Genomic DNA, 56,867 nt, shown 5'->3' on the forward strand with positions numbered 1-56,867 from the left:
CGATGTGGTGAACCAGGAGGGCCGTGAGGTCGCCGAGAAGCTGCGCGATCTGACCCTCGAGATCTACTCGCGCGGGGCCGAGCACGCGGCGAAGGCGGGCGTGATCGTCGCCGATACGAAAGTCGAATTCGGCTGGGACGGTGATGTGCTCACCCTCGGGGACGAGGTGCTGACCTCGGACTCCTCGCGCTTCTGGCCTGCCGACGAGTGGGAGCCGGGCCGCGCCCAGAGCTCCTTCGACAAGCAGTTCGTGCGCGACTGGTCGACCTCCACCGGCTGGAACAAGGAATACCCGGGCCCGGAGATCCCCGCCGAGGTCGTCGAAGGCACTCGCCGCAAGTACGAAGAGGCTTTCGAGCGCATCACCGGCCAGAAATGGACCGGGATCCAGGCTTGACCCGAGGCGGCGCCGGTCGATGTTGCGGCGCCGCACTACTTCTGACCGGGGATGTCGCGTCAGTGCACGGGTGCGTCTACGCCCTTGACTGCGCAGATATGCACCATGTTCTCGTTGCCCCAGGCGCCGAGGGTGGACAGTGCGCCGTTGAGTGAGAGTCCGCGTTCGGTGAGCGAGTACTCGACTTTCGGGGGTACCTGCGCGTAGACCTCGCGGTGGACGATGCCGTCGTGCTCGAGTTCGCGCAGCTGCTGGATCAGCATCTTCTCCGTCACGCCTGGGACCAGGCGTTTCAGGTCGCCGAAGCGTTGAGTGCCGGTGGACAGCGCCCACAGGATCAGCGCTTTCCACTTGCCGCCGACGACGTCGAGCGCGGCATCGATACCGCAGGAATACGGGCGCTCTCGCTGCTTCATGCTCGCCTCACTTACTTTTTGGTGAGTATTGCACTTGATAGTCGGTACTTGTGGAGTCCACCGTAACCCACGAATCTAGGAGGGCGCTGCCGATCGGCGGTGAAAGGCTCTAGAACAAGGGGAATCGTGACTGATTCGGCAGCAGCACAACATGTTTCGTTGATCGGCCTCGGCGCGATGGGCACCGCGCTTGCCAAGGCTCTGCTGGCGGGCGGCCATGAGGTGACCGTGTGGAACCGCACCCCGGCGCGTGCCGAAGCGCTGGTGACCGACGGCGCGAAGGTGGCGGCGAGTTCTGCCGAGGCGATGGCCGCGGCCGATCTGGTGATCCTGTGTGTGCTCGACGATGCCGCGGTCCGCGAGCACCTCGAGCCCGCTGCCGCCCGGTTGCGGGGGCGCACGGTGGTGAACCTGACGACCACCACGCCCGAGCAGGCGCGGTCGCTGGGCGCGTGGGCCGAAGCCCGCGGAATCGAGTTGGTCGACGGCGGCATCATGGCGGTGCCCGCGATGATCGGCGGGCCCGGCGCCTTCGTGCTCTACAGCGGCGCGACCGCGGCAGTCGAGCGCTACCGGTCGGTGCTGGAACTGTTCGGCCGGGCCGAATTCGTCGGCGACGATCTCGGTGCCGCGGCGATGTACGACGTGTCGATCCTCGGCGGCATGTACGCCATGTTCGCCGCGTTCGGACAGGGCGGTGCGATGGTCCGCACCACCGGCGGCTCCGCGGCGCGCCTGGCCGAGTTGATGACGCCGTTCCTGCACGCCATGGCCACGATGCTCGCCGCGCAGGCGCCCGGCATCGACACCCCCGCCGACTTCGTCCAGGTCCAGAGCGACGAGTTCACCGCCGCCGCCCTCGATCTGATAGACCGGGCGGCGGTCGAATCCGGCACGCCCACAGAGCTTTACGGCGTGCTGCGCCGCACGCTCACCGGGCTCTGAGCTGAGCTGCTGCCGAGACACCCCGGGCAGGTCGGGCCCCCTCGCCGTGTTCGGCCGACCGGAGCAGGTTCCCGGTCGGCCGAACGGTCGGTTCAGGCGGCGACGCGACTCGCGCTGAGCAGTGCGTCGACGAAGCCCTCAGCCTTGGCGTCGAAGGCGGCGTAGTGGGTGGTCCGCGCGTCTCCGCTGATCGCCTCGCCGATCACGAGATTGCCCTCGGCGTCGAGACTTTGGGGCTGCTCCTCGGCATCGGGAAGCAGGCCGACCCGGGAATCCGCGAAACCGCTGTAGTAGGCCAAGCCCTCGTTGAGCTGGGCTTCCAGCAGCTGCTGCATACCGGGGACGATCGCGTCATCGGCTGTCGCGCCGGCCAATCCGAGCCACAGGATGCGCTTGCCCGCCAGTCGCGGCTTGCTGCGACCGTAGGCGAAACCGTAGTTCCAGACGGCATCGATCCAGCCCTTGAGCAAAGCGGGCACACTCTGCCAGTAGACCGGGAACACGACGACCACGACATCGGCGGCCAGCAGTCGCCGCATGTGCGCCTCGGCGGTGGGGGAGTAGACCTTGTCGCGATTGCCCCACTCGGGCTGGTCGGCCACGGCCATCCTCGGGTCGAAATTCTCGGCATGCAGATCGAGGAAGTCCACCGTGTACCCGGCGGCGGTGAGACGGCCGACGGCGCGGTCGGCGACATGGGCCGACAGCGAGTCGGAGCGGTGGTGACCGAGCACCACGAGCGCTGTCGCGCCCGGGGTGACGGAGTCGGCGACGCTCGATCCGGGGGTGACGAGTTCGGCGGTTTCGGTCGTGGTGGCGACAGACTGCGGCACGGGGAGCTCCTGTTCGATCATGGTGCGGGCTGGTCGGCCCGGTCCATTGAGTCAACCGCGAATCATGTGGACGATCTATGGGTGATCATCTCCACTCGATAGGAATTCGTCTACGCTGGTGGCGTGGATCCCCTGAGTTCATTGCTGAGTGGCATTCGTGCCGAGGGGTCGATCGTGGCCCATACCGTGCTGCGCCCGCCGTGGACGATTCGCTTCGCCGACCGCGCCCCGCTGATCATGGTGACGGTGCTGCGCGGCGGCGGCACGCTGGTTCTCCCCGACGGGTCACGGAGTTGCCTGGTGGCCGGCGACACCGCGCTGGTGCAGGCGGGTGAACCGTTCCACCTGGCCGACCCCGCCGCCGCGCTCGATCGACCCCATACGCGCTACGAGCTGTCCTGTTTCGTGCCCGACGGCTTCGGGCCCGCCGATATCAGTTGCGCGACACCGGAACTGATCGTGACGCCGTCGACAACCGGAGCGCCCGAGGAGACTTCGCTTCTCGTCGGCGCCTACCGGGCAGCCGGTCGCCGCCACGAACGCCTGTTGCGGGCGCTACCGCAGGTGATGGTGGTCCACGAAGACGCCGAAACATGTCTGTGGCTGGAGCGATCCGCCGCTGATGCCGTCCGGCTGAGCGCGGGCTCGCAGGCGCTGATGGACCGGCTGCTGGACTGGGCATTGGTCTGCACACTGCGCAGTTGGCTCGCCGAACAGCAGCACTGCGCCCCGGCCTGGTATCGGGGAATGTCGGATCCGGTGGTCGGCCCGGCGCTGTCGGCCATTCACGACAGACCGTTCGACCGCTGGACCGTGGCGAGCCTGGCCACCGAGGCGGCGGTCTCGCGCGCCCTGTTCGCCCGGCGGTTCACCGAGGTGATGGGCGAACCCCCGCTGGCCTACCTCACGGAATGGCGCATGGCCGAGGCCGAGGAACTACTCGCCGATCCCGCGCGCAGCGTCGCACAGGTGGCCACGACCGTCGGCTATTCCGATGCCTTCGGTTTCAGTGCGGCGTTCAAGCGGTTGCGTGGCACCAGCCCGACCGAGTTCCGGGTGGGGCTCAGCTCCTCGGCGTGAGCAGGACCAGGGGGATCTCGCGGGTGGTTTTGGTCTGGTAGTCGGCGTATCCATGGTAGGACGAGGTGACCCGCGGCCACAATGTCGCGCGTTCGTCGGAGGTGGCTACATGGGCTGTCATCGGGCGCTCGGGGCCGTTGCGCAACGCCACCTCGACGTTCGGGTTGTCCCGCAGGTTCATGAACCAGGCCGGGTGGGTGGGATCGCCGGCGCGCGAGGCGACGATCACGATCGTGTCGCCGTCGATGATCGGCGCGGTCAGCATGACCTTGCGCGGTTCACCGGATTTGCGGCCGATCGTGGTGAGTTGCAGCGACGGCATCCCGAAGAACGAGTTGCCGAGGCGCCCGCAGCTTACCGTGAGCAGCGCGCGGTGGACTCTGTTCGTGATCTTCAGCTGCAGGTCAGTGGGCATAGTCGAAATCTACTCCGATCTCAGTCCAGCTGATCGGTGAGGCGGGTGAGGAAGGGCCGCTGGCCTTTGCCGAGTTTTTCCGCCGCGGTGGCGGGGTCGAACCAGTCCGCTCGGTCGATCTCGGGAAATTCCGTGACCCGGCCCGACCTCGGCGGCCACTCCATCTCGAAGGTGCCCGGCACGACCTCGGCCGGGTCGAGATCACCCTCGACCGCCCACACGGTGAGGAACTTGCGCTTGGTCCCGCTGCGGTAACTCACCTCGCCGAGTTCAGTCCACTCGCCCTCCGGCACCGGCAGCCCGAGCTCCTCGGTGAACTCGCGCCGGGCGGCATCGCGCGCGGACTCCTCCTCGGCCACATACTCGCCCTTGGGAATCGACCACGCCGACGCGTCCTTCTTCGCCCACAGCGGCCCGCCCATGTGCCCGAGCAGTACTTCGATCCCGGCCTCGCCCCGGCGGTACACCAGCACGCCCGCGCTGAAAACGTCCGTCATCCGAGCGAGTCTGCCAGGTGCCTGCCGTGCGCCGTGCCGCGCGATCGCCCGGTGTCACTTCGCGTCGCCGACGCGCAGGCGGGCGGCACGCAGCAGCAGGTAGTCGCGTTCGGGCACGCTCGCCGTTTGCTGTGCGGCGCGGCGATATTCGGCGACAGCCGCAACGTGATCACCGGCCATCTCCTGCAGGTGTCCACGGACGGCTGCGAGGCGATGTGAGCGGGACAGTGGTTCGGCGACGCTGTCGGCTACCGCCAGCCCCGCGCCCGGACCGTGCACCATCGCGGTGGCGACGGCCCGGTTGAGGGTGATCATCGGGTTGGGGGTCGAGCGCTCGATCATGGTGTAGAGCTGCAGGATTCGTGCCCAGTCGGTGTCTTCGGGGTGGCGGGCCTCGGCGTGCAGACCCGCGACGGCGGCCTGCATCTGGTACAGCCCGGTCAGCCCGGCGGGCATGGTCGCGGTGAGCAGCCGCAAGCCCTCGGTGATCTGCGCGCGATCCCAGCGGGAGCGGTCCTGTTCGGTGAGCGGGATCAGTTCGCCGTGCGGTCCGGAGCGGGCGGCCCGGCGGGCGTCGGTGAGCAGCATCAGCGCGAGCAGGCCGGTGACCTCGGTGTTGTCGGGCAGGAGTCGGCGCAGCGCGCGGGTCAGCCGGATCGCCTCGGCCGACAGATCGCCGCGCCGCAATCCCGCACCGGAACTGCTGGTGTGGCCCTCGGTGAAGATCACGTACAGCACCTGCAGCACCGCACCGACCCGAGTGCTGTCGTGCGCGCCGTCGGCGAACGGTCGGTCGGATTCGGCCAGGCGCTTCTTCGCCCGCGAGATCCTCTGCGCCATGGTTGATTCCGGTACCAGGAAGGCGGTGGCGATCTCGGCGGTGCTCAACCCGCCGACCGCGCGCAAGGTGAGCGCGACAGCACCGGCGGGCGGCAGGTCGGGGTGACAGCACAGGAAGTACATGTCGAGGGTGTCGTCCCGCTCGATCGCGTCGACGGGCACATCCCGCACGAAAACCGTTGTCTCCCTGCGTCGCCGCGCTACCTCGGCCCGCACGGCATCGGCCATCCGCCGCTGCGCGACCTGGATCAGCCAGCCACGTGGATTGTCCGGAAGCCCGTCGCGATCCCACTGGGTCGCCGCCGCCAGCAGCGCATCCTGCACCGAGTCCTCGGCGAGGTCGAAATCGCCGAAGCGGCGGACCAAGACGCCGAGGACCTGCGGCGAGAGTTCACGCAGCAGGTCCTCGATGCGCGGCAGGGTCTCGGTCACGCGACGTCGGGCGCGCTCATGATCTGACGCACCTCGATGTATTCACCGATCGGCTTGCCGCCGGGGCCGGGCGCCGCGGAAGCCTGCGCGGCGATCTCGACCGCGCGCTCGACCGAATCGACGTCGACCACCCAGAAACCGGCGAGGAACTCCTTGGTCTCCGGGAAAGGCCCGTCGGTCACGACCGGCGCCGAGCGGCCGTCGGAGCACACGATCATCGCCTGATCCGGTGCGGCCAGGCCCTGCGCGTCGACGAGTTCGCCCGCGGCGGCGAGCTGTTCGCCCAGTGCCCGCTGGAAGTCGATGTGGGCGGCGATGTCCTCGGGTGCCCAATCCGGCAGCGCGATGTCGCAGTAGGCAGCTTCGGAATAGGTCTTGACCAGCATGAATTTCATGGTTCGGCTCCTGTTCGGTGCGCCCATGTGGCGCGTTCGACTGTTGGTCGGAGCTGATCCGCGGTCTTCGACACTCTTGTCTCTATGAACTGGATCACAGGGGAATGTTCGTGTCCGCCAGCTGGTCGGGATCGACGGGTTGCGCCGATCCGATCAACTCCTTGATCCGGTCGGTCACGTCCCAGACGTTGACGTTCATCCCCGCGCGCACCCTGTTCTGCGCGTCGAGCCAGAACGCGACGAACTCGCGCTCGTCCAGATCGCCGCGCACCACCACCCGCACGTCGTCGCCGCGCCCGACATAGCCGGAGTACTCCATCCCGACGTCGTACTGATCGCTGAAGAAGTAGGGCAGCCGGTCGTAGACAGCGGCTTTGCCCAGCATCGTCTGCGCGGCGACGGCGGGCTGGTTCAGCGCGGTCGCCCAGTGCTCGACGCGGACCGGCCGGTGCAACAGCGGATGCTCCTGTTCGGCGATATCGCCCACCGCGACCACATCGGGGTTGCTGGTGCACAGCGCGGCGTTCACGAGCACGCCGCCGTCGCTCGCCAGTCCGGCCGCGGTCGCCGTCTCGATATTGGGCTGCGCCCCCACCGCGACCAGTACCGCCTGCGCGGGCACCACGGTGCCGCCGCCGAGCCGCACGCCCGTCGCCTCACCGTCGTCGGTCAGGATCTCGTCGACGGAGGTGTTCACACGCAGGTCGACGCCGTGCGCGCGATGCAGATCGGCATAGAACCTGCCCATCTCCGGACCGAGCACACCGACCAGCGGCAGATCGGCCGTTTCGATCACCGTCACCTCGACGCCCTTGGCGCGGGCCTGCGCGGCGACCTCGAGTCCGATCCATCCGGCCCCGATGATGACAAGGCGCCGATCCGTGCGCAGGATCTCGAGCAGCGCGTTCGAATCGCCGATGGTGCGCAGCGTGTAGACATTCGGGGCGTCGGCGCCGGGAATGTCGAGGGTGCGGGCTCGCGAGCCGGTGGCGAGGGCCAGCTTGTCGTAGTCGAGGGTGGAACCGTCGGGCAGCGTCACCGTCTTGGCGATCGGATCGAACGCGGTGGCGGTGGTGCCGAGCCGCAGGTCGATGTGGTGATCGCGGTACCAGGCGGCCGTGTCGACGGTGAAATCGGGCAGTTGCTGGGTGCCCGCCAGATGCTGTTTGGACAGTGGCGGGCGCTCGTAGGGCAGCTCTTCTTCGGCGGCCAGCAGCGTGACGCGACCGTCGAAATCGTTGGCGCGTAGGGCTTCGGCGATCTTCGCTCCGCCCAGACCTCCACCGATAACGACGAAATGCTGATTCGAGCTCATGAACGGACCCCTTCTCGCGGACGACCCGGACTCCTCGCAACCCGAGCTTAGTGCGCGTTTTCGCCCACGGGAACGATTCCGGCGGTGATGCGGTTGCACCAGTCGGTGGGGCAGACCCGACCCGCTACAGCTGACCCGAGAGGAACCCATCGTGAGCGAGCAGGCCACCAAGGATGTCGCCGATTTCTGGTTCGACCCGCTGTGCCCGTGGTGCTGGATCACCTCCCGGTGGATCCTGGAAGTCGAGAAGGTGCGCGATATCGAGGCGCACTTCCACGTGATGAGTCTGGCGGTGCTCAACGAGGGCAAAGACGACCTGCCGCAGCGTTATGTCGACATGATGGCCGCCGCGTGGGGCCCGGTTCGAGTCGTCACCGCCGCTGGTCAGAAGTACGGCGACGAGATTCTGTCGCCGCTCTACACCGCGCTGGGGACCCGGATCCACGACCGCAAGGCCGAGTACGAGCGCGAGACGCCGCAGGAGACCTTCGTCGCGGTCGTCGCCGACGCGCTCGCCGAACTGAACCTGCCCGCCGAACTCGCCGAGGCCGCGAACAGCACCGACTACGACGAGGCGCTGCGGGCCAGCCATCACGCGGGCATGGACAAGGTCGGCCCCGATGTCGGCACGCCGACCATCCACATCAACGGGACCGCCTTCTTCGGGCCGGTGCTCTCGCGCATTCCGCGCGGTGAGGACGCGGGCCGGGTATGGGACGGCGTGGTCGCGCTGGCCTCGTACCCGCACTTCTTCGAGCTCAAGCGCACCAGGACTGAGGACCCGGTCTTCGACTGATCGTGCGGGTCGGGGGTGCCGCTCACCGCACCCCCGACCGATCAGACCGGCTTCGGCGACAGCGGGGGCGGGGCCGAGTTCAGCGGATATCCGCGCTGCGGCGGGATCATGCCGGGGTGCGGCGCGCTCGGTCGCCAGAACATCGGTCCTGGCTTGCTGCGATCACGCAGCGCCCACATCCGCCAGGTGAGCACCGGGTGGCTGGCCATGGCATTGACCAGCCAGATGAAACCGCCCCTGTCGAGTGCGGCCCGGTCGGCCATCTCGTCGACGCCGACATCACTGTTGAGGTACTTGCCCGCGGCAAGAGTCGCCATCGCGCTGGGCGCGCCGTGCGGTCGGAAGCAGAAGCCGTGATTATCGGCGGTGTACTCCTGGGCGCGGATCAACGACGACCCGAGCACCGGCAACCACGGTGCGACGAACATGCCGAGCTGACGCCAATAGGACACGTGGCCCGCGGCGATATGACCCACTTCGTGGCCGATGATGAACGCGAGCCCGTCCGGTTCGCGTGCGGCGCCGCCGATCTCGAACAGGTCGCTGTAGACCACGACGAACCGGCGGAACCCGTGTCCGGAAGCGAAGGCGTTGATCTTGCCGTTGCCCAGGATCACGTAGGCGTCCGGCGCTTTGTGCATCCCGAATCGCGCCGCCGCCTCCTGCACGAGGCGGTACCCCTCGGGGAACTGGGTGGGCGACATCTTCACGCCGTTCACGCGCTGGGTCGTGAAGTTCAGACCACGACCGGCCCACAGCAGCACCGGGGCGAACAACAGCAGCAGCACATACGGACTGGTGACGAGGGAACTGGTCTGCTCCACGCCCTTCTCGTCGACGACGGGATCGGTGAACAGTTCGACCGTCATGAGCAGGAGCGCGAACAGGTACGCGACCGCGGTGATCATGATGACCACAATCAGCAGCGGGATCTCCCACGAATGCCGGGCGGGGCGATCCCACGGCATCAGCCCGCGCGGTCGGTGCTGCGGCGGCGCGGGCGGACCGCTCGGCGGGTAGTAGCCGGGGGCGTACTGGCCCGGAGCGTACTGACCAGGGGCGACGGGCGGATACGAGCCGGTCGGCGGCTGCGGTGGGCTGTCGTGCGCGGGGAAACCGCCGGTTCGTGCATCAGATTGTGCCCACGGCGACGGCGGCGCAGTGTCGGAGTTCGGTAACGATGTTCGCTCGGGCTGGCTGCCCGTGTGCTCCGGCGGGGAACCCGCCGGATGCGGGGAATGCGGTTCGTGCGGGTGCATGAAACGACTCTAAGCGGGCCTGCGACAATCGCAGCCATGCGCGTTTACCTGGGTGCCGACCATGCCGGTTTCGAACTGAAGAATCACGTGAAGGCCCATCTGCAGGAGGCCGGAGTGGAGGTCGTCGACTGCGGCGCTCTCGAGTACGACGCTCTCGACGACTACCCCGCCTTCTGCATCGAGGCGGCTCGGCGCACCGTTGCCGACCCGGGCTCGCTCGGCCTGGTGTTCGGTGGCAGCGGCAACGGCGAGCAGATCGCCGCCAACAAGGTCGCGGGCGCCCGCTGCGCCCTGGCCTGGAGCGTCGAAACCGCCGTGCTGGCCCGCGAACACAACAATGCCAACCTGATCGGCATCGGCGGCCGCATGCACTCCACCGCCGAAGCCCTCGCCATCGTCGACGCGTTCCTCGCGGCGGCCTGGTCGGACGAGGCGCGCCACCAGCGTCGCATCGACATCCTCGCCGACTACGAGAAGACCGGCATCGCTCCCGAGATTCCCGCGTACTGAGGTAGTGCCAGAAGGACATACCCTCCACCGGATCGCCGACCTGCATCAGCAGCGGTTTTCCGGTGGGGTGGTACGGGTTTCGAGTCCGCAGGGGCGGTTCACCGAAGGCGCCGCGCTCGTGGACGGGCAGGTGTTCGAGCAGGCCGAGGCCTACGGCAAGCATCTGCTGCATCACTACGCGTCCGGGCTGACGGTGCATGTGCATCTCGGGCTGTACGGCATCTTCAGCGAGGTCGAGTTGCCGATGGCGCCGCCGGTCGGGCAGGTACGGATGCGAATGCTCGGTGCCGCAACAAATTTCGGTACCGATCTGCGCGGACCCACGGCGTGTGAAGTGTTGTCGCCGCCCGAAGTGGACGCGCTCACCGCGCGCCTCGGCGCCGACCCGTTGCGTGCCGACGCCGACCACGAACGCGCGGGCGCGCGAATTCGGCGTTCCCGCAGGGCGATCGGCGCGTTGCTGATGGACCAGGCCCTGATCGCCGGCGTCGGCAACGTCTACCGCGCGGAAGTCCTGTTCCGCCACGGCATCTCACCGTTCCGCCCCGGCACCTCGGTCACCGCTGAGGAATGGGACGCCCTCTGGGCCGACCTGGTCGAGCTCATGCCGATCGGCGTCACCACCGGCCGCATGCACGTGGTCCGCCCCGAACACGACACCGGCGCACCCTCGTACACCAAGGACCGCCCCCGCACCTACGTCTACCGCCGCCAGGGCGAACCGTGCCGAGTGTGCGCGACCCCCGTCGCGCACAAGGTCATGGAAGGCCGAAACCTCTTCTGGTGCCCCACCTGCCAGCCGGCAGAGTAATCGGCTGAGCCGGACCGCGAAGTGCAGGCTTCGCGATCCGACTCAGCCGGCGACCGCCGTTCCCAGTTCGGGGTCGCCCGATTCAGCGAGCGCGAAACGCCGCCCGCCCGCCGACTTCGCCGAGTACATCGCGCGGTCGGCGCGACGCAACAGGTCGGTGAAATCGCACGTCTTTCCCGGTGGGCAGAAAGCGGTGCCCACGCTGGCCGAAACCGGTACGGGGCCCGCGCTCGACCACACCGGGTCGCGCAGTGCCGCGACTACCCGGTGTGCCAGCTCGCCGAGGGTGTCGCGGCGCGGGTTGGCCGCCACCACGAACTCGTCGCCGCCGTATCGGCAGATCACCGTGTCGGGCGGGCACACCTCACGCAGCCGGTTGGCCAGTTCGACCAGTACCTCGTCGCCGATCGCGTGTCCGTAGCCGTCATTGATCTGTTTGAAGCGGTCGAGGTCCACCACCAGCACACCGACACCGCGGCTCGGGTCCGCGGCGAACGCACGTACCCGTTCCTGCAGCAGCGTGCGGTTCGCCAGATCGGTGAGTGCGTCGTGGGTCGCCTCGTGGCGCAAGCGGTGCTGCAGCGCGGCGATCTCCTGTACGCGCAGTGACACTTTCGCCGAGATGTTCTGTTCCTGTTGCGCCAGAGCGCGTTCCTGTAGTGCCTGTGCGTAGCTGTCGATGGCCTGGCTGGCCACCAGCGGCCAGCGGGTCGCCACCAGCGAGCCCGGAACCCCCGAGGGGAAGCCGAGCAGCCAGCGACTGGCATGGGCCAGCATCCTGGTGCGTTCGAAAGGCGCCTCGGCCAACCGCGCGCCGAGCTTGCGCGCCTGTGGTACCGGGAACGGTTCGGTCCGAGCCAGGTGCAGCAGCCGCTCGACGATGTCGACGAGCACCGGCTCCAACTGGTGCGGCGCCGTGGAAGAGCCCGGTTCGGCGCATACCGCGCGGGCCCAGGCGCGGGCCATCGCGGCGACCGGTGGCTCGATGTGGGTCATCGAGATCACCGGCGATAGGTGGCGACGGTCTTGCCACCTCGATCATTCGCACTGCTACGCGGTTGGGTCCACCGAGTTCGGCACACGCTCACCGCCCCCTTTCCAGATACCCCCGTCCGGCAAAAAGGATCCTAGCAAGCCACCCGAGACCGAAAATCCACGTTCTGGAACGTGTTCTCTGGTCTCTCGCGAATGGCGATCGGCTATGACATCGCTGCAGGGCCTTCGGCGTTACACATTTTCCGAAAGAATTTTCGGAAGCCCGAAACGTGCAGCGTGATGCCCTCCGCTGGGCGGTGGACGTTGTGTCGCCATGGGTCCCTCCTGGCACGGGGTGCGAGTTGTGACGATGTGGCAGTAGTCGTCACGCGCACTCTCATGGTGGCCTACTCGCCGCCCACGTGGCGGGTTTTCAAGGATAATTCTCCTATTTAATCCCCCCGGTGGAGCAGGCGCCGGTCCCCATGGGCGCACCAATCATCGTCGCCGGGAGGACGTTTCGGGGCTAGGGTCATTAGGCCCTAATCGGGCATAGCGGCGATTGATCGCAGAGAAGTTGGGTACACCGGCGGCCGAGGCGCATCAATCGGGCAGGCAGGGGCCGGATTGGCATTTTTCGCGCGGGGTTCGGTACAGTCGTGGCGCACACGACATCGTGGCGATCCCATCGATGTCGTATGCCTGCGGGTGTAGTTCAATGGTAGAACCTCAGCCTTCCAAGCTGATGGTGCGGGTTCGATTCCCGTCACCCGCTCAAACATGTATTGCCTCGACGGTGCTCTCGCCGGTGAGGTATCGGGGTGTAGCGCAGCTTGGTAGCGCATCCGCTTTGGGAGCGGAGGGTCGCAGGTTCAAATCCTGTCACCCCGACCATCACCATTCGCCCAGCTCAGGCTTGTAGGAGACGGATGCCCACGCAACGTAAGGTCGCGATCGTCACCGGAGCAGCCCGTGGCATCGGCGCCGCGGTCGCGGTCAAGCTCGCTGCCGACGGATATGCCGTCGCCGTGCTCGATCTCGACGAAGCCGCCTGCGCGGGCACCGTGGCCACCATCGCGTCCGCCGGGGGCGAAGCTCTCGCGGTCGGCGCCGATGTGGCCGACGAAGGGGCTGTCGCCGCCGCGGTGGAGCGGATCGCCACCGAACTCGGCTCGCCGACCGTGCTGGTCAACAACGCGGGCGTGCTGCGCGACAACCTGCTGTTCAAGATGTCGGTAGACGACTGGGACACCGTCATGAACGTGCACTTGCGCGGCGCCTTCCTGATGACCCGCGCCGTGCAGAAGTACATGGTCGAGGCGAAGTTCGGCCGCATCGTCAACCTGTCGAGCACCTCGGCGCTGGGCAATCGCGGCCAGGCCAACTACTCCGCGGCCAAGGCGGGCATGCAAGGCTTCACCAAGACTCTCGCCTTCGAACTCGGCAAATTCGGCGTCACCGCCAACGCGATCGCTCCCGGCTTCATCGAAACCGAGATGACCGCCGCGACGGCCGCCCGCGTCGGCGTCGAGTTCGAGGCGTTCAAAGCGGCTGCCGCCGCGCAGATCCCGGTCAACCGGGTCGGCACGCCCGACGACATCGCCAACACCGCCTCGTTCTTCGCGAGCGAGGGCGCCGGCTTCGTGTCGGGTCAGGTCATCTATGTGGCAGGCGGCCCGAAGGACTGACGCCGCCTCAGGCGCAGCCGAATCGGAAGTCCGCTCGCGCCTCGGTGCCCGCTGCCACGGTGACCCTGACCGGCTCCGTGACGGCCAACCCGCAGCCGCCGGGCACGGTCACCACCTCGGCCTCGTAGCAGCCCACCGGCAGCGCCACCGTGGCCCGCCCGTCGGCCCCGCTGACCAGCGTGGCGACCACCTGCTTCGCATCGCACGGCGTGACCTCGATATCGGCCCGATTCACCGGCATCGGCTCCCGGCCGGTGAATGTCCACACCGTCAGCGACCCCGTCCCCACGGGTGCCGGATCGGCGCTCGCGACACCGCTGACCATGAGCGGAGCGAGTACGGACAGTGCGAGAAATGTACGGCGCATGAACCTCTCCTCATCGATGAGTCGGGTCGTCCGCTGCTGATGGTAGGCCCATCCGGGTCCGAATCCGCACGTCACACCCGGATTCGGCGTTGACGATTCGGCGACGATCCGTGACCGGCGAACCTGTCGCCTGGTGAGAAACCGCTGGTCCGACCTAGTCGGACAGCGACATCGGATGTGTCAGGATCGGTCGATGACCTATGTCGCCGATCCGCGAGTCGACGCCTACATCGACGCGCTGCCCGTCTGGCAGCAGGGAATCTGTCGCCAGGTGCGCGAGATCGTCCACGCCGCCGACCCGGCCGTCACCGAGACGGTCAAACGTCGAATCCAGCCCTACTTCGTGCTCGACGGCAATATCTGCGCGCTGCTCGCCGCCAAGACGCACGTCAACATCTTCCTCTACGACGGCGCGATCGTCCCCGACCCCGACCACATCATCACCGGTGGTCACGACAACAAAACCGCCCGTACGGTCGCCGTGTACGAGGGGCAGGCCCTCAACGAACGAGCGCTGTCGACGATGCTGAAGCAGATCATCGCCGACAACCGGGCGGGTGGCTGGCGCAAGATCAAGAAGGAGCGCGGCGCGGGCTAGGGTTCGTGCCCGTCACACAGTCGGGGTGATGCCCGCGCGTTCGCTCCAGACCTGTTCCGCGGGGACCGAGATCGTGGTCAGCTCGGGGTAGCGCAGGGCGGAGAGGGTGCCGCCGAAGACGGCGCCGGTGTCGAGGCAGAGGGTGTTGTTGACCCAGGCGAGGGTGGGCACCGGGGTGTGGCCGTAGAGGACGGTGGGGGTGCCTCGATAGTCCTGGGCCCAGTCGTAGCGGATGGGATAGCCGTGTTCGTCCAGTTCGCCGGTGGGGGCGCCGTAGAGGGCGAAGGAGCGGGCTCGGCCGGAGGTGCTGCCGTGCAGGCTTTCCGGGAGACCGGCGTGGGCGACGACGAGCTTGCCGCGATCGAGCAGGTAGTGGCTCGGCAGGCCGCGCAGGAAAGTGTGTGCGGCGGTGCGGAACTCGAGGTCTTCGTCCGCCAGCTGGGACAGTGACTGTTCGAGGCCGTGCGCGATGCGGACGTTGCGACCGTCGAGGGCGCGCATCAGCTTGTGGTCGTGGTTGCCGGTGACACACAGGGCGGTCTTCGCGGCGACCATCCCCATCGCCAGGCGCAGCACGCCGGGGGTGTCGGGACCACGGTCGACGAGATCGCCGACGAAGACCACGGTGCGATCGTCGGGGTGGGAGGCGTCGATCGGACGGCCGCGGTCGTCGCGGTCCACGGTGTAGCCGAGTTCGCCGAGCAAGGTCTCCAGTTCGCTGCGGCAGCCGTGGACGTCGCCGATCACGTCGAACGGTCCGGTCAGGTCGCGGCGGTCGCGGGGGAGTAGGTCGGTGCGGCGGGGTTCGGTCATATCCCCTCCATCGTCGTGTAGGGCGGGCCCGCGCCGCAACCGCGTTACCCCGCGGTGGGGATCGCCGAGTCGGGCCAGACCCAATCGGCGACGACCGGGATGTCGGTGCCCTGTTCGCGGGTCCAGCGGCGCGCGATCAACCGGGCATCGACCATCTCCTGGCGCAGACCCGCCGCCCGCTCACGCAGTCCGGGCACGCGGTCGATCACATCGAGCACCAGATGGAAGCGGTCCAGATCGTTGAGCATCACCATGTCGAAGGGGGTGGTCGTGGTGCCCTTCTCCTTGTAACCGCGCACGTGCAGATTGGCGTGATTGGTGCGGCGGTAGGTGAGCCGGTGCACCAGCCACGGGTAGCCGTGGAAGGCGAAGATCACCGGGCGGTCGGTGGTGAACAGGGCGTCGAACTCGGCATCGGGCAGGCCGTGCGGGTGTTCGTCGGCGGGCAGCATGCGCATCAGGTCGACCACATTGACGAACCGAATGCGTAAGTCCGGCAGTCGATCTCGCAGAATCGCCACCGCCGCCAGGGCTTCCAGGGTCGGCACGTCGCCCGCGCACCCCAGCACCACATCGGGCGTGGTCCCGAGGTCGTCGTTGTGACACGCCCACTCCCAGATCCCGAGACCGCGCGTGCAGTGCAGCCCGGCCTCCTCGGCCGAAAGCCAGTCCGGCCCCGGCTGTTTGCCCGCCACGACCACGTTCGCGTAGTGCAGCGACCGCAGACAGTGGTCGTAGGTCGACAGCAGGGTATTGGCATCCGGCGGCAGATACACGCGCACGATATCGGGGCTCTTGTTCGCCACCACGTCGAGGAATCCGGGATCCTGATGGGTGAACCCGTTGTGATCCTGGCGCCACACGTGCGAGGTGAGCAGGTAGTTCAGGCTGGGGATCTTGCGTCGCCACGGCACCTTCAGGCTGGCGTCGAGCCATTTGGCGTGCTGGTTGAACATGGCGTCGACGATGTGGATGAACGCCTCGTAGCAGGTGAAGACGCCGTGGCGGCCCGTCAGCAGGTAACCCTCCAGCAGGCCCTCACACATGTGCTCGGAGAGCACTTCGACCGCGCGACCCACCGTCGAGAGATCGACATCCCAGCGCCCGACTTCTTCCTGCCAGTCGCGCCCGGTCACCTCGAGGATGTCCTGGAGCCGGTTGCTGGCCAGTTCGTCGGGAGCGAAGGTGAGGAAGTTGTGCGGATTGCGGGCGGTGACATCGCGCAGCCAACCGCCGAGCACCCTGGTCGCCTCGTGCTGACCCGCGCCCGGCGTCACGACATCCACGCAGTAGTCGCGCCAATCGGGCAGGTCGAGATCGTGAATCAGCGAGCCGCCGTTCGCGACGGGGTTGAGGCTCATCGGATGCGCCGGAACCTGTTCCAGCAGGGCGGGCACCGGCGAGCCGTCGTGGTCGAACAATTCCTCCGGCCGATACGACCGCAACCACAACTCCAGCACCCGCCGGTGTTCGGCGTCGGTGCGCGCGTTGGGCAACGGCACCTGATGGGCGCGGAAGGTGCCCTCGACCTGTTTGCCGTCGACCACCGGGGGACAGGTCCAGCCCTTCGGGGTGTGCATCACGATCATCGGCCAGCGGGGACGTGTCGTGTCACCGTCCTCGCGGGCGGCCCGCTGGAACTGCGCGATCCTGTCCATGCAGGTATTCATCGCCTCGGCCATCGCCTGGTGGACCGGTGCGGGGTCGTCGCCGGAGACGATCAGCGGCTCGTAACCGTAGCCGCGCAGCAGTTCGATCAGCTCTGCCTCGGGGATGCGGGCGAGAATGGTCGGATTGGCGATCTTGTACTCGTTGAGCGCGAGAATCGGCACCACCGCCCCGTCGCGGCCCGCGTTGAGGAATTTGTTCGCGTGCCAGCTGCCCGCGAGTGGCCCGGTTTCTGCCTCGCCGTCGCCGACCACGCAGAACACGATGAGGTCGGGGTTGTCCAGGGCGGCGCCGAAGGCGTGCAGCAGGCTGTAGCCGAGCTCACCGCCCTCGTGGAACGACCCCGGCGTCTCCGGAGCGCAGTGGCTCGGCACGCCGCCGGGGAAGGAGAACCGGTGGAAGAATCTGCGCATACCGTCGATGTCGCGCGGGATATCCGGCTCCAGTTCGGTGTAGGCGTCTTCGAGCCACGCGCAGGCGTTGGGCCCGGGCCCGCCGTGCCCGGGGCCCGCGACGTATACCGCGTTCAGGCCGCGATCGCGGATCACCCGGTTGGCGTGGGCCCACACCAGATTCAGGCCGGGCACGGTACCGAAGTGGCCGAGCAGGCGTGGCTTGATGTCCTCGGCGACCAGCGGGGTGCGCAGCAGCGGATTGCTCATCAGGTAGATCTGGCCGACCGCGAGATAGTTCGACGCCCGCCACCACGTGTCGACCGCGACGAGCTCCTCGCGCGAGAGCGGACCGGGTGCGTCGGTGAGGACGTAGGGCGTGGGAGCGATGGTCTCGCCCCGGCCGTCTCCCACGTTGTCGGCGGCGGTGTCGCCCTGGGTGTTCCCGGTCATCGCGGACTCTCCTCGAAATCGGTGAGTTCGCGGCGCCGTCCGCGCCGCGGTGCATGCACGGGCGCCGATCGAGGACCGGTGACACCCGGTGGGGAATCGCACCGCCGAGCCTACCGTCGTGCCGGTTTCCGCCCCCACTACGACAGTCGATTACTGTGCGGGCCATGCATTCTCTCGGCAGGATCATCGGAATCGGACTCGTCGCGGCCGCCGCGATCACGACAGCGGCCTGCGGCTCCGACGCGGATTCGACCAGCTCGCCGAGCTCGAGCTCGGTCGGCGGAAATCCCGCGAGCACGGGTCTCGAATGCACCGCCGACGACGTGAAGGTCAGCGGCGGTTTCGGCGAGGCGCCCAAGATCACCATCCCCGAGACCTGCGATCCGCCCAAGAGCCTGATCGTCAAGGATCTGGTGGCAGGCAACGGGCCCGGCGCGGCGGCCGGACAGCCGCTGACCATGAACTACGAGTTGGTCACCTGGTCGGACAAGCAGGTACTCGACAGCTCCTTCCAGCGCGGTAAGCCGTTCGGGCTGACCCTCGGCGCGGGCCAGGTCATCCAGGGCTGGGACGAAGGCCTGATCGGCGTACAGCAGGGCACCCGCAGGCTGCTGATCGTGCCACCGAACCTCGGCTACGGCGAAGGCGGCAACGGTGTGCCGCCGAACGAGACGTTGGTCTTCGTGACCGACGCCGTGCAGGTCGGCCGCTAGCGGCACCCTCAACCAAACACCGATTGCGCGACCGCGCGGGCGGTCAACTACCCTGGTCGGGATGCGCTTTATGCGCCGCACCTGGCTTAGCCGTGCCTGACTATGGCGCGTCGCCCCCTGTGGGGACACCACCATGAACTACGAACCAAGGAGTATGTCCGTGAAGAGCACCGTCGAGCAGCTGAGCCCGACCCGGGTCCGGATCAACGTCGAGGTGCCCTTCGAGGAGCTGAAGCCCGACTTCGACAAGGCGTACAAGGCGCTGGCGCAGCAGGTCAAGATCCCCGGCTTCCGTCCCGGCAAGGCTCCGGCCAAGCTGATCGAGACCCGTGTCGGCCGTGGCGCCGTGCTGGAGCAGGTCGTCAACGACGCGCTGCCCGCCCGCTACGCCGAGGCCGTGCAGGCCACCGAGGTCAAGGTCATCGGCCAGCCCGAGATCGAGATCACCAAGATCGAAGACGGCGAAGAGCTCGCGTTCACCGCTGAGGTCGACGTGCGCCCCGAGATCGCCCTGCCCGATTACTCGGGCATCGAGGTGAGTGTCGATTCCTTCACCATCGGCGACGACGACATCGAGGAGCAGCTCACCTCGCTGCGTCAGCGCTTCGGCACCCTCACCGGTGTCGAGCGCGCCGTGGCCGATGGCGACTTCGTATCGATCGACCTGTCGGCGACCGTCGACGGTGCGGACGTCCCCGAGGCGGCCACCACCGGCCTGTCGCACGAAGTCGGTTCGGGTCAGCTGATCGAGGGTCTCGACGAGGCGGTCATCGGCCTGAAGGCCGGCGAGTCCGCCGAGTTCACCTCCACCCTGGTCGCCGGCGACCACGCGGGCTCCGAAGCCGTGATCACCGTGACCGTGCAGTCGGTCAAGGAGCGCGAGCTGCCCGAGGCCGACGACGAGTTCGCTCAGCTGGCCAGTGAGTTCGACACCATCGACGAGCTCAAGGAAGACCTGAAGGGCCGCGTCGAGCGCGTCAAGAAGGTCGAGCAGGCCGGTTCGATCCGCGACAAGGTGCTCGACACCCTGCTCGAGACCGTCGAGGTCCCGCTGCCGGAGGCCGTGGTCAAGGCCGAGGTCGACGCCGTGGTCCACGACGCCGTGCACGGTTTCGACCACGACGAGGCCAAGCTGGCCGAGGCGCTCGAGGCGCAGGGCTCCTCCCGCGAGGAGTTCGACAAGGACACCCAGGAAGCCGCCGAGAAGTCGGTGAAGACCCAGCTGCTGCTCGACGCCATCGCCGAGGCCGAGAACACCCAGGTCGGCCAGCAGGAGCTGACCGAGCGAATCCTGTTCCAGGCACAGCGTTACGGCATGTCGCCGGAGCAGTTCATCCAGCAGGTGCAGCAGGCCGGCCAGCTCGGCGCGGTCTTCGCCGACGTGCGACGCGGCAAGGCGCTCGCCGGAGTTGTCGGTCAGGTGAAGGTTACCGACTCCGACGGCAACGTGGTCGACACCACCGAAATGTTCGGTGACCCTGCGGATTCCGCTGAAATCGAGCTGGACGAAGCCGCTGCTGAGTAGGTTTCGGCGGCGTGATTTGATTGCGCTGTGAGCGAAGAAGGGCGGTACCGGGAGTTCGGTGCCGCCCTGCTTCGTTAGTGTTTGTGACGACGAACCGTATTCGTATGGCCGTAGCAATCGGTGAGAAGAGAAGGCAGGTATCCGTGACGATCAACCAGGCAGGGGTCATGACAGCCGCTACCGCTGGACTCAACCTCAGTGATTCCGTATACGAACGGCTGCTTCGCGAGCGCATCATCTTCCTGGGCACCCAGGTCGACGATGAGATCGCGAACAAGATCTGCGCGCAGATCCTGCTGCTCTCGGCCGAGGACGCGACGAAGGACATCGCGCTCTACATCAACTCGCCCGGTGGCTCGGTCACTGCCGGCATGGCCATCTACGACACGATGCAGTTCGCCGAGTGCGACATCAAGACCGTCGCGATGGGTCTGGCCGCATCGATGGGACAGTTCCTGCTGACCGCGGGCACCAAGGGCAAGCGTTTCGCGCTGCCGCACACCCGGATCATGATGCACCAGCCCTCGGCGGGCATCGGTGGTTCGGCCGCCGACATCGCGATCATGGCCGAGCAGTTCGCCCACACCAAGCGTGAGCTCAACGAACTGCAGTCGCTGCACACCGGCAAGTCGGTGGAGCAGGTGACCGAGGACGCGGACCGCGACCGCTGGTTCACGGCGAAGGAAGCCCTGGAATACGGCTTCATCGACCACGTGGTCGCCCACGCGAACCAGGCGAAGTAGCGCAGGCCCGCGCCCCATCACACTCGAGACAAGCTTGGAGACCAAGATGGCCAATCTGATCGACCCGCGCGCAGGCTTGGGCGGCGCTGCTGCCGCCAACCCGCAGTCGCGCTACATCCTGCCGCAGTTCACCGAGCAGACTTCGTTCGGCGTCAAGACCTCCGACCCGTACAACAAGCTGTTCGAGGAGCGCATCATCTTCCTGGGCAACCAGGTCGACGACGTCTCGGCGAACGACATCATGGCGCAGCTGCTGGTGCTGGAGTCCCAGGACCCCGACCGCGACATCACCATGTACATCAACTCGCCCGGTGGCTCGTTCACCGCGCTGATGGCGATCTACGACACCATGCAGTACGTGCGCCCCGACGTGGTCACGGTCTGCCTGGGTCAGGCCGCCTCAGCCGCCGCGGTGCTGCTGGCCGCCGGAGCTCCCGGCAAGCGGGCCGCACTGCCCAACGCGCGCATCCTGATCCACCAGCCGTCTTCCGGCGGTGTGCAGGGTCAGGTGTCCGACCTCGAGATCGCCGCGGCCGAGATCGAGCGGATGCGTCGCTTGATGGAAGTCACCATCTCGCGCCACACCGGCAAGCCCGAGGAGCAGGTCCGCAAGGACACCGACCGCGACAAGATCCTGACCGCCGAGGAAGCCAAGGAATACGGCATCATCGATCAGGTCTTCGACTACCGCAAGCTCAGCGGACAGAAGTGACACGCCCGGGCCCGCTGTCCTGATCTGGGCGGCGGGCCCGGCTTTTTCACCCGCGGTGGCTCACAATGGTGAGGACCCGCACAGCACTCACGACAAACATGCGCGAGTTGTCGACCTCATTCGCGCACAACAGGTACGGTCGACTCAGGGACCATTGCTCTGATTGACGGCACCGAGACGTATTTCCGGCCCAATCGGGGGACGACGGTCGCACTCGGACAAGGAAGTAGGGACCTACGAGATGGCGCGCATCGGAGACGGCGGCGATCTGCTGAAGTGCTCGTTCTGCGGAAAGAGCCAGAAGCAGGTCAAGAAGCTCATCGCGGGCCCTGGGGTTTATATCTGCGACGAGTGCATCGATCTGTGCAACGAGATCATCGAAGAAGAGTTGGCCGAGTCGAGCGAAGTGAAGCTCGACGAGTTGCCCAAGCCTTCGGAGATTCGGGATTTCCTCGAGAACTACGTGATCGGCCAGGACACCGCCAAGCGGACCCTCGCCGTCGCGGTCTACAACCACTACAAGCGCATCCAGGCAGGCGACAAGGGCCGCGACAGCCGCGGTGAGGCCGTCGAACTGATGAAGTCGAACATCTTGATGCTCGGCCCCACCGGTTGCGGCAAGACCTACCTCGCGCAGACCCTGGCCAAGATGCTGAACGTCCCGTTCGCCATCGCCGACGCCACCGCCCTCACCGAGGCCGGCTATGTCGGTGAGGACGTCGAGAACATCCTGCTGAAGCTGATCCAGGCCGCCGACTACGACGTCAAGCGCGCCGAGACCGGCATCATCTACATCGACGAGGTCGACAAGATCGCCCGCAAGAGCGAGAACCCGTCGATCACCCGCGATGTCTCGGGCGAGGGTGTGCAGCAGGCGCTGCTGAAGATCCTGGAGGGCACCCAGGCGAGTGTGCCGCCGCAGGGCGGTCGTAAGCACCCGCACCAGGAGTTCATCCAGATCGACACCACCAACGTGCTGTTCATCGTCGCGGGTGCCTTCGCGGGCCTGGAGAAGATCATCTCCGACCGCACCGGCCACCGCGGCATCGGCTTCGGCGCCGAGGTGCGCTCCAAGGCCGAGGTCGACACCGATGACCACTTCGCCGACGTGATGCCGGAGGATCTGATCAAGTTCGGTCTGATCCCCGAGTTCATCGGCCGCCTGCCCATCGTCGCCTCGGTGACGAACCTGGACAAGGAATCGCTGGTCACTATTCTCTCCGAGCCGAAGAACGCACTGGTCAAGCAGTACGTTCGCCTGTTCGAGATGGACGGCGTCGACCTCGAGTTCACCACCGACGCCCTCGAAGCGATCGCCGATCAGGCGATCCTGCGCGGCACCGGTGCTCGCGGCCTTCGCGCCATCATGGAAGAGGTCCTGCTGCCGGTGATGTACGACATCCCCGGCCGCGACGACGTCGCCAAGGTGGTCGTGAACGCCGACACCGTCGTGCACAACGTCCTCCCGACGATCGTGCCGCGTAAGGCGCAGCGTCCCGAGCGTCGCGAGAAGTCGGCGTAACAAACCAACGGCAAAGGGCCCCTTCGGATCTGATCCGGAGGGGCCCTTCGCTGTGTGTCGGTGGAGGCTAGGTGGCGGCCGGGTTACCCATGCTCGGCGCGGACAGGAGATTGTCGGCCTCGTCTGCCGGGATCTCCGCGCTGGCACGGACGATCGCGGTGCTGTAGCGGGCGCTGGCGGCATTGTGGATGAGTAGCGCGACACCGATCATCACCGGGGCCACCGCGTGCACAGCGGCGTCGTACCAGTGCCCTGCGCTCAGGTGTGGGTAGGTGTTGAGGGCGATGGTCAGCGTGAGCAGGAACAGCTCGGCGATCAGCACCTGGTTGCGGTTGCCCATCACGCCCCACTCGGCCACCCGCGTGGTGCCGATCATGATGATGATCAGGCACACGCTGATCATCGCCTCCAGGCCGAAACTGGCCCAGTAGAGCGGATCGGTGGGCCCGCCAGGGGCGATGTTGTGCTGGACGTTCACCGCCGACCACAGCATGCCCGTGATCACCACGCCTGCCAGGGCCCGCAGCGACCAGGTGCGGTGCTGATAGAGCGAGGCGAGGCGAGCGCGCGGGTTGGACTCGCGGCGTTGCGCGGCGATGGCCTTGCGGGCCAGCATCAGGTCCGACATCTCGGCGCGCTCCAGCTCCGCGGTGGTGTCTCGCAGGCGGTCGGCGTGCGAGGAGGCGGCCTTGATCTGTTTCCAGCGCTGGTCGCGCTCGTAGGTGCGGATCTTCTCGGCGAGTTCGCGCTCGGCGCTCAACTCGTCTTCGGACAGCGCGTCGGTCAGGGCCGGATCGGACTGATAGGCGATGCGGCGCCTGGCCCGTTCCACCCGCACAGGCAGTGCGGTGACCTCGTGATCGAGCGGGTGTTCCTCGCGCATCGCAACTCCAGGTAGCAAAAGGGTTCGCCGGGTCGCGTCATTGTTGCGCATCGAGCGGGGGGAGAACACCCGTGGGCCCGAATTACTCGGTCCGAAGGCGCTGAAAATGTCTGGCGCACAACTGTGTAGCTGTTGACGGAGCGGTACGGGAGACGGTGACGACCGTTCGAGAATCGGTCGCGCCCGGGGCCGAGGAGCTTCGTTGATCCTCCGTGGTTCGCCGTTGAACCTTGATCCCGTAAAAGTGCTTCTGATGATGTGTCGTTGCTGGTCATCGGGGTGTTACTCCGGCCTGAACCGGTCGGTCTTTTCGTCCGTTTGGTCCGTCTCGCAGGGCCTTCATCGATTACGACGGGTTCGGCACGCAAAACTCATCGGCGTATCCTCGCGGTGTGTCGGACTGGTGCTGCCGATTTCGTGCTGTTTACTCGGTCCGTCAATCAGATGTTCGAGTGACGAGTGGAAGCGGAGGAGACATGGCACTGCCTACGATGACCGCCGAACAGCGCACCGAGGCGTTGGCCAAAGCGGCTGCCGTGCGCAAGGCGCGCTCGGAACTGATCGGCAAGGTGAAGGAGGGCAAGGTCACCGTCGCCGATCTGCTCAAGAAAGCCGACAGCGATGACCTGGTGAAAAAGACCAAGGTCGCTGCCGTGATCAAGGCACTGCCGGGCGTTGGTCCGGTCAAGGCCGCCAAGCTGATGGATCAGGCCGAGATTCCCGAAGATCGTCGTATCGGTGGCCTCGGTGCTCGTCAGCGCGCGGCCCTGCTCGACGCCCTCGAGGCCTGAGCCGATTAGCGATCCGACGCCCGTGGTGCTGGATGCACGGGCGTCGGGATGGTCTGTGAGTGATCTGGAACAAGTGAATTACACGCAATAGGTCAGCAGGAAGTCGTTGATCCGCAGGCGCCATCCCGGTTGCAATTCGATCGGGAGGGTGCCGACGCGAGACCAGCGTTCGCTGTCGGGGGCGGCGAAGAACGTTCCGGAGGTCGCGGGGGCCTCGCGGACGAACACCTTGCCACGGTCGGGGGCGACGAAGGCATGGACCCGCGAGACGAGCCGATCGCGCTCGATCAAAATCGGCGTCGCCGCGGAAGCGCGTACCGATTCTTCCCCCGAGGGATTGCGGCCGAGGACATAGGGCCGGTCCAAGGGGTAGCTCAGTCCTTCTTCGGTGACCAGTGCGCCACGCGAACTGCTGTGGGGCGCCGTGCCTTTGCTCAGCGCGACCGGTTCGGCGCGCTTGGCGGCTTCGAGAGGTTGGGACCAGGCGCGGGGCGCGTCGGCATTGGGGGAGTTGCGCGGGCCGGTGCTCACGGTGGCACCGTCGCCGGTGCTCGGTCGGCTGCCCGTGCTCACCGTTTCGCTGTCGGGTCGGCCCGCATCGGGCTGGAAACCCGAGGTCGCGGGCTTTTCGGGCGTCGGTGCCGGGAACCCGGCGGTGGCCGGGAGCGCGTCGCCGGCGTCGGTGGGTCGCGAGGTCGGGGCGCGAAGGGCTTGGAAGCCGGTGGCCTCGGTGGGTGCGGGCTCGTCGACGGATTCGACCCGGCGGGGCGGGGGATTGCGACGTCGGCCGAGGTTGAGCACGAAACCGTTACCGGTGACGATGCCGGCGCGCAGGTCGGTGCGTGGATTGGCGCTGGTGGGATCGGCCAGCTCGGCGCCCACCGCGATGCGTCGGACAGGTTCGCGGATGATCTCGTCGACCCAGGTGAAGGCCCGGTCGCCGGCGAGGCGGCGGTTGCCCTCCGCGCCGGAGATCTCGGCGATCACCGCGCCGCGCAACAGGATCAGCATGCCGTCGGCCGTCGGGGCGAGCACGCCGAAAGGTGGTGGGGCAGAAGCTCCGCCGAACACCACGCCCGCCAGCCGCTGTGCCAGGGCCGCACCGGGTGCGCTCGCCGCCGTGTTGTTGGCGACGGTTTCCACCGCGCCGAGTAACCGATCGGTCGACGGCGTTTCCCCGGCCAGATAGACGACGACATCGCCGAATCTGGCGACGATCCCGGTCCCCGGCACGATGGCCACGGTGGACGAATGCGCGTGCATCAACGCCTCCTTGTCGGACTGGCCTTTACCGCCGCCTCGGCCGACCCCCGCTGTGCGTCAGACCGCGACCTAGCTCTCCGCCGCCAGCATAGATGGCCCGACGCCCGGGGATAAGGCCCGAAGGCGAACTTCGAACGGCGTTCGTGCCAAACGATGTTCGTCGGACGCGTAGGATCGGCGCATGAACGCCGCACCCGTCAGCCGCCGGGCCCGACCGGCGAAAGTGCCCCTGAGCCGCGATCTCGTCATCGAGACCGGATTGCGCATCCTCGACACCGAAGGTTCGGCCGCGCTCACCATGCGCAGGGTCGCCAAGGAACTCGACACCGGCGCCGCGTCGCTCTACGTCTACGTCGCCCATCGCGACGACCTGCTGACCGGCATGCTCGATCACGTCCTGTCCCAGGTCCGGGTGCCCACCGAGGGCGACTGGCGTGCGCGGGTGACCCAGTTGGTCGAAAACGCGATCGAGGCTCTCGGCCGCCACGACGGTCTCGCGCTCGTCGCCTTCGGCCGCTTCCCGACCACCGAGCACGCCCTCGGCTTGATCGAACAGTTGCGCGCCCTCCTGCGCGAAGGGGGCCTCGCCCCCGCGACTGCCACCTGGGCCGTCGACCTGATCTACCGGCACATCGCGGCCGAGTCGGTGGAGCGCGCCACCCACCCAGCCGGTGACGTCCGGGCGCGCTGGGCTCTGCGCACGCTGCTCAATGGGATCGTCGCCACCCCGGTGGCCGGTGGACCTGCTCGGCTCGCGCGCGAGGAGGAGATCGCGGACCTGCAGGAGATCGAGCGACGGGCGGGCGCGCCGTTCGGCGAGGTGGGCATGATCGCGATCGCCGAGGACGACCCGCCGTCGTGGGAAGTGTTGCGGGCCTTCGTCGTAGAGGGGCGCGCGTGGGTGTGGCCGGACGACGACGATCACCCGGTCGGTTACCTGGTTCTCGGTCTCGTCGACGGTCAGCCCCACATCGACCAGGTCTCCGTCGACCCGGCCCATGCGGGCGCGCGGATCGGCAAGCGACTGATCGACCATGCGGTGCGGTGGGCGAAAGACCACGACCTCCACGAGATCACGCTCACCACGTTCGCCGAAGTCCCCTGGAACGGGCCGTATTACGAACGCCTCGGCTTCGCCTACATCTCGGTGGCGGACGAGCCGCCGGGCCTGCGCGCGATCCGTGCCACCGAAATAGCCCATGGCCTCGACGAATGGCCTCGCGCGTGCATGCGGGCCGAGCTCGCGACATGGAGATTCGACTGACGACGCTCGCGGCCTGATCCGCAGCGGCTCAGCGGGTGATCGCGGCGTGTCTAGCGAAAGCGGCTTCGGCCGCGGGGGCGGCGGCTTCGCGGTCGGTGGGGATCAGGCCGATGCGGGTGCGGCGGTCGAGGAGGTCGTCGATGGTGAGGGCGGCCTCATGGGTGATCGCGAAGTCGAATTCGGCTGCGGTGACATCGATTCCGGGGGCGACCGGTGCGGCGAGGGCGGGGTCGGCGAGCCAGGCGGAGACGATGTGGCTCGCTTCGCTGCCGTAGCGCTCGATGAGGACCGGCGGGGCGTCGATGCGGTCGCGGGCGGCTCCGGACACCGCGCCGACGAGGGGGAACTGGGTGGTGCGGCAGGGACCGGCCGTGAGCGCTGACTGCGCCACCGCCGCGTCGACCGCGTCCTGGGCCATCTGGCGGTACGTGGTGAGCTTGCCGCCGACGACGGTGATCAGACCGTCCGGGGCGGTGAGGACCGCGTGCTCGCGGGAGATGTCGGCGGTGCTGTCATCGGCGGTTTTGAGCAGTGGGCGCAGGCCGGCGAACTTGCCGCGGATATCGGAGCGCGTCAACGGTTCCCGCAGGGCCGTATTGATGGTGTCGAGCAGGAAGTCGATCTCGGTCTCGGTGGGCTGGGGCTCGTCGGGGATCGGGCCTGGCGCGTCCTCGTCGGTGAGGCCCAGATAGACCCGGCCGTGCGCGGCGGGCAGCGCGAAGACGAACCGGCTGATGCTGCCCGGTACCGGCACCGTCAGCGCGGCACTGAGTCCACCGAAGGCCGCGGCGTCGAAGACGAGGTGGGTGCCACGGCTCGGCCGCAGCTCGATGCTGTGGTCGACCTCGCCCGCCCACACGCCGGTGGCGTTCACGACCGCGCGCGCCCGCACGGCCAGGGTCTCGCCGGAAAGGGTGTCGCGCAGCTGGACCGAATCACCGGTGGCGGTGACGGCTTCCACGCGGGTGAGAACCGTCGCGCCCGCCGAGGCCGCGGTGCGAGCCAAGGCGACGACCAAGCGGGCATCGTCGACGAGCTGACCGTCCCACGCCTGCAAGCCGCCGCGCAGCCCGTCGCGCCGCACGGTCGGCGCCAAGCGCAGTGCCTCGGCGGCGGCCACCCGGCGCGAGCGCGGCAACGTGTCGACGGAGGTGTGCGCCGCGATCCGCAGCGCGTCGCCCGCGGCGAACCCCGCGCGGATGAGCGAACTCTGGGCCAGCTTGATGCCGGGCAGCAACGGAACGAGTTGGGGGAGCGGACGCACCAGATGCGGTGCGGTGGTGCGCAACAGGATGCCGCGTTCGACCGCGCTCTCGTGCGCGATCCCGACCCGTCCGCTCGCCAGATACCGCAGCCCGCCGTGCACCAGCTTCGAACTCCAGCGGCTGGTGCCGAACGCGAAGTCGTTGCGCTCCACCAGGATGGTGCGCAGACCGCGCGCGGCGGCGTCGAGGGCGACGCCGGTTCCGGTCACGCCGCCGCCGATCACCACCACGTCGACCTCGGGATTCTCGCCGAGCGCGGTGAGGTCGGTGGTGCGTCGCGCCGCGTTCAGGGTGGCGCCGGAAGAGGGGGAGTCAGCAGACATCTGGGTCCTTCTCGGGTAGCGGGAGCAGATAACCCTCGATAGCCCTGGACAATTCGGCGTCGAACTCCGCACCGGCCAGCAACGACTCCACCGTGCCCGCCGACTGCACCGCGGACTGGGTGATGAGCAGCAGCATGGTGGCCATGTGCTCGGCATCACCCGCCCGGATCGACCCGTCGCGGTGGCCGAGTTCGATCACGGTCGCGAACAGCCCGATCAACGTGCGCTGATTGCGGCCCAACCGGCCGAACACATAGGTGAGCATCAGGTCGGTGTCGGTGCGGAAGATCTTGGCGAACACCGCGTTCGACCGAATCGCCGCCGCACCGGACACGATGCCGTGGACCAGCCGATCCCGGCCGAGGCCGGTGTCGGGCATGGTCTCGGCGACGATCGTGCGCAGTTCACGGACCAGCAGCTCGGCGATCAGCGACCCGGTGTCGGGCCAGCGCCGATAGACCGTCGGCCTGCTCACACCCGCCCGCCGCGCCACCTCGGTGAGCGTGGTCCGGCGAACGCCGAAATCGACGACGCAGGCCCGCGTGGCATCGAGAATCGCCACGTCTGTAGGCGAAAGCTGGTCAGCGTGGGTCGCGAGATCGATCATCGTGCTTCACCGCCGGTGTGTTCGGTGGCGCCGGGGACTGAAAGCGCCGTGGTCGGGCTGGAATCGCCCAAGGGTATCGAGCGGACCAGCAGGGTTGCCGTCGTGAATGGCCGGTAGTGACATCCGACAGCGGTACGGATGTCGACTCTGGGACATATCGTTGGTTACTGCTTGACACTATATGTCATTATGTAACGCATGGTCGAGACGCAACGCGAACAATCCGGGTCTGCCACCCTGGCGCCGAACATGGTGTGGGACGCCTGGGGCGTCGCCGCCGCTCATCAGCCGCTGTCAGCGCAGATCCGTGGCCTGCTCGCGCAGGTGTTCGGGATCTCGGGTGAGCCGGTCACCCGCCGTGACGAGAACGAGGTGCCGCTGATCCCCACCACGCTCACGGACGCCGATAGGGCGGGCCTGACCGGAATCGTCGGTGACGAATATCTCACTACCGACGACATCGACCGACTCCGGCACGCCGGCGGCAAGAGCACCCCCGACCTGCTGCGCCGCCGCGCGAGCACACCGCAGGACGCCCCCGACGCCGTCGTCTTCCCCGCCGACCACCCACAGGTTCTCGCGCTGCTCGGGTACTGCGCCGAACACGGCATCGCGGTCGTCCCGTTCGGTGGCGGAACCAGCGTGGTCGGCGGCGTGGATCCGGTGCGCGGACAGTTCGACACCGTGATCGCGCTCGATCTGCGCAGGCTCGACACACTCACCGCGGTCGATCCGGCCAGCGGCACCGCCACCCTCGGCGCCGGACTCACCGGGCCGCAGGCCGAGGCATTGCTCGGCGCGCACGGGCTCTCGCTCGGGCACTTTCCGCAGAGTTTCGAATTCGCCAGCATCGGCGGGTTCGCCGCGACCAGGTCGTCGGGTCAGGCGTCGGCGGGCTACGGCCGGTTCGACGACATGGTCGAACGCCTGGTGATCGCGACCCCGCAGGGCACCCTCGACCTCGGTCGCGCCCCGGCGTCGGCGGCCGGACCCGACCTGCGCGAGTTGTTCGTCGGGTCGGAGGGCGCACTCGGCATCATCACCTCGGTCACTTTGCGGGTACACCCCGTGCCGGAAACCGTTGGCTACCAGGCCTGGTCGTTCCCCGACTTCGCCACCGGAGCCGCCGCGCTGCGCACGGTGGTGCAGGCAGGCGCCGCGCCGACGGTGATGCGCTTGTCCGACGAGGCCGAGACGGGCCTGAACCTGGCGCGTTCCGCCGATGTCGGCGGCAACCCGGTCTCGGGTTGTCTCGCCATCACCACCTTCGAGGGCAGCCGGGCCCACGTCGCCGCCCGATCGGCGGAAGCGAGTGCCTTGCTCGCGGCCTCGGGTGGCACCGCGCTCGGCGAGGCGCCGGCACGGCAGTGGGAGCACGGTCGGTTCGCCGCGCCCTACATGCGTGACGCGCTGCTCGATGTCGGTGTGCTGTGCGAGACCCTCGAAACCGCCACCAGCTGGGCCAATCTGGCCAATCTCAAGGTGAAGGTCACCGGCGCGCTGATGGACGCGCTGGGTTCGCAGGGCACACCCGCGCTGGTCATGTGCCACATCTCGCACACCTACCCGACCGGGGCGTCGTTGTACTTCACCGTTGTGGCCAAACAGCTCGATGATCCGATCGCGCAGTGGCGCATCGCCAAATCCGCCGCGAGCGACGCGATGGTCGCCGCGGGCGGCACCATCACCCACCACCACGCCGTCGGCGCCGACCACCGGCCGTGGATGGGCGCCGAAATCGGTGACCTGGGAGTTCGGGTGTTGCGCGCGGTGAAGCGCGAACTCGACCCCACCGGAGTGCTCAACCCTGGGAAGCTGGTGCCGTGAGCGAACAGTCGGTGCGGCGTGTGGTGGTTGTCACGAACCCGCATTCCGGGGCGGGGCGCGGCGACGGTGTCGCCGAGACGGTGCTGGCCGAACTACAACTACTGGCCAGCGGTGTCGAGGTGGTGGAGGTACGGGCGCCGAGTGCGGACGAGTCGGTGAGGCAGGTCAGGAGGCTCGTCGCGGGCCAGGACCGGCCGGACGCGGTGATCTGCGTCGGTGGTGACGGTCTGATGAACGTGTTGCTGGCGGCGCTCGCGCACAGCGGGGTGCCGCTTGGACTGGTGCCCGCGGGCACCGGCAACGACCTGGCACGCGAATTCGGCATACCGACCGGAGACCCGAGGGCGGCCGTCGAGATCGTGCTGGGTGGTCGAGTTCGGACCATCGATCTGGGTCGGATCGAATCGCCGGACGCCGCACCCAGTTGGTTCGCGACTGTGGTCGGCACCGGGTTCGACGCACGAGTCACTTTGCGCGCCAACAAGATGCGCTACCCCCGCGGACCCCTCCGCTACACCGCCGCCGCTGTCGTCGAACTCATGCGCGGCTACACACTGCCGTTCCGGATCGAGTTGTCCGGCCTCGCGCCCGGTGCGCTCGATAATCCACCCGACTCGCACGTGGTGATCCTCACCGACGCGGTGATGGCGCCGATCGGCAATACCCGCACCTACGGCGGCGGGATGTTGGTGTGTCCGGAAGCACTCGCCGACGACGGCTATCTCGACATCACCGTGGTCGGTGCGGTGTCGCGGCTGGAGATGGCGCGGCTGCTGCCCGCGTTGTCGGCGGGCAAACGGATCGACCATCCCGCGACGAAGCGATATCGGGCCCGGCGGATCACGGTCGGCGCCGAGGGCGGGTACGCGACAGCCGACGGTGAGCCCGCTGGGATGCTGCCGGTGACGGTGCAGGCGATGCCGGGGGCGCTGAGCCTGCTGGTGCCCTGATCAGACCGCGTCGAAGGCGATGCGGGACACGGCGTGCAGCGTCGGGCGGTCGATGATCACCACCGATGTCGAGGACAGCGGTCGTGGGTCCGGCGCGAGGGTGGCGTCGCGGGCGCCGAGGGAATCCATCATCGTTTCCCAGCGGCGACAGTGCCCCGTGAAGGCAACACTGTTGACGCTTCTCCCTCGGCTGATCTGACCGGATCTGGCCTGCTCAGGGGGCACGTCGATGAGCACCATGTGCAGTTCGCGGCGGCCCTGCTCGGCCCAGCGGGCGATCAGGCGACGGCTCCAGCGGAAGGTCGCGCAGTCGTGGATGGCGACCGGTCCGTCACCGGCGCGGATCGCGGCGCGGATCGCCCGGTAGTGCGCGAGGTGGACCAGCGGGCGCCACAGGGAATACGGCGCCCAGCCCAACCGGTGGCGCAGACGATTGCGAGTGTGGTTCGAGTCGAGAACCAGGGCGCCGGACGCGGTGCGCACCGGATGTTCGGCGTCGGGGCCCACGCCGAAGAAGCGGTGTAGTGCGGTGGACTTTCCCGCGCCCGGCACGCCGGCGAAGACCAGCACGGTGGTGCCGGGGTAGCGCAGTTCTTCTACCTCGCTCGCGCGCAGGTCCACCAGCGCGATCGGGGTGATGACCTTCGGCGCCGACGGGGAAACGGGGGACGAGGAATCGAGCGGGGGCGTCACCCTCTCCAGGGTCCGGTAAATCGGACAAAACGGCAATCCGTGGTTACCCGGATATTTCGGGTTCGAGGCTTGGGGGACAAGGGTTTCCGTGTGTCGTAGTGGCGCGTCACAAGCCTTGCCGACCAGCGCGGTGCAGAAGCTGAGAATTGCATATGGATTCTGCTCGGCGGGGTTGATCGCCGGTAGGATCAGGGCTGTAGGCGGAGTCTTCGGTGTCCCTCATCCACCGAAGATTCCGTCTTTTTTTGTCCTCGGGTAGGCGGGGAAAAAGCTGGTTGCCGCTCCCCTTAGGATTGGGACGTGACCAGCGCAGCCCCTGACAACTCGCGTAATCGTGCCGATGCCCTGCCCAAGAGCTGGAACCCCAGCGAGGTAGAGGCCGACCTGTACGAGGGCTGGGTAAACGCCGGGTACTTCGCCGCCGACGCCTCCTCCGGCAAGCCGCCGTACTCGATCGTGCTGCCGCCGCCGAACGTCACCGGGACCTTGCACATGGGCCACGCGCTCGACCACACGATCATGGACCTGCTCACCCGCCGCAAGCGGATGCAGGGCTACGAGGTGCTGTGGCTGCCTGGTATGGACCACGCGGGCATCGCCACGCAGACGGTGGTGGAGAAGCAGCTCGCCGTCGACGGGAAGTCCAAGGAGGGCTTCGGGCGTGAGCTGTTCATCGACAAGGTGTGGGACTGGAAGCGCGAATCCGGCGGGCAGATCCAGGGACAGATGCGTCGCCTCGGTGACGGCGTCGACTGGAGCCGCGACCGCTTCACCATGGACGACGGCCTCTCGCGCGCCGTGCAGACGATCTTCAAGCGGCTCTACGACTCGGGCCTGATCTACCGTGCCGAGCGCCTGGTGAACTGGTCGCCGGTGCTGCAGACCGGCATCTCCGACCTCGAGGTGGACCACAAGGAGGTCGACGGCGAGCTCGTGAGCATGCGGTTCGGCTCGCTGAACGACGACGAACCGCACGTGATCGTGGCCACCACCCGCGTGGAGACGATGCTCGGTGACACCGCCGTCGCGGTCCACCCGGACGACGAGCGGTACAAGGCGCTGATCGGCACCACGCTCTACCACCCGATCACCGGTCGCCAGATCCCGATCGTCGCCGACGACTACGTCGACCCCGAATTCGGTTCCGGCGCAGTGAAGATCACCCCGGCGCACGACCCCAACGACTTCGAACTCGGCCTGCGCCACGGGCTGCCGATGCCGACGATCATGGACAAGACCGGCCGGATCGCCGACAGCGGAACCGAATTCGACGGCATGGACCGCTTCGAGGCTCGGGTGAAGATCCGCGAGCGTCTCGAGGCCGAGGGTCGCATCGTCGGCCGCAAGTTCCCCTACAAGCACCAGGTCGGTCACTCGGAGCGCTCCGGCGAGCCGATCGAGCCGCGCCTGTCGATGCAGTGGTGGGTCAAGGTCGACACCCTGGCCAAGGCCGCAGGCGACGCCGTGCGCGAAGGCGATGTGAAGATCCACCCGGCCAGCCAGGAACCGCGCTGGTTCGACTGGGTGGACAACATGCACGACTGGTGCATCTCGCGGCAGCTGTGGTGGGGTCACCGCATCCCGATCTGGTACGGCCCCGAAGGCGAGATCGTGTGCCTCGGCCCCGGCGAGGAAGCGCCAGAGGGCTGGGTGCAGGACCCCGACGTCCTCGACACCTGGTTCTCCTCGGGCCTGTGGCCGTTCTCCACGATGGGCTGGCCCGACTCGACCCCCGAGCTGTCGAAGTTCTATCCCACCAGCGTGCTCGTCACCGGCTACGACATCCTGTTCTTCTGGGTGGCCCGGATGATGATGTTCGGCATGTACGTCAGCGACGATCCGGTGCTCGCCGCCGGTAAGGGCGCCCAGAAGCAGGTGCCGTTCGAAGACGTGTTCCTGCACGGCCTGATCCGCGACCAGCACGGCAAGAAGATGTCGAAGTCGCGCGGCAACGGCATCGACCCGCTCGACTGGATCAACTCCTACGGCGCCGACGCCCTGCGCTTCACCCTGGCCCGCGGCGCCCAGCCCGGCGGCGATCTGTCCGTCGGCGACGCGCACGCGCTGGCCTCGCGCAGCTTCGTCACCAAGCTGTTCAACGCCACCAAGTTCGCGCTGATGAACGGCGCGCGCACCGGCGAGGTGCCCCCGCGCGAGACCCTCACCGACGCCGACCGCTGGATCATCGACCGGCTCGACGCGGTGCGTGCCGAGGTCGACACCGCCTTCGACGCCTACGAATTCGGTAAGGCGTGCGAGGCGCTCTACCACTTCGCGTGGGACGAGCTGTGCGACTGGTACCTGGAGCTGTCCAAGGTGCAGTTCGCCGAATCCGACGCGCGTGCCGAGAGCACCGCGGTGGTGCTCGGCAGTGTGCTCGACGCGGTGCTCCGCCTGCTGCACCCGGTGATCCCGTTCGTCACCGAGACCCTGTGGAAGGCGCTCACCGGCGGCGAATCGCTGGTGATCGCCCCGTGGCCGCAGGCCGGCGGCATCGCGACCGACGAGGTCGCGGCCCAGCGCGTGGCCGATACGCAGCGGCTGATCACCGAGATCCGCCGGTTCCGCGGCGATCAGGGGCTGGCCGACAAGCAGAAGGTGAAGGCCACCCTCGTCGGGATCGACGAGGCCGGGCTCGGCGCGTTCGCCGACTCGGTGGCCAACCTGGCCCGTCTCACCGAACCGGGTGAGGACTTCGCCACCACCGCCGAAGTGCAGGTCCGGCTGTCCAGCGCGACCGTCACCGTGCAGCTCGACACCTCCGGCGCGATCGACCTCGACGCCGAGCGCCGCAGGCTGGAGAAGGACCTCGCGGCCGCGCAGAAGGATCTCGACACCACCACGGCGAAACTCGGCAACGAGGCCTTCCTGGCCAAGGCGCCGCAGCCGGTGGTCGACAAGATCACCGGGCGGCGTGATGTGGCCGCGGCCGAAGTCACGCGCATCGGCGCCCGCCTGGCGGAACTGAGCGCCAAGTGAGCGACACGGGCCCCGGCGACCTCGACCCCGAAGACGCCGACTTCGGCGGCACCGACTACAGCGCGGCCCAGCTCAGCACCGGCCCGTCGCCGGTCGACCTCGCCGAGATGGCCCTGGTCGAGGCCGAACTCGACAAGCGCTGGCCCGAAACCAAGATCGAGCCGTCGCTCACCAGGATCGCCACCCTGATGGATCTGCTGGGTAACCCGCAGAACAACTATCCGGCGATCCACATCGCGGGCACCAACGGCAAGACCTCGGTGACCAGGATGATCGACGCCCTGCTCACCGCGCTGCACCGGCGCACCGGCCGGATCACCAGCCCGCACCTGCAGCTGGCGACCGAGCGGATCAGTATCGACAACGCGCCGATCTCGCCCGCCGACTACGTGGCGACCTATCACGAGCTCGCGCCCTATATCGGCATGATCGACCAGCGCTCCGCCGAATCCGACGGCCCGGCGATGAGCAAGTTCGAGGTGCTCACCGGCATGGCCTACGCCGCGTTCGCCGAGGCGCCGGTCGACGTGGCCGTCGTGGAAACCGGCATGGGCGGCACCTGGGACGCCACCAATGTGATCGACGCGCAGGTCGCGGTGATCACCCCGATCGGCCTCGATCACACCGACTACCTCGGCCCCGACCTCGAGTCGATCGCCAAGGAGAAGGCCGGGATCATCAAGCGCGCTCCCGAGGCGCTGATCCCGACCGACACCGTCGCGGTCATCGCCGAGCAGGAGCCCGAGGTGATGGACGTGCTGCTGCGCCGGGCCGTGGCCGAGGACGCCGCGGTGGCCCGCGAGGGCGCGGAGTTCCGGGTGCTGGAACGGGGCGTCGCCGTCGGCGGACAGCTGCTCACCCTGCAGGGACTCGGCGGGGTCTACGACGAGATCTTCCTGCCGCTGCACGGCGAGCACCAGGCCCGCAACGCGGCGCTGGCGCTGGCCGCGGTGGAGGCGTTCTTCGGCGCGGGCGCGGATCGCCAGCTCGATATCGAGGCCGTGCGAACCGGTTTCGCGACAGTGTCGAGCCCGGGGCGGATGGAACGGATGCGCAACGCGCCGACCATCTTCGTCGACGCCGCCCACAACCCCGCGGGCGCGCAGGCGCTGGCCGCGACGCTCACCGGCGAGTTCGACTTCCGCAAGCTGGTCGGAGTTGTCGCGGTGCTCGCCGACAAGGACGCCGCCGGGATTCTCGACGCGCTCGAACCGGTCTTCGACGAAATCGTCGTCACCAGCAACGGTTCACCGCGGGCCATGGATGTGGACGCACTCGCCGACCTGGCCGTGCAGCGCTTCGGCGACGAACGAGTGATCACCGCCGACACCCTGCCCGACGCGCTGGAGTCGGCGATCGCGCTGGCCGAGCAGGCGGGCGACGAGGGCGACGTGATCTCCGGCGCCGGCGTGGTGGTCACCGGGTCGGTCGTCACCGCGGGCGCGGCGCGCGCCCTGTTCGGAAAGGCTCCGGCATGAGTGACATGAGTGAAGTGCCTCCTCCCGCCAACGATCCGTGGAAGGGTCTGCGCGGGGTCATGGCGGGGACGTTGATCCTCGAGGCGATCGTGGTCCTGCTGGCGCTGCCGGTGGTCGCCGATGTCGGCGGCGGTGTCACCTGGTTGTCCGGGACCTACCTCGTGGTGCTCTCGGTGCTGATGATCCTGGGCGCGGGTGTGCAGCGCAAGCCGTGGGCGATCCCGTTCAACCTGGGTCTGCAGGTGTTGCTGCTCGCGGGAACATTCATCCACCTGTCGATCGGCGTGATCGCGGTGGTGTTCATCGCAGTATGGGCATTCATCCTCGTCCTGCGCTCGGACGTCCAGCGCAGAATGGACGCAGGTCTACTTCCCAGCCAGCGAATGCGTACGAAGTCCTGACGGCTGCTGGTATGCCGGTCTACTCCCCAGTCAGCGAATGGGCACCAAGTCCTGACCGCTCGAGGGCCCGATCGGCGTGCTGACACGGCCGACGCTAGGGTTACCCCGTGACTGAGCAGACGTTGGTACTCATCAAGCCGGACGGTGTCTCCCGTGGCCTCACCGGCGAGATCCTCGCGCGCATCGAGCGCAAGGGCCTCATTTTCCAGGCGCTGGAGCTGAAGAACGTGTCCGCGGAACTCGCGGCCGAGCACTATGCCGAACACGCCGAGCGGCCCTTCTTCGGCTCGCTCATCGAATTCATCACCTCCGGCCCGGTCGTCGCGGCCATCCTCGAGGGCCCGCGCGCGATCGCGGCGTTCCGTCAGCTCGCCGGTGGCACCGACCCGGTGGAGAAGGCCGTGCCCGGCACCATCCGCGGCGACTTCGGCCTGGAGACCCAGTTCAACCTGGTCCACGGATCCGACTCGCCCGAGTCCGCCAAGCGCGAGATCGCCCTCTGGTTCCCCGAATTTCCCGCCTGACCCGCAGCGGTCAGTAGCGCACCAAAGGTAGTAGGACACCCGGTCAGGCGGTATCGAACTCCGCTCGGCCGGGTCGCCCTCGCTCGCTGGGTCCGCCGGATGAACGACGGCCGCGAGCGGGGCGGAGTTCGCGTGAGTTGCGCCGATGGCGATCCCCGCGCGAACCGTATGGGATACTGACTACGGATGTGTTCGACGCCGACCTGTCGCGCAGGTACGTGACGCGGCGGCGGACATGACCGGATTGACACCGCGGTTGATGCCGATCATCGCTGCCACGGATGGCCCTGTTGCTGGGGTTGCCCGCACCGGCACGCTGGATGAGCGCTCGAAAGCGCGGTGCCACGCCGTACAGCCAGGCGCCGTGTGACCGGTTGGCGCGCCAGACGATCGATCAAGGTGCGACCGGACACGCGGGGCGAGACCAGATGACCCTCGTACCATCGGGTACGAGGTGCACGGACGATGCCCCCGCGTCGGCCGCGTCACTCCCGTACCGGGGAAGGACGCGCCCGGGGGCCCGAGGAGACTTCGTGGCCGAAAAAGAGCCGCTGGACACAACACAACAGGATGCCGATCAATTGCCGGAGCGAATTCGAGTTCATGCACTGGCCAAACGGTTGGGAGTGACCAGCAAACGCATCCTGGCCAAACTGGCCGAGTTGGGCGCCGAGGCGCGCAGCGTGCAATCCAATGTCGACCGCTCGGTGGCCGAAACGGTGCGCGACGCGATCGCCGCCGCTGACGCCGAACCCGGCGCCCCCGACGAAGCACCAGCACCGACTACGCGCGCGAAGAAGCGCGCCGCGTCCACACCCGTCGCCGAGCAGCCGGCCGACACCTCAGCGGCGCCCGCGTCGCTGTTCTCCGCGCCGCACGTCGCGCGCACCGACGAGGTGTTCGCCGCGATGCGCGACGACGCGCACACCGACCTGTTCACCCACCGGGTGTCCGAGAGCCCCGCGCAGGCCGAGCCGGTCACCTTCGAGGCGCCCGCCTCGGTGGGTATGCCGCTGTTCCTCCCGCCGGACGCCACCGCCGCCGAGGAAGCCCGCAAGCGCCGTCGCGCCGAGCGGACCCCCAAGAAGACCGAAGAGCCCGCCGCACCGTCGGTCGACGAGCAGCCCGTCGCGCCCAAGGCCGAGGAGCCCGAAGCCGAGGTCGACGACGAGTCCGCCGATCAGTCCGGTGACAACGACGCCGACGGCCAGCCGCGCCGCCGTCGCCGTGGCCGCCGTGGCCGTGGTCGCGGTCGTGGCGAGCAGTCCGCCGACGGCGAGGACAACGAGTCCGACGCCGATGACGACGACACCGACGAGGCCGAGCAGCCGGCCGAGCAGGTCGGCGCCGAGGCCGAACAGGTCGACGACACCGAATCCGAGACCGATGACGAAGACGGCTCCTCCGATGGCGCGAGCCGTCGTCGCCGTCGGCGTCGCCGCCGCAAGGTCGGTGGTGAGTCCGGCGACGCCGAGGCGGCCACCGAAGACGATCCGCCGAACACCGTGGTGCACGAGCGCGAACCCCGCAACAAGCGTCGCGAACGTTCCAGCGCGAACAACCCCGACGAAGTGCAGGGCATCTCCGGCTCCACCCGCCTGGAGGCCAAGCGTCAGCGCCGCCGTGACGGCCGGGAAGCCGGGCGTCGCCGTCCGCCGATCCTGACCGAGTCGGAGTTCCTGGCCCGCCGTGAGGCGGTCGACCGGGTGATGGTCGTGCGCGAGAAGGCGTTCGACCCCGCCGAACACGCGCCGGGCCACCAGACCACCACCCAGGTGGCGGTCCTGGAGGACAACATCCTCGTCGAGCACTTCGTGACCAGTTCCGGTCAGGCGTCGATGGTGGGCAATGTCTACCTCGGCAAGGTGCAGAACGTGCTGCCCAGCATGGAGGCGGCGTTCATCGACATCGGCCGCGGCCGCAACGGTGTGCTCTACGCCGGTGAGGTGAACTGGGAGGCCGCCGGTCTCGGTGGTCGTGAGCGCAAGATCGAGCAGGCGCTCAAGCCCGGCGATCAGGTGCTGGTGCAGGTGTCCAAGGACCCGGTCGGGCACAAGGGCGCCCGTCTGACCACCCAGATCTCGCTCGCCGGTCGCTTCCTGGTGTACGTGCCCGGTGGCACGTCGACCGGGATCAGCCGCAAGCTGCCCGACACCGAGCGCAAGCGTCTCAAGGAGATCCTGCGCGAGATCGTCCCGTCCGACGCCGGTGTGATCATCCGGACCGCGTCCGAGGGCGTCAGCGAGCCCGAGCTGGCTCGCGACGTCGAGCGGCTGCAGGCTGCCTGGCGCACCATCGAAGAGGCCGCCGCCAAGGAGACCAACGCACCGAAGGCGCTCTACGAAGAGCCCGACATGCTGGTCAAGGTCATCCGCGACCTGTTCAACGAGGACTTCGCCAAGCTGGTCATCGAGGGCGAGCGTGCGTGGAGCACCGTCGAGACCTATGTCCGCACCGTGGCGCCCGACCTGCTCGGACGGGTCAACCGGCACGAGAACAACGGTGTCGACGTGTTCGACGCCTACCGGATCGACGAGCAGCTGGCCAAGGCGCTCGATCGCAAGGTGTGGCTGCCCTCGGGCGGCACCCTGGTGATCGACCGCACCGAGGCGATGACCGTCGTCGACGTCAACACCGGCAAGTTCACCGGCTCGGGCTCGTCGAACCTCGAAGAGACCGTCACCAAGAACAACCTGGAAGCGGCCGAAGAGATCGTGCGCCAGATGCGGCTGCGCGATATCGGCGGCATGATCGTCGTCGACTTCATCGACATGGTCCTCGAATCCAACCGTGACCTGGTGCTGCGCCGTCTCACCGAGGCACTCGGACGCGACCGCACCCGCCACCAGGTATCGGAGGTCACCTCGCTTGGCCTGGTCCAGATGACCCGCAAGAAGCTGGGCACCGGACTGGTCGAGGCGTTCTCCACCACCTGTGAGCACTGCCACGGGCGCGGCATTCTCGTGCACTCCTACCCGGTGGACTCCGGGTCCGGGGTCGAGGAACCGCGGGCCAAGGAGAGCGGTTCGCGCCGTCGCCGCGGCAAGGAACGCGACAAGCCGGCCACCACCGCCGCACCCGCGACCAACGGCACCGCACCGGCCGCCGAACACGCCGAAGAGGACATCGCGGTCAAGCGTGCCCACCCGGTCGTGCTCGCGATGGCAGGTCATCATGACGACGAGCACGGCGACGAGCACACCGAGGCCGTCGAGGAAGCGCCCGCAGAGCCGACCAGGTCGCGTTCGCGTTCGCGTTCGCGCCGGGCGGGTCGTGGTGCCGCTGCCGCGAACACCGAGCAGAGCACCGAGGGTCCGCTCACCGGGGTCATCTCCGGCGAGGCGGAACCCGAGGCCGCCGAGGTCGAGGAGGAAGCGGTGAGCTCGGCGCCCGCCGAGGCCGCCGCCGAGACTCCGGTCGTGGAGACCCCGCAGCCAGAACCGGCCGCGGTCGTCGAGACGCCGGAGCCCGAACCGGCTCCGGTCGCCGAGGAACCCGCACCGCGGGCGCCTCGTAGGCGTCGCGTAGCCCGGTCGACGGCAGCGCCCGCACCGGACAGCGCGGGAGCCGTGTTCGTCCTGTCGGCGAACGAGCAGCCGCCCGCAGCGGCTGTCGTGGACTTCGCCGCGGAGCCCGTCGTCGTCCCGGAACGCAAGCCGCGCCGTCGCGCCGTGGGTCGTCCCGCGGGCGCTCCGGCCGCCGAATCGAAGTAACCTGACGCTTGCGTGCGCGGATCGCCCCGCGCACGCAAGCTCTCGATTCGTGCCCTGACCGGCCGAATTGGGGGAGTGGATACCGCTCTGGTAACCTAGGTCGGTCGCTGCCCAGTGATTGAGCATCTGGCCGAACAGGCCGGGTGTATACCGCAGGCAGCAAACGTTCTTCCCCCGCTCTGCGGGGATGAGCCCAGGAATACGCGTCGCAGCTGCGGCGTGGACATGTGCAGGACCAATGTGAGTGGAGGAAGCCGACCGATGGCAGCGTACGCAATCGTCAAGACCGGCGGAAAGCAGTACAAGGTCGCGGTCGGTGACCTGGTGAAGGTCGAGAAGATCGAGGGTCCCGTCGGCACCGCCGTGGCGCTGACCCCGGTTCTCGTCGTCGACGGCGCCGATCTGACCACCGACGCCGACAAGCTGGCCAAGATCTCCGTGGCCGCTGAGGTCATCGACCAGACCAAGGGCCCGAAGATCCGGATCCACAAGTTCAAGAACAAGACCGGCTACCACAAGCGCCAGGGTCACCGTCAGCCGCTGACGGTCATCAAGGTCACCGGCATCAAGTAAGAATTTTCCCGAGGAGACGAAGCAATGGCACATAAGAAGGGCGCATCCAGCTCCCGGAACGGCCGCGATTCGAACGCCCAGCGCCTCGGCGTGAAGCGTTTCGGCGGCCAGAAGGTCAGCGCGGGCGAGATCCTGGTCCGTCAGCGTGGAACCCACTTCCACCCGGGCGTGAACGTCGGCCGTGGTGGCGACGACACGCTGTTCGCCCTCGAGGCGGGCGCGGTCGAGTTCGGCACCAAGCGTGGCCGCAAGACCGTGAACATTGTTGTACCGGAGCCGGTCCAGGCCTGACCGCCTGGAGCTTTCGCTCCCCACGGACACCAGAGCGGGTCAGGGATTTCCTGACCCGCTCTGTCGTGTTCGTCCACCCTTACCGAAAACGACAAGTCAGAAGGAGGAGGATCAACCCATGTCCAAATTCATCGACCGCGTCGTGCTGCATGTTCGTGCCGGTAGAGGTGGACACGGTTGCGCCTCGGTGCATCGTGAGAAGTTCAAGCCGCTCGGCGGGCCCGACGGCGGCAACGGCGGCAGCGGTGGCGACGTGATCCTGGAGGTCGACGCCAACGTCCACACCCTGCTCGATTTCCACTTCCATCCCAACGCCAAGGCAGGCAACGGCAAGCCGGGCGAGGGCAGCAACCGGGAGGGCAAGAACGGCGCCGACCTGGTGCTGCAGGTCCCCGACGGCACGGTCGTCGTCGATGACGACGGCAAGGTGGTCTGCGACCTCGTCGGCGCGGGCAACCGATTCATCATCGCCCGTGGCGGCCGCGGTGGCCTCGGCAACGCCTCGCTGGCGTCGAAGGCCCGCAAGGCGCCCGGTTTCGCGCTGCTCGGTGAAGAGGGCGACGAGGTCGATGTCGTTCTCGAGCTGAAGTCGGTCGCCGACGTCGGACTGGTCGGTTTCCCGTCCGCGGGCAAGTCGTCGCTGGTCTCGGTGCTGTCCGCGGCAAAGCCGAAGATCGCCGATTATCCGTTCACCACGCTGGTTCCCAACCTGGGCGTCGTGCTCTCCGGTGACACGACCTTCACCATCGCCGACGTGCCCGGCCTGATCCCCGGCGCCAGCGAAGGCCGCGGCCTCGGCCTGGACTTCCTGCGCCACATCGAACGCTGCGCGGTGCTCGCCCACGTCGTCGACTGTGCGACCCTGGAACCCGGCCGTGACCCGGTCTCCGACGTCGACGCGCTCGAAGCCGAGCTTGCCGCCTACAAGCCCGCTTTGTCCGGTGACGCCAGCCTCGGCGATCTGGCCGACCGCCCGCGCGTGGTGATCCTCAACAAGACCGACGTGCCCGATGCGGCCGAGCTGGCCGAAATGGTGTCCGCCGAGTTCGCTGAACGTGGCTGGCCGGTGTTCGAGATCTCCGCCGTGAGCCGCGCGGGCCTGCGCCCGTTGACTTTCGCGCTGGCCGACATGGTTCGTCAGTATCGCGAGGATCACCCCAAGGCCGCGCCCAAGCGCACCATCATCCGCCCGATCGCGACCGACGAGACCGGTTTCAGCGTCATCGCCGACCCGGAGGAGGCGGGTGGTTTCATCGTGCGTGGCACTCGCCCCGAGCGCTGGATCCGGCAGACCGATTTCAACAACGACGAGGCCGTCGGCTATCTGGCCGACCGCTTGGCTCGCCTCGGTGTCGAAGCCGAGCTGGTCAAGCAGGGCGCGCAGCCGGGTTGCCCGGTCACCATCGCCGGTGTCACCTTCGAATGGGAGCCGATGATCTCGGCGGGCGTCGATATGCAGCCGACCGGCCGCGGTACCGACCTCCGGCTCGAGACCAACGACCGTATCGGTGCGGCCGAGCGCAAGCTCGCCTCGCAGGCGCGGCGCGGTCTGCTCGACGAAAACGGTGAGCGAAAAGAGTGAGAGTGGTCGCGTTCGGCGAAATTCGCTGTCGGACAAGACCATTGGATGGGCATACTGCGATGGGTTGGCGAGGTAGCTCGGTGATCACGGTGCAGGGAGTTGGACGATGCAGGTGGATTCGGAGCTGAGTCAGGGGCGCGCGGCGATCGTGTCGGCGCGCACCGTCGTGGTGAAGATCGGTTCGTCGGCGTTGACCAGCCTCGAAGGCGGGCTCGACACCGGTCGACTCGATCTGCTGGCCGACGCGGTCGAAGCCCGCATGCGGGCGGGATCGGACGTGGTGGTCGTGTCCTCGGGCGCGATCGGTGCGGGACTCGCACCGCTCGGCCTGTCGAAGCGGCCCAAGGACCTGGCGACCAAGCAGGCCGCGGCCAGCGTCGGCCAGCTGGCTCTCGCCCACGCCTGGGGTACCTCGTTCGCCCGCTATGACCGCACCGTCGGCCAGATCCTGCTCTCCGCCGACGATTTCGCCCGTCGCGAGCATCACCGCAACGCCCAGCGCACCCTTGACCGATTGCGTTCGCTCGGCGCGATCGCGGTGGTGAACGAGAACGACACCGTCGCCACCGAGGAGATCCGCTTCGGCGACAACGACCGACTGGCCGCTCTGGTGGCGCACCTGGTGGGTGCCGAAGCGCTGATCCTGCTGTCGGATGTGGCCGGCCTCTACGACGGTGACCCGCGCAAGGGTGCCGCCAATTTCATCCCCGAGGTGCGCGGCAGCGCCGACCTCGACGGCGTCATCGCGGGCAGCGGTGGCGCGCTCGGCACCGGCGGCATGGCTTCCAAGCTCTCCGCCGCCCGCCTGGCCGCCGACGCGGGCATCCCCGTCCTGCTGGCCTCGGCCGCCGACGCTTCGTCCGCTCTCACCGACGGCATGGTGGGTACCGCTTTCGCCGCGCGCCCGATCCGCCTGTCCGGCCGCAAGTTCTGGGTCCGGCACGCCGCCGACCCCCGTGGCGCGGTGATGCTCGACGCGGGTGCGGTGGACGCGGTGGCGCAACGCCATTCGCTGCTGGCGGCAGGCATCACCGGCATTCGCGGCCGCTTCTTCGGCGGCGATGTGGTCGATCTGGTCGGTCCCGACGACGAGGTCGTCGCCCGTGGCGTCATCGAATACGACAGCACCGAACTCACCACCATGCTCGGTCGCTCGACCACCGACCTCCCCGACACCATGCAGCGCCCCGTCATCCACGCCGACGACCTCGTCAAGGTTTGATCCGCCCGACGAACTACCGCCGTGGTGGAACCACTCCAGGCTGTGCGGTGTCGGTAGGTGGTGCGGGCCGGACAGGTTCCGGCGGGCCTTCGGTCCCGGGAACCGGTCCCGTGACGCCGGGCTGACCGCCGGGGTCGGACATGTCGGGCATGCCTGGCAGCGGAAGTGGTTGTGGCGCTTGGCGACCGGGCGGGGCAGGGGAGGCCGGTTGCTCCGAGGTCGGCGGGGGCACGTTCGGCTGCGGCGTCGACTCGGTGGCAGGCGGCTGTGGGGACGGCGAGACCGGCGGTGGCGCGGGGGTTTCCGTCGTCGGCGGAGCCTCCACGGTCGGTGGCTTCGGGGCAGGCGGATTCGAATCCTGCTGTGTCGGTAGCTGGCTCGGCGGTGAAGGCGGGGGCGTGGGTGTCTCGCTGGGCGAACTCGTCGGGGCCTGGCTCTGCGGAGCGGGCGGTTCGGTGGAGGGTGCGGGTGGTTCGGGTGCTGGCGCTTCGGTGGGCGGCGCGGGCGTTTCCGACGGCGGCCCGGGAGCTTGGGCGGATGGCGCGCTCGGTGGTGCGGGTGCTTCGGAAGTGGGTACGGGCGCTTCGGTGGGCGGTGCGGGCGCTTCGCTTGTGGGAGCGGGCGGCTCGGTAGTGGAAGTGGGCGCTTGAGTGGATGGCGCAGGCGGCTCGGTGGTAGGAGCCGGCGCTCGAGTAGTTGGCGCGGGCGGCTCGGTAGTGGGAGCGGGTGTGCCCGGTGTCGGAGACGGTGAAGTAGAGCCCTGGGGCGCAGGGCTTTCCGTCGGTGCCGGAGTCCGGTCTGTAGGTTCTTCGCCCGGCGTCACAGTGGTGCCGGGCGCTGGGGTCTCAGTGGATCCCGGGTCCTGCGGCGATTCCGGCGAATTGCCCTGTGGTGCCGAGGGACTCGTGCCAGGGCTCGGCGTCGACCCGTTGCCCTGCGAGGGCGAGCCCCCTCGACCCGACGGCGCTTCCGCCTCCCCGGGCGCGATGGGCAACGCTGGAACACCCGTTCCGGCAAGCGAATACGCCGGCTTGTAGATCATGTTCATCGCCAGCACCGCTTCCTGGCGCAGTGCCTCGGCCGCCATCTGCGCATCGATCACCTGCGCGGACTCGAGCAGACGGGCGATCGCCCCGATCGGACCCGACCCGCCCGGCGCGACGACAGCCAGCTTCACGGCTTCGGCGGCCGCGGCGACACCACCGAGGCGGGCGCCGACTTCGGCCATCACCACAGCGAGTTCGTCGATGGAGGCGGCGAAGCTGCGGGTGCTCGCGGCGGCGGCATCGGCGGCGGTTCCGGTCCAGCCGGTTTCGTTGATCACCCGGTCGGCGCCGGATTTGGTCAGCGGCATCGAGCTGGTGAGAGTAGCGGCGGTCTCCAGCCACGTCATCGACGCGCCGAGGATGGCGCCGGCGTCGATCTGCTGGGCGCGCGTGTAGATCTGTTCGTGCGGCATGGATTCGAAATGTTCCATCGCACTGATGTAGGTGGGGTCGGTGCTCATCCGCGCACCCTCGTATCGACGGCGCGCAGCGCGGCGGCCGCGGCGGCGTCGGCTTCCTCGTAGAGGCCCGCGCTGAGCAGGAACGCCTCCTTCATCCGGTAGGCCGCTTCGATGTAGCGGTCGAGCAGTTCGGCGGCGTCACGTGCCTTGTGCGCGAAGCCCGCTTGCAACTGCTGGGCGGAGACGAAACCGCCGAAACCCTCTGTCTCGGCAGCATTCTCGAGCCCCTGACGCAACTGGGCGAGATGCTCGGCCTGCTGTTCGTAGAGGTCGGCGCACCGACGTGCGGCATCGGGGTCGAAACTGAATGTCCCCGCCGCGGCGGCACTGCGGAACCGGGAGATCTCGGCTCTGCTGCTCTCGATCGTCATCGCGTCTCCCCTCCAGATGAAGCGTGGAGTCCAGATTAGCCGGACCTTCTGCTGTGTGAACTGTGCGCAGGCACCAACCTTCGCTGTAACTGTGCCGCTAGTTGACCAGTGGACGCAGGCACCACGTGCACGGTTTCGCCCGCTCGCAGCAGGTATCGACCATCGTTGGCCACATCGATCCAGCTGTAGTGCACCGGCGGACTCGGCGCCGGACGGTCGAGCCCGGTTTCGATGCGGATGTGGCCCTCGGCGGTGTGCGGCCTGCGCAGTAATCGCTGGATGCGTGGCACGGCGGGATGGGTCGCGAGCACCGCTTCCTCGTCGCGCACGGCGTCGGTCGCGGCCTCGCGCGCGGGTTCGCGACCGGGCGGAGTATCGGGCAGACAGGCCGCCACGCGGGCGCCGATCCCCGCGGTGTGCCCGATCGAAACACGCACGCTGCCACCGTAATCGGGCCGGGTACTCGGATCCTGCACCACAAGTACCGCATGGTCGTAGACCGCGCAGGCGAGTAGCCGGATTTCGCTGCCGGGAGTATGGGCGCCGCCCACCAGCACTACCCTGACGTGCGGTTCGGCGATGATCCGCAGACAGGCAGCCAGGTCGGGGTCGCCCCCGGGTAGTCGGTCGCGTAGTCCCGTGCGCAATCGGGCCGCGTCGTTCTCGGTGCGCGGTGACTCGAGCACGCGCAGCGGAAACGGCATGCGGTCCTGACCCGATTCCCGCCAGACGTGCGCGAATTCGTCAGCGGTGAAGGTCCATCCCATTGCCGATCCCATCCTTACCGAACCAGGACGAGGGACAGCCTAACCCGCGGTATCCGATTCCGGCGTGCCGATAAGGTCCCATCCGCCCGAATGGAATCTTTTGCCGCTCAGTAACCCCGCGCGGTGTCGATGATCGCTTCCAACGGCTCACCCACGACGAATCGCGCCACATTCGCGCCGACATGATCGGCGAACGCCGCCAACCGCAGCTGGGGTGGGTTCGAATCGTGCGGGGTGATGATCGCGTTCGGCAGAGTCCACAGCGGATGCCCGTCGGGCAGCGGTTCCGGGTCGGTGACGTCGAGTCCGGCGCCACCGATCAATCCGCCGGTGAGCGCGTCGACCAGCGCGTCGGTGTCGATCAGGCTGCCACGGGCCACATTGATCACCCACGACGACGGCTTGAGCCTGGCCAGTTCGTCCGCGCCGATGAGGTGGCGGGTCTGCGCCGTCGCCGGTGCCGCGACCACCACATGATCGGTATGCGACCACACCCGCGCGAGCTGATCGGTGGACACCGTCTCGACATCGGCGGGAATGCCGTGACCGCTCACCGGGCGTCCCGACCGGTTCACCGCGATCACATGGGCGCCCAGCGGCGCCAGCATCGGGATCAACGCGCGCCCGATCCCGCCCGCGCCGACGATCGTCACGGTCTTGCCGCGCAGCGAGCCGATGTGCGGGAAGAACTCGCGCTGCTGCCACGACGTCGCGCGCAACTGCTCGGGCAGATACCGCACCCCGGCCAGCAACATCATCAGCGCGTGCTCGGCGACACTGTGCGAGAACGCCCCGGCCGCGGAGGTGAACAGCACATCCGGGTGTGCGGTGAACACGCCGACGTCGAAGAAGTCCTCGATCCCCGCGGCGGGCAACTGCGCCCAGCGCACCGACGCGGGCAGGGTCGTCGGAAAGTCGCCGGGTTTGCCGGTCCAGATCAGTGCGTCGGCCTCCGCGAGCTCACCGACCCGAGCGCCCGCCCCGACTACCGCTTTCTCGAGCAAGCGCGGCGCCGGCTGGTCCGGGGCGATCGCGATCGTGGTCGCGGAATCCTGCACTGAAGCCTCCTGGGTCGATCGGCTGTCTGCGCCGCATTGCGCGGCTCGAGCGCTGTCATCGGCGCCGCACACGGTCGCCGGACTCTGATTCTTCCTCGTCGCTGTCCACGGCGCGGCCGCACCCTCCCCGTGCGCGGACGGTTCACGATTCGTCGAGGTCGACGGGCTCCTCGACGCCGTGCCGATCGGCCAGTTCCAGCAGGGGAGCGATGTCGAAGACGGCCTGGTCCATGTCGGCCTGCAGATCGCCGAGCTCGGCGTATCGGGCGGGCACGGTCTGGATGGTGAAGTCGCGCGGGGCGATGTCGTCGATCTCGGTCCAGCGAACCGGGGTCGACACGGTCGCCTCCGGGACGCCCCGCACGGAGTAGGCCGCGGCGATGGTGTGGTCGCGTGCGTTCTGGTTGTAGTCGACGAACAGCTGCGCGGGATCGCGGTCTTTGCGCCACCAGGCCGTCGTCACATCCTCGGGCGCGCGCCGCTGCACCTCCTGCGCGAACGCGAGCGCCGCCCGTCGGACCTGTCCGAACCCGTACTCAGGCGCGATCCGCACATACACGTGCAGCCCGGACCCACCGGAGGTCTTCGGCCAGCCGACGGCCCCGAGCTCGTCGAGTACCTCGTGCACCACCCCGGCCACCCGCTGCACCCGCGACCACGGGCAGTCCGGCATCGGATCGAGGTCGATGCGCCATTCGTCGGGTGACTCGGTATCGGTAGCCCGCGAATTCCACGGATGGAACTCCACCGTGGACATCTGCACCGCCCAGATCACGTCCGCGAGCTCGCGCACGCACAGCTCGTCGGCATGCCTGCCGTAGCGCGGGAAATGCACGCGCACCGTCGAAATCCAGTCCGGCGCACCGGCGGGCACCCGCTTCTGATGCACCTTTCCGCCAGGGAGACCTTTGGGGAATCGGTGCAGCATGCAGGGCCGATCCCGCAAGGCGTTGACGATCCCGTCCCCGACGCTCAGGTAGTACTGCGCCAGGTCGAGCTTGGTCACGCCGAGCTCGGGAAAGTACACCCGGCCGGGATTGCTGACCCGCACCGTGTGCTCACCCACCGAGAGTTCGACCGCGGGCGCCGCAGACTTGGCCACCCGCCCAACGATAGACGAGCAGGCCCGCTCCCGACGGGGGAGCGGACCTGCGTCGCGTGGTGCGTCGGACTGCTCGCTGTCAGCGGCTGTGCTCCGTCGGCGGCGTGTAGTAACTCTCGGCGTAGGAGTGCTGCGCCCAGCGCGACTCGGTGTCCTCGTCGCTGTCAGCACCGTGGCCGGGCCACCACGCACGGCGCCCGAGCAACGCGGTCACCGCGGGAGTGAAGAACAGCGCCATGACGAACGCGGCGATCGCGATACCCACCGAGATGGCGAAGCCCATCTGCGCCAGAGTGCTGTTGCCCGCCAACATCATCGAGGCGAACGTCCCCGCCAGGATGAGACCGGCCGCGGCCACCGTCGGACCCGTATGGCGCACGGCCAGCGCCGCCGCTTCCCGTGGTGTGTGCCCCTCGCGGGCTTCCTCCCGCAAACGGGCGACCATGAGGATGTTGTAGTCGGTGCCCAGCGCGACGACGAACAGGTACATGATCACCGGCAGCGTGAAGATCAGGCCGTTCTCACCCTGGATCTGCTGGAACACCAACACCGTCGCACCGAGCGTCGCGGCGAAGCCGAGGAACACCGAGGCCATCAGGTACCAGGGGGCGACGAGACTGCGCAGCAGCAGCGCCAGTACGAGCATGATCAGGATCGCGGCCACCGGGAACACGATCGCGTAGTCGTGGTTCATCGCGTCCTTGAAGTCCACGAACACCGCGGTCATGCCGCCGACCGCCGCCGTGGCCCCCTCGGGCGCCGCTTGATGCGCGACCTCACGCAGCGGACCGGCCACCGTGTCGAGTGCGGCATCGGATTCCGGCGTCTCGGTGAGCGTCACCTGGAAGCTCGCGATGGTCCGATCCGGCGACAGCTGCGCCTGCCCGACCTGCCCGACGCCCTCGACCTGGGTCAACGCCGTCCGGTAGCTCGTGAGCTGGTCATCGCGCAGCGGCCCACCGGGCGAGTGCAACAGCACATCGGAGGGCTGGGTGGCGCCCGCGGGCATGCCTTTGAGTAGCTCGGTGGTGAAGACCACCGATTCGGAGGCGTCGGAGGTGGACCCCGAGCTCAGATCGAAGGTCGGGTTGAAGCCGATCGCGAACACCCCGAGCGCAACCAGCACGCCGCCGGAGGCGACGGCGAACACGCCGGGCCGCCTGCCCATCGCCGCGCCGATCGCGCCGAATCGGGCGCCCCGCGGCTCGACCTGCCAGGCTTTCGACGGCCAGAACACCTTGGTACCCAGCAGCGAGACGATCGCGGGCACCAGCGTGAGGCCGGCCAGCAGCGCCACCGCGACCGCGATCGCCAGCGCCGGACCCAGCGCCCGGAACATCCCGAGGCTCGACAGCGTCAGCGCCATGAACGCGATGATCACGGCGGCCGCCGCCGAGGTGATGGCCTCACCGACGCGGGCCACGGCATTGACCATCGCGGTCTTCGGCTCGTCGCCTGCCCGCAGCCGTTCCCGGTAGCGGAACATCAGGAACAGGATGTAGTCCGTCCCGACACCGAACAGCACGACCAGCAGGATCGCGCTGATCGAGGTGTCGATGTCGAGGTCGAATGCCTTGGCGGCCATCGCGATCAGGCCGCTGACGGTACTCGAGATCGCACCGATGGTGATCACCGGCAGCAAGGCGATGACCGGGCTGCGGAAGATGATCAGCAGCAGCACCAGGATCAGGACGATCGTGGCGATGCCGATGATCGCCATGCCCTTCTCACCCTCCTCGGTCTGATCGAGGGTCTGCGCCGCCGTTCCGGTGATGCCTGCCTTCAACCCGGTGTCACGGACCTGCTCTCGCAGCTGCTCGCGCAGGCTCTTCACCGCCTCGCCCTGTGTCTTGTCGGCGGCGTCGGTCAGCTTGGTCATCTGTACCGCGATGACCTGGATCAGACGGTTTTCCGACGGCGGAGTCACCTGAATGCCGGTGACGCCCTTGATGTTGCGTGCCGTGAGTGCGTCGGCGGTCGCGGTGACCGCGGCCGAGTCGTCATCGGTCAACGCCGCGCCGTCCGCGCGGACCACCACGATGAGAGAGGCAGGCGCGGCGTACTGCGGAAATGCCTGCTCCTGCAACTTCATCGCTTGAATCGACTCGTAATGCGAAGGCAGGAACTCGGATTGGTCGGTGGTCGCGGTGAGCGTCGGGGCCGTCGACAACACGGCGACGATCGCGAGCACCCACAGGCCGATCACTTTCCAGGGATGGTGAACGACGACGCGTCCCAGTCTGGCGAACATGGTGGTAGGTCCTTTCCTGGCCTGCTGGTCAGACGTCGAGGTCGTGGTTCAGCGGGTGCTGGACGCGGTCGACGATCATCAGGTGGACCTTCGGCGAGACCAGTGGACGCAGTGCGTCGAGCGAATCGACGACCTCGGTGGTGTAGTCGCCCCAGCTCTGCTCGCCCTTGCCGAGGATCGAGCGCCAGTTCTTCCAGTCCTGGGTCCAGTCGCCGAGCTCGTTGTAGTCCGACCACGCGGAGGTCTGCTTGTGCACCAGGTAGTTGCCCTTGCGGGTGAGGTAGACCCGGACGGTGTCGATGGCCTTGCGGGTCACCTGACGTGATTCGCCGACCTGTCGGCCGGCGAAGCGCTGGGTGCGGCCGCCGCCGGGGCCGACCTTGACGATGATCGGGGCGAACCCGTCGGTGTCCTGGTCGGTGGTGTTCGGCTTTGTTGTGTCGACGACAGCCAGGTCGGTGTCGTGTGTGGGATGGGGTTCGGTGGTCATCGATCGCTCCGATTTCGATAAGATAGTGCGCATATGGGCATGGATGTACGAGCGGCGTGCCCCTCGTTGCGGGCCGTCGCAGTGGGTCTGTGTCGGTTAGTACGTGTGTTCCGCCTGACTCACTATAAGTAGATGTATACGTATAGATCAAGGGGTAAAAAAAAGTCCGCACGGATCAGCTCCGCGCGGACTGCTACTTCGGGGCCGAACTACAGCTCGTAGACCCCGAACGCCCGGTTCTGGATGCACATCGGCATCACATGAACTCGGTCGGTCCATTCGAATCTGGCTGCCGCCTCGACGGTTTCGCGTTCCGCGATGCACACGCTCGCGGTACCGGGCATGGTCAGCGGATTGAGCACGGCCAGCGGGATGCCGGCGTGCACGCCGCTGTAGAGGCCGCCACTGAAGCACAACGGCGTGATGGCGATGCCGCGGATGGCGCTCTCGCGGTCGGCGGCAGCCTGGGCGCCGGGGACGCCGGCGCAGTCGAGGGGGTTCTCGTTCGACGCCTGGGCGGGAACGGTCAAGAGGGTGAATCCGGCCGCACAGCCCGCGGCAACGGCCATCAGGGTTCGAGCAAATGTGGTCCTGGTCATAGGCGCATTCAAGCACCGGAGATGGTGGGCGCACACAATCTGGGCGGCGTGTTGGACTTTTGGCCTGTGGGTGGGTCAGGTAGGGGTCGCCAGGGCGAAGGGGAGGACCGCGTCGGCGCCGCTGGTGCGTAGGGCGTGGGCGGCGACGGTCATGGTCCAGCCGGTCTCGGTAAGGGTGTCCACGAGCAGGATCGGCCCGTCGACCCCGGAGAGGTCGGGGACCTCCCACGAGTCGAACAGCCCGGCTACTCGATGGGCGGAGTTCGCCGCGGAGACCGGCGGCCGATCAGGTCTGGTGTGCAGGGTGCCGAGATCGTCGAGTTTGCCGATCTGGGCCAGACGCGCGGCAAGGCTGGTGGTGAGCTGGGGGTGGCGGGGGGATTCCAGGGCCAGCACCGAGGTGGGACGGGTGGTCCAGGTCCAGTCGCGGAGCACGGCGATGCAGGCGTCGAAGACCGCGTCGGGGACCGGTGCGTCGGGGGCGTCGAGCAGGGCTCGTAAACGCATGCCCCAGCCGAGGTCGGTGAGTCGGCCGAGTACCCGGCCGGTTTCGGCGCCGCCGGAGATCTTGCCCGACAACGGGATTCCCAATTTCGCCATGCCGCTCGGCCACTGCTTGCGGGGTGCGAGGTCGAGGCCGGGTCGGTCGAGGCGGGCTCGGGTGGCGGCGATCGCGGCGTCGTCGACGGTGGTGTCGGCGCGTGTGCCGGTGCAGTTGTCGCAGCGGCCGCAATCGAGTTCCGCTGTCGCCAGCCCGGCGAGGCCGGGGTCGTCGAGTTGACGGCGCAGGAAGGTCATCCGGCAGGTAGACGTCGACTGGTAGTCGATCATCGCCTGTTGTTCGGCGTCGCGTGCCGCGGCCAAGCCCTCGTAGCGCTCGGTGTCGTAGGTCCAGTCCTGGCCGGTCGAGAGCCACCCACCGCGCACCCGACGCACGGCACCGTCGACATCGAGCACCTTGAGCACCATCTCGAGCCGCGATCGGTTCAGCTCGACGAGCGGTTCGAGCGCCACCGTCGACATCGCCCTGTCGGTGTCCAGCGCGGCGAGCACCGAACGCACGATGTGCTCACGCGGGAAGGCCACGGACGCGAAGTAGCTCCAGATCCGCGCGTCCTCGGGGCCGGGCAGCAGGACGACCTCGGCCCGCTCGGTGCCGCGGCCCGCACGACCGACCTGCTGGTAGTAGGCGATCGGCGAGGACGGGGCCCCGACATGAACGACGAAACCGAGATCGGGCTTGTCGAAGCCCATCCCGAGCGCCGACGTCGCGATCAATGCTTTGACCTCGTTGTTCAGCAGCGCGGCTTCGAGCAGCTCACGTTCGGCGGGGTCGGTCTGGCCGGTGTAGGCGGCGACGGTGTGGCCGTGTGAATTCAGCAGGTCGGCCAGATCGTTGGCCGCGGCGACGGTGAGGCAGTAGATGATGCCCGAACCCGGCATCCGGGTGAGCTGTTCACCCAGCCACGCCGTGCGCTGCACCGCGTCGTCGAACCGCACCACCGACAGGTGCAGCGACTCGCGATCCAGCGTGCCGCGCAACACCAGCGTGTCGGTGCCGATCTGTCCGGCCACATCGGTGACCACCCGGTCGTTGGCGGTCGCGGTAGTCGCCAGCACCGGCACATCGGATCCCAGGTCGGCGATCAGCGTGCGAATGCGGCGGTAATCGGGCCGGAAGTCGTGCCCCCAGTCCGACACACAGTGCGCCTCGTCGATGACGACCAGCCCGGCGTCGGCGGCCAGACGCGGCAGCACCTGATCGCGAAAGTCGGGATTGTTCAACCGTTCCGGACTCACCAACAGCACATCGACCTCGCCGTCGGCCACGCGCTGATGGATCTCGTCCCACTCGGTGACATTGCCCGAGTTGATCGTGGCCGCCACCACCCCGGCCCGCTCGGCGGCCGCCACCTGGTTGCGCATCAACGCCAGCAGCGGCGACACGATCACCGTCGGCCCCCGCCCCGCCCCCCGCAAGAGCTTGGCCGCGATGAAATACACCGCCGACTTTCCCCACCCGGTCCGCTGCACCACCAGCGCCCGCCTGCGCTGCACCACCAGCGCTTCGATCGCGATCCACTGATCCTCCCGCAACCGCGCGTCGGGCCCGGCGAGCTCACGGAGCAGCTCCTCGGCTCGTTCGCGCAGGTCAGGAGCCGTCAGGTCGAGCACATCGTTGCCTGCGGGTGAGGTCATGCGCCTATCGTGCCGCACCCCTCCGACAGGTTCGATCGGCAACACAGACAGGGGGCGTGCACGGGGCTGGCAGGATGGCCACATCTGGTTTCGCGGGGAGTGACGAAGCGATCGGGGAATTCGGTATGACGGGCCGCACAATCGACTCGTCGCGATGGTGTCGCCAGCGTGATGGTGCTCAATCACGCTGCCGCCCGGTTCGCGGCTTGGGCGTGGTACTCGCCTGATGTCATAGGAGTCGACCGGAAGCACACCATCGCGGCTCGCGTTGCTCGTTGGACCCCGCCACCAGAGAAAGCAGGGCGTTATGGCGCCCTGCGGAAGCCGTGGACAGCAGCAGACGACGGCGTCGTCTTGGAGTTCGGGTCGGCGGAAGCCGCTGAGCTGCTGGGCCGCACCGTTTCCAGCGTGTCGGCGCGGCGTCGGCGACTGCGGAATGGTGCTGCTTGACTCTGTGGGCTTCCTCGGTCACTCGCCGTGTAGCGCTGCCGTAATTTCTTCGCGATCGGGGATCGACGAGCTGGCTCCGAGGCGGGTGGTCGCCAGTGCGCCGGTGGTGTTCGCCCAGTTCAGTGCGGTAGTCGGGCCCTGGTTCCAGGTAGCGGCCAGTCCGCCGGTGAACGCGTCACCGGCGCCCGTCGTGTCGACTACATCGACGGCGAGTCCCGTGACGGAGAGCTCGGTCCCGTCCTCGCCGCGATACACCGCCCCGTCACCGCCGAGCGTGCGCACCACGTGCGCGACCTGGGCCAGCTCAGCCGAATACTGTTCGTACTCTAGGGAA

The 56,867-nt window shown here is 68.0% G+C and carries 53 protein-coding genes and 2 tRNA genes (2 of these 55 running past the window's edge); 28 read left to right on the forward strand and 27 right to left on the reverse strand.

Annotated elements, in window-relative coordinates:
- Positions 1 to 397, forward strand: the final stretch of a protein-coding gene (locus tag NS1_RS15195) for a phosphoribosylaminoimidazolesuccinocarboxamide synthase (protein ID WP_062985217.1). Its footprint begins 440 nt before the window's first position; 397 of the gene's 837 nt are visible here — the last part of the coding sequence; its start codon lies off the left edge, out of view; its stop codon occupies positions 395 to 397.
- Between the two features lie 59 nt (positions 398 to 456).
- On the opposite strand, the gene NS1_RS15200 is transcribed toward NS1_RS15195, so the two are convergent.
- Positions 457 to 813: a winged helix-turn-helix transcriptional regulator gene (locus NS1_RS15200; RefSeq protein ID WP_056821537.1), complete on the reverse strand. Its 357-nt coding sequence runs from the start codon at positions 811 to 813 to the stop codon at positions 457 to 459.
- Positions 814 to 939: 126 nt separating this feature from the next.
- On the opposite strand from NS1_RS15200, the gene NS1_RS15205 reads away from it, so the two are divergent.
- Positions 940 to 1,758 carry an NAD(P)-dependent oxidoreductase gene (locus NS1_RS15205; protein ID WP_084503740.1) on the forward strand — a complete coding sequence of 273 codons (819 nt, stop codon included), beginning with the start codon at positions 940 to 942 and terminating at the stop codon, positions 1,756 to 1,758.
- A 92-nt stretch (positions 1,759 to 1,850) separates the two neighbouring features.
- Here NS1_RS15205 and NS1_RS15210 read toward each other — a convergent pair whose 3' ends face one another.
- The gene (locus NS1_RS15210; RefSeq protein WP_255284540.1) at positions 1,851 to 2,591 is read right to left on the reverse strand and encodes an NAD(P)H oxidoreductase; all 741 of its coding nucleotides are present in this window, start codon (positions 2,589 to 2,591) and stop codon (positions 1,851 to 1,853) included.
- Between the two features lie 123 nt (positions 2,592 to 2,714).
- On the opposite strand from NS1_RS15210, the gene NS1_RS15215 reads away from it, so the two are divergent.
- The gene (locus tag NS1_RS15215) at positions 2,715 to 3,671 is read left to right on the forward strand and encodes an AraC family transcriptional regulator (protein WP_062985219.1); all 957 of its coding nucleotides are present in this window, start codon (positions 2,715 to 2,717) and stop codon (positions 3,669 to 3,671) included.
- Here NS1_RS15215 and NS1_RS15220 read toward each other — a convergent pair.
- From NS1_RS15220 to NS1_RS15240, 5 genes are all read right to left on the reverse strand, one after another.
- Complete coding sequence (locus NS1_RS15220) at positions 3,655 to 4,086, reverse strand: nitroreductase/quinone reductase family protein (protein ID WP_062985220.1); 432 nt, start codon at positions 4,084 to 4,086, stop codon at positions 3,655 to 3,657. The genes NS1_RS15215 and NS1_RS15220 overlap by 17 nt on opposite strands.
- Positions 4,087 to 4,106: 20 nt before the next feature.
- Positions 4,107 to 4,583, reverse strand: coding sequence for an NUDIX hydrolase (locus tag NS1_RS15225; protein WP_062985222.1), 477 nt, complete (start codon positions 4,581 to 4,583; stop codon positions 4,107 to 4,109).
- Positions 4,584 to 4,637: 54 nt separating this feature from the next.
- Positions 4,638 to 5,855, reverse strand: a complete 1,218-nt coding sequence (locus tag NS1_RS15230; RefSeq protein WP_062985224.1) for an RNA polymerase sigma factor — start codon at positions 5,853 to 5,855, stop codon at positions 4,638 to 4,640.
- Complete coding sequence (locus NS1_RS15235) at positions 5,852 to 6,250, reverse strand: YciI family protein (protein ID WP_062985225.1); 399 nt, start codon at positions 6,248 to 6,250, stop codon at positions 5,852 to 5,854. The genes NS1_RS15230 and NS1_RS15235 overlap by 4 nt, the downstream gene beginning before the upstream one ends.
- A gap of 94 nt (positions 6,251 to 6,344) precedes the next feature.
- Entirely contained in the window at positions 6,345 to 7,565 is a 1,221-nt protein-coding gene (locus NS1_RS15240) for an NAD(P)/FAD-dependent oxidoreductase (protein WP_062985227.1), read from the reverse strand.
- Between the two features lie 151 nt (positions 7,566 to 7,716).
- Here NS1_RS15240 and NS1_RS15245 point away from each other — a divergent pair, with 151 nt between their 5' ends.
- Positions 7,717 to 8,361 (forward strand): mycothiol-dependent nitroreductase Rv2466c family protein, encoded by a 645-nt coding sequence (locus NS1_RS15245; RefSeq protein ID WP_056821530.1) that lies wholly within the window; start codon positions 7,717 to 7,719, stop codon positions 8,359 to 8,361.
- 41 nt (positions 8,362 to 8,402) lie between these two features.
- Here the strand turns inward: NS1_RS15245 and NS1_RS15250 are convergent, their stop codons facing one another.
- Positions 8,403 to 9,620 (reverse strand): M48 family metallopeptidase, encoded by a 1,218-nt coding sequence (locus NS1_RS15250; RefSeq protein ID WP_373864338.1) that lies wholly within the window; start codon positions 9,618 to 9,620, stop codon positions 8,403 to 8,405.
- 36 nt (positions 9,621 to 9,656) lie between these two features.
- Here NS1_RS15250 and NS1_RS15255 point away from each other — a divergent pair, with 36 nt between their 5' ends.
- The gene (locus tag NS1_RS15255; RefSeq protein ID WP_062985232.1) at positions 9,657 to 10,130 is read left to right on the forward strand and encodes a ribose-5-phosphate isomerase; all 474 of its coding nucleotides are present in this window, start codon (positions 9,657 to 9,659) and stop codon (positions 10,128 to 10,130) included.
- Positions 10,131 to 10,134: 4 nt separating this feature from the next.
- Positions 10,135 to 10,941: an Fpg/Nei family DNA glycosylase gene (locus NS1_RS15260; RefSeq protein WP_062985234.1), complete on the forward strand. Its 807-nt coding sequence runs from the start codon at positions 10,135 to 10,137 to the stop codon at positions 10,939 to 10,941.
- Between the two features lie 42 nt (positions 10,942 to 10,983).
- On the opposite strand, the gene NS1_RS15265 is transcribed toward NS1_RS15260, so the two are convergent.
- The gene (locus NS1_RS15265) at positions 10,984 to 11,937 is read right to left on the reverse strand and encodes a GGDEF domain-containing protein (protein ID WP_056821857.1); all 954 of its coding nucleotides are present in this window, start codon (positions 11,935 to 11,937) and stop codon (positions 10,984 to 10,986) included.
- A gap of 683 nt (positions 11,938 to 12,620) precedes the next feature.
- Between NS1_RS15265 and NS1_RS15270 the strand changes: the two genes are divergently transcribed.
- The 3 genes from NS1_RS15270 to fabG all read left to right on the forward strand — a co-directional run bounded on the left by NS1_RS15270 (position 12,621) and on the right by fabG (position 13,604).
- A tRNA-Gly gene (locus NS1_RS15270) sits at positions 12,621 to 12,691 on the forward strand.
- Between the two features lie 42 nt (positions 12,692 to 12,733).
- Positions 12,734 to 12,810: transfer RNA gene (locus NS1_RS15275), tRNA-Pro, on the forward strand.
- A 35-nt stretch (positions 12,811 to 12,845) separates the two neighbouring features.
- Positions 12,846 to 13,604, forward strand: coding sequence for a 3-oxoacyl-ACP reductase FabG (fabG, locus tag NS1_RS15280; RefSeq protein ID WP_056821526.1), 759 nt, complete (start codon positions 12,846 to 12,848; stop codon positions 13,602 to 13,604).
- 7 nt (positions 13,605 to 13,611) lie between these two features.
- On the opposite strand, the gene NS1_RS15285 is transcribed toward fabG, so the two are convergent.
- Positions 13,612 to 13,971 carry a hypothetical protein gene (locus NS1_RS15285; RefSeq protein ID WP_062985236.1) on the reverse strand — a complete coding sequence of 120 codons (360 nt, stop codon included), beginning with the start codon at positions 13,969 to 13,971 and terminating at the stop codon, positions 13,612 to 13,614.
- Positions 13,972 to 14,164: 193 nt separating this feature from the next.
- Here NS1_RS15285 and NS1_RS15290 point away from each other — a divergent pair, with 193 nt between their 5' ends.
- The gene (locus NS1_RS15290; protein WP_062985238.1) at positions 14,165 to 14,569 is read left to right on the forward strand and encodes a DUF1801 domain-containing protein; all 405 of its coding nucleotides are present in this window, start codon (positions 14,165 to 14,167) and stop codon (positions 14,567 to 14,569) included.
- Between the two features lie 12 nt (positions 14,570 to 14,581).
- Here the strand turns inward: NS1_RS15290 and NS1_RS15295 are convergent, their stop codons facing one another.
- A complete protein-coding gene (locus NS1_RS15295) occupies positions 14,582 to 15,382 on the reverse strand; it encodes a metallophosphoesterase (RefSeq protein ID WP_062985240.1) in 801 nt (266 codons plus the stop codon).
- Positions 15,383 to 15,426: 44 nt separating this feature from the next.
- On the reverse strand, positions 15,427 to 17,895 hold the full coding sequence (locus NS1_RS15300) for a phosphoketolase family protein (protein ID WP_084503743.1): 2,469 nt from the start codon (positions 17,893 to 17,895) through the stop codon (positions 15,427 to 15,429).
- Positions 17,896 to 18,059: 164 nt separating this feature from the next.
- On the opposite strand from NS1_RS15300, the gene NS1_RS15305 reads away from it, so the two are divergent.
- From NS1_RS15305 to clpX, 5 genes are all read left to right on the forward strand, one after another.
- A complete protein-coding gene (locus NS1_RS15305; RefSeq protein WP_062985242.1) occupies positions 18,060 to 18,608 on the forward strand; it encodes an FKBP-type peptidyl-prolyl cis-trans isomerase in 549 nt (182 codons plus the stop codon).
- Positions 18,609 to 18,768: 160 nt separating this feature from the next.
- On the forward strand, positions 18,769 to 20,133 hold the full coding sequence (tig, locus tag NS1_RS15310) for a trigger factor (protein WP_062985352.1): 1,365 nt from the start codon (positions 18,769 to 18,771) through the stop codon (positions 20,131 to 20,133).
- Between the two features lie 167 nt (positions 20,134 to 20,300).
- Entirely contained in the window at positions 20,301 to 20,876 is a 576-nt protein-coding gene (locus NS1_RS15315; RefSeq protein ID WP_056821854.1) for an ATP-dependent Clp protease proteolytic subunit, read from the forward strand.
- 46 nt (positions 20,877 to 20,922) lie between these two features.
- On the forward strand, positions 20,923 to 21,588 hold the full coding sequence (locus NS1_RS15320) for an ATP-dependent Clp protease proteolytic subunit (RefSeq protein WP_056821519.1): 666 nt from the start codon (positions 20,923 to 20,925) through the stop codon (positions 21,586 to 21,588).
- A 241-nt stretch (positions 21,589 to 21,829) separates the two neighbouring features.
- On the forward strand, positions 21,830 to 23,110 hold the full coding sequence (gene clpX / locus NS1_RS15325; protein WP_056821517.1) for an ATP-dependent Clp protease ATP-binding subunit ClpX: 1,281 nt from the start codon (positions 21,830 to 21,832) through the stop codon (positions 23,108 to 23,110).
- Between the two features lie 67 nt (positions 23,111 to 23,177).
- On the opposite strand, the gene NS1_RS15330 is transcribed toward clpX, so the two are convergent.
- Positions 23,178 to 23,993, reverse strand: a complete 816-nt coding sequence (locus NS1_RS15330) for a hypothetical protein (RefSeq protein WP_062985244.1) — start codon at positions 23,991 to 23,993, stop codon at positions 23,178 to 23,180.
- 476 nt (positions 23,994 to 24,469) lie between these two features.
- On the opposite strand from NS1_RS15330, the gene mihF reads away from it, so the two are divergent.
- A complete protein-coding gene (gene mihF / locus NS1_RS15335; protein ID WP_019045768.1) occupies positions 24,470 to 24,784 on the forward strand; it encodes an integration host factor, actinobacterial type in 315 nt (104 codons plus the stop codon).
- 78 nt (positions 24,785 to 24,862) lie between these two features.
- On the opposite strand, the gene NS1_RS15340 is transcribed toward mihF, so the two are convergent.
- A complete protein-coding gene (locus NS1_RS15340; RefSeq protein ID WP_056821513.1) occupies positions 24,863 to 26,047 on the reverse strand; it encodes an FHA domain-containing protein in 1,185 nt (394 codons plus the stop codon).
- A 181-nt stretch (positions 26,048 to 26,228) separates the two neighbouring features.
- On the opposite strand from NS1_RS15340, the gene NS1_RS39045 reads away from it, so the two are divergent.
- Positions 26,229 to 27,311: a GNAT family N-acetyltransferase gene (locus NS1_RS39045; RefSeq protein ID WP_084503744.1), complete on the forward strand. Its 1,083-nt coding sequence runs from the start codon at positions 26,229 to 26,231 to the stop codon at positions 27,309 to 27,311.
- A 28-nt stretch (positions 27,312 to 27,339) separates the two neighbouring features.
- Here NS1_RS39045 and NS1_RS15355 read toward each other — a convergent pair whose 3' ends face one another.
- A complete protein-coding gene (locus NS1_RS15355) occupies positions 27,340 to 28,899 on the reverse strand; it encodes a glycerol-3-phosphate dehydrogenase/oxidase (RefSeq protein WP_062985246.1) in 1,560 nt (519 codons plus the stop codon).
- Positions 28,889 to 29,506, reverse strand: a complete 618-nt coding sequence (locus NS1_RS15360; protein ID WP_062985250.1) for a TetR/AcrR family transcriptional regulator — start codon at positions 29,504 to 29,506, stop codon at positions 28,889 to 28,891. Before NS1_RS15360 ends, NS1_RS15355 begins: the two co-directional genes overlap by 11 nt.
- 198 nt (positions 29,507 to 29,704) lie before the next feature.
- Between NS1_RS15360 and NS1_RS15365 the strand changes: the two genes are divergently transcribed.
- Together NS1_RS15365 and NS1_RS15370 are read left to right on the forward strand one after the other, a co-directional pair.
- The gene (locus NS1_RS15365) at positions 29,705 to 31,333 is read left to right on the forward strand and encodes an FAD-binding oxidoreductase (protein ID WP_062985252.1); all 1,629 of its coding nucleotides are present in this window, start codon (positions 29,705 to 29,707) and stop codon (positions 31,331 to 31,333) included.
- Positions 31,330 to 32,283 carry a diacylglycerol kinase family protein gene (locus tag NS1_RS15370; RefSeq protein ID WP_062985255.1) on the forward strand — a complete coding sequence of 318 codons (954 nt, stop codon included), beginning with the start codon at positions 31,330 to 31,332 and terminating at the stop codon, positions 32,281 to 32,283. The genes NS1_RS15365 and NS1_RS15370 overlap by 4 nt, the downstream gene beginning before the upstream one ends.
- Here NS1_RS15370 and NS1_RS15375 read toward each other — a convergent pair whose 3' ends face one another.
- Positions 32,284 to 32,976, reverse strand: coding sequence for an AAA family ATPase (locus NS1_RS15375; protein ID WP_255284541.1), 693 nt, complete (start codon positions 32,974 to 32,976; stop codon positions 32,284 to 32,286).
- A gap of 300 nt (positions 32,977 to 33,276) precedes the next feature.
- On the opposite strand from NS1_RS15375, the gene NS1_RS15380 reads away from it, so the two are divergent.
- The 9 genes from NS1_RS15380 (at position 33,277) to proB (ending at position 45,739) form a co-directional block, all read left to right on the forward strand.
- Positions 33,277 to 35,955: a valine--tRNA ligase gene (locus NS1_RS15380; protein WP_062985257.1), complete on the forward strand. Its 2,679-nt coding sequence runs from the start codon at positions 33,277 to 33,279 to the stop codon at positions 35,953 to 35,955.
- Entirely contained in the window at positions 35,952 to 37,433 is a 1,482-nt protein-coding gene (gene folC / locus NS1_RS15385; protein ID WP_413232866.1) for a bifunctional tetrahydrofolate synthase/dihydrofolate synthase, read from the forward strand. The genes NS1_RS15380 and folC overlap by 4 nt, the downstream gene beginning before the upstream one ends.
- Positions 37,430 to 37,834, forward strand: a complete 405-nt coding sequence (locus tag NS1_RS15390; protein WP_157125220.1) for a DUF4233 domain-containing protein — start codon at positions 37,430 to 37,432, stop codon at positions 37,832 to 37,834. Before folC ends, NS1_RS15390 begins: the two co-directional genes overlap by 4 nt.
- Positions 37,835 to 37,941: 107 nt before the next feature.
- A complete protein-coding gene (gene ndk / locus NS1_RS15395; RefSeq protein WP_056821502.1) occupies positions 37,942 to 38,358 on the forward strand; it encodes a nucleoside-diphosphate kinase in 417 nt (138 codons plus the stop codon).
- Positions 38,359 to 38,891: 533 nt separating this feature from the next.
- Entirely contained in the window at positions 38,892 to 42,071 is a 3,180-nt protein-coding gene (locus NS1_RS15400) for a translation initiation factor IF-2 N-terminal domain-containing protein (protein WP_062985262.1), read from the forward strand.
- A gap of 261 nt (positions 42,072 to 42,332) precedes the next feature.
- Positions 42,333 to 42,644 (forward strand): 50S ribosomal protein L21, encoded by a 312-nt coding sequence (gene rplU, locus NS1_RS15405; protein WP_056821499.1) that lies wholly within the window; start codon positions 42,333 to 42,335, stop codon positions 42,642 to 42,644.
- A 24-nt stretch (positions 42,645 to 42,668) separates the two neighbouring features.
- Positions 42,669 to 42,935, forward strand: coding sequence for a 50S ribosomal protein L27 (rpmA, locus tag NS1_RS15410; protein ID WP_056821498.1), 267 nt, complete (start codon positions 42,669 to 42,671; stop codon positions 42,933 to 42,935).
- 118 nt (positions 42,936 to 43,053) lie between these two features.
- Positions 43,054 to 44,517, forward strand: coding sequence for a GTPase ObgE (gene obgE / locus NS1_RS15415; RefSeq protein ID WP_062985264.1), 1,464 nt, complete (start codon positions 43,054 to 43,056; stop codon positions 44,515 to 44,517).
- A 106-nt stretch (positions 44,518 to 44,623) separates the two neighbouring features.
- Positions 44,624 to 45,739 (forward strand): glutamate 5-kinase, encoded by a 1,116-nt coding sequence (proB, locus tag NS1_RS15420; RefSeq protein ID WP_062985266.1) that lies wholly within the window; start codon positions 44,624 to 44,626, stop codon positions 45,737 to 45,739.
- Positions 45,740 to 45,752: 13 nt separating this feature from the next.
- On the opposite strand, the gene NS1_RS42175 is transcribed toward proB, so the two are convergent.
- The 10 genes from NS1_RS42175 to NS1_RS15475 form a co-directional block, all read right to left on the reverse strand.
- Positions 45,753 to 47,246 carry a hypothetical protein gene (locus NS1_RS42175; RefSeq protein ID WP_084503746.1) on the reverse strand — a complete coding sequence of 498 codons (1,494 nt, stop codon included), beginning with the start codon at positions 47,244 to 47,246 and terminating at the stop codon, positions 45,753 to 45,755.
- Positions 47,243 to 47,617 (reverse strand): hypothetical protein, encoded by a 375-nt coding sequence (locus NS1_RS15435; RefSeq protein ID WP_062985269.1) that lies wholly within the window; start codon positions 47,615 to 47,617, stop codon positions 47,243 to 47,245. Before NS1_RS15435 ends, NS1_RS42175 begins: the two co-directional genes overlap by 4 nt.
- Before the next feature lie 35 nt (positions 47,618 to 47,652).
- Positions 47,653 to 48,384, reverse strand: a complete 732-nt coding sequence (locus NS1_RS15440; protein WP_062985270.1) for an ESX secretion-associated protein EspG — start codon at positions 48,382 to 48,384, stop codon at positions 47,653 to 47,655.
- A gap of 107 nt (positions 48,385 to 48,491) precedes the next feature.
- Positions 48,492 to 49,442, reverse strand: a complete 951-nt coding sequence (locus NS1_RS15445) for a D-isomer specific 2-hydroxyacid dehydrogenase family protein (protein ID WP_062985271.1) — start codon at positions 49,440 to 49,442, stop codon at positions 48,492 to 48,494.
- A 142-nt stretch (positions 49,443 to 49,584) separates the two neighbouring features.
- Positions 49,585 to 50,544, reverse strand: coding sequence for a non-homologous end-joining DNA ligase (gene ligD / locus NS1_RS15450; RefSeq protein ID WP_062985273.1), 960 nt, complete (start codon positions 50,542 to 50,544; stop codon positions 49,585 to 49,587).
- 79 nt (positions 50,545 to 50,623) lie between these two features.
- The gene (locus NS1_RS15455; RefSeq protein WP_084503747.1) at positions 50,624 to 52,795 is read right to left on the reverse strand and encodes an MMPL family transporter; all 2,172 of its coding nucleotides are present in this window, start codon (positions 52,793 to 52,795) and stop codon (positions 50,624 to 50,626) included.
- Between the two features lie 28 nt (positions 52,796 to 52,823).
- A complete protein-coding gene (locus tag NS1_RS15460; protein WP_062985275.1) occupies positions 52,824 to 53,285 on the reverse strand; it encodes an EXLDI protein in 462 nt (153 codons plus the stop codon).
- A gap of 209 nt (positions 53,286 to 53,494) precedes the next feature.
- Positions 53,495 to 53,884 (reverse strand): hypothetical protein, encoded by a 390-nt coding sequence (locus NS1_RS15465; RefSeq protein ID WP_245661366.1) that lies wholly within the window; start codon positions 53,882 to 53,884, stop codon positions 53,495 to 53,497.
- 75 nt (positions 53,885 to 53,959) lie between these two features.
- Positions 53,960 to 56,083, reverse strand: coding sequence for a RecQ family ATP-dependent DNA helicase (locus NS1_RS15470; RefSeq protein WP_062985279.1), 2,124 nt, complete (start codon positions 56,081 to 56,083; stop codon positions 53,960 to 53,962).
- Positions 56,084 to 56,551: 468 nt separating this feature from the next.
- Positions 56,552 to 56,867, reverse strand: the end of a protein-coding gene (locus NS1_RS15475) for a ribokinase (RefSeq protein WP_062985281.1). Its footprint extends 560 nt past the window's final position; 316 of the gene's 876 nt are visible here — the last part of the coding sequence; its start codon lies off the right edge, out of view — the gene reads right to left on this strand; its stop codon occupies positions 56,552 to 56,554.

Source organism: Nocardia salmonicida NBRC 13393, assembly GCF_001613085.1.
GTDB classification, from domain to species: domain Bacteria; phylum Actinomycetota; class Actinomycetes; order Mycobacteriales; family Mycobacteriaceae; genus Nocardia; species Nocardia salmonicida.

Bases quoted from the DNA above. Each gene is read 5' to 3' on its own strand.
- NS1_RS15255 (WP_062985232.1), top strand. From the start codon at position 9,657: ATGCGCGTTTACCTGGGTGCCGACCATGCCGGTTTCGAACTGAAGAAT.
- NS1_RS15300 (WP_084503743.1), bottom strand. From the start codon at position 17,895: ATGACCGGGAACACCCAGGGCGACACCGCCGCCGACAACGTGGGAGAC.
- NS1_RS15390 (WP_157125220.1), top strand. From the start codon at position 37,430: ATGAGTGACATGAGTGAAGTGCCTCCTCCCGCCAACGATCCGTGGAAG.
- NS1_RS15455 (WP_084503747.1), bottom strand. From the start codon at position 52,795: ATGTTCGCCAGACTGGGACGCGTCGTCGTTCACCATCCCTGGAAAGTG.
- NS1_RS15265 (WP_056821857.1), bottom strand. From the start codon at position 11,937: ATGACCCACATCGAGCCACCGGTCGCCGCGATGGCCCGCGCCTGGGCC.
- NS1_RS15225 (WP_062985222.1), bottom strand. From the start codon at position 4,583: ATGACGGACGTTTTCAGCGCGGGCGTGCTGGTGTACCGCCGGGGCGAG.
- NS1_RS15285 (WP_062985236.1), bottom strand. From the start codon at position 13,971: ATGCGCCGTACATTTCTCGCACTGTCCGTACTCGCTCCGCTCATGGTC.
- rplU (WP_056821499.1), top strand. From the start codon at position 42,333: ATGGCAGCGTACGCAATCGTCAAGACCGGCGGAAAGCAGTACAAGGTC.
- rpmA (WP_056821498.1), top strand. From the start codon at position 42,669: ATGGCACATAAGAAGGGCGCATCCAGCTCCCGGAACGGCCGCGATTCG.
- NS1_RS15465 (WP_245661366.1), bottom strand. From the start codon at position 53,884: ATGACCAGGACCACATTTGCTCGAACCCTGATGGCCGTTGCCGCGGGC.
- NS1_RS15315 (WP_056821854.1), top strand. From the start codon at position 20,301: ATGACAGCCGCTACCGCTGGACTCAACCTCAGTGATTCCGTATACGAA.
- NS1_RS42175 (WP_084503746.1), bottom strand. From the start codon at position 47,246: ATGAGCACCGACCCCACCTACATCAGTGCGATGGAACATTTCGAATCC.
- NS1_RS15220 (WP_062985220.1), bottom strand. From the start codon at position 4,086: ATGCCCACTGACCTGCAGCTGAAGATCACGAACAGAGTCCACCGCGCG.
- NS1_RS15470 (WP_062985279.1), bottom strand. From the start codon at position 56,083: ATGACCTCACCCGCAGGCAACGATGTGCTCGACCTGACGGCTCCTGAC.
- NS1_RS39045 (WP_084503744.1), top strand. From the start codon at position 26,229: ATGAACGCCGCACCCGTCAGCCGCCGGGCCCGACCGGCGAAAGTGCCC.
- fabG (WP_056821526.1), top strand. From the start codon at position 12,846: ATGCCCACGCAACGTAAGGTCGCGATCGTCACCGGAGCAGCCCGTGGC.
- NS1_RS15360 (WP_062985250.1), bottom strand. From the start codon at position 29,506: ATGATCGATCTCGCGACCCACGCTGACCAGCTTTCGCCTACAGACGTG.
- obgE (WP_062985264.1), top strand. From the start codon at position 43,054: ATGTCCAAATTCATCGACCGCGTCGTGCTGCATGTTCGTGCCGGTAGA.
- NS1_RS15240 (WP_062985227.1), bottom strand. From the start codon at position 7,565: ATGAGCTCGAATCAGCATTTCGTCGTTATCGGTGGAGGTCTGGGCGGA.
- NS1_RS15320 (WP_056821519.1), top strand. From the start codon at position 20,923: ATGGCCAATCTGATCGACCCGCGCGCAGGCTTGGGCGGCGCTGCTGCC.
- NS1_RS15250 (WP_373864338.1), bottom strand. From the start codon at position 9,620: ATGCACCCGCACGAACCGCATTCCCCGCATCCGGCGGGTTCCCCGCCG.
- NS1_RS15365 (WP_062985252.1), top strand. From the start codon at position 29,705: ATGGTCGAGACGCAACGCGAACAATCCGGGTCTGCCACCCTGGCGCCG.
- NS1_RS15435 (WP_062985269.1), bottom strand. From the start codon at position 47,617: ATGACGATCGAGAGCAGCAGAGCCGAGATCTCCCGGTTCCGCAGTGCC.
- NS1_RS15460 (WP_062985275.1), bottom strand. From the start codon at position 53,285: ATGACCACCGAACCCCATCCCACACACGACACCGACCTGGCTGTCGTC.
- mihF (WP_019045768.1), top strand. From the start codon at position 24,470: ATGGCACTGCCTACGATGACCGCCGAACAGCGCACCGAGGCGTTGGCC.
- NS1_RS15235 (WP_062985225.1), bottom strand. From the start codon at position 6,250: ATGAAATTCATGCTGGTCAAGACCTATTCCGAAGCTGCCTACTGCGAC.
- NS1_RS15440 (WP_062985270.1), bottom strand. From the start codon at position 48,384: ATGGGATGGACCTTCACCGCTGACGAATTCGCGCACGTCTGGCGGGAA.
- NS1_RS15355 (WP_062985246.1), bottom strand. From the start codon at position 28,899: ATGTCTGCTGACTCCCCCTCTTCCGGCGCCACCCTGAACGCGGCGCGA.
- NS1_RS15295 (WP_062985240.1), bottom strand. From the start codon at position 15,382: ATGACCGAACCCCGCCGCACCGACCTACTCCCCCGCGACCGCCGCGAC.
- clpX (WP_056821517.1), top strand. From the start codon at position 21,830: ATGGCGCGCATCGGAGACGGCGGCGATCTGCTGAAGTGCTCGTTCTGC.
- NS1_RS15200 (WP_056821537.1), bottom strand. From the start codon at position 813: ATGAAGCAGCGAGAGCGCCCGTATTCCTGCGGTATCGATGCCGCGCTC.
- NS1_RS15330 (WP_062985244.1), bottom strand. From the start codon at position 23,993: ATGCGCGAGGAACACCCGCTCGATCACGAGGTCACCGCACTGCCTGTG.
- NS1_RS15305 (WP_062985242.1), top strand. From the start codon at position 18,060: ATGCATTCTCTCGGCAGGATCATCGGAATCGGACTCGTCGCGGCCGCC.
- proB (WP_062985266.1), top strand. From the start codon at position 44,624: ATGCAGGTGGATTCGGAGCTGAGTCAGGGGCGCGCGGCGATCGTGTCG.
- NS1_RS15340 (WP_056821513.1), bottom strand. From the start codon at position 26,047: ATGCACGCGCATTCGTCCACCGTGGCCATCGTGCCGGGGACCGGGATC.
- NS1_RS15290 (WP_062985238.1), top strand. From the start codon at position 14,165: ATGACCTATGTCGCCGATCCGCGAGTCGACGCCTACATCGACGCGCTG.